This window comes from Stackebrandtia soli, from assembly GCF_965137155.1.
GTDB classification, from domain to species: Bacteria; Actinomycetota; Actinomycetes; order Mycobacteriales; family Micromonosporaceae; genus Stackebrandtia; species Stackebrandtia soli.
Genome location: NZ_CBCRZX010000010.1, coordinates 57,672 through 113,244, shown reverse-complemented (window position 1 = coordinate 113,244; position 55,573 = coordinate 57,672). Strand labels below are relative to the sequence as shown.

The window sequence follows — 55,573 nt, the reverse complement described above, 5'->3', positions numbered from 1 at the left end:
GCGGCCTACCTGGCCCACGTGGCGGCGGACGGGCGACATCCCCGTATCTCGGCGTTGATGTCCACAATGCCTAAACTTGCGGGCGATGTGGACGTTCGTCGACGCGCGGCCTTGACGGCGATGCTGACCGGTCTGCTCGAACGCCGCTGACGCCGACGATCGACCACGGAACCTAGTGACGAAGCGGCCCTTCACAACGGCGGCGGCTCACTTCTTCGGGTCCCTCAAGGACGCGAAGAAGATGATCAACGAAACGAGCATGACGGTGCCGAAGACGTTGGCGATCGGGTTCTCGAAGGCCTCGGACGTACCGGCGGTTCCGGCGATGAACGGAGAGGCCAAGACACCCGAACATCCCGATGCCATGAACAGAAGGGAGATCACGAACAACCTCCGCTTCGAGGTCTGTTCCGGTCGTTTGCCGACACGCTCTGCGGTTTCGCTTCGTCCTGGTGTCGCGTTGGGCGGTTTCCTCGTTCCGCCCGGAGAACGGACGACCGGATCGATGTGGTCGATCTCCTCGGACCGCGGGCGATCACGTCGCGATGGTGTCTCGTCGATCTCGGGGCCCGAGCCACCGGCCGGTTCACCGGTTGGCCGGGCCGTCACACCGTGGTGGTCGGCGGGGGCGACCAACAGGCTGCCCTCCGCGACCACCAGCTCCGGTTGGTCCAAGACGGTCGGCGCGATGCCGGTGGCGCGATGCAGGACGGTGGCGACGAGTGGCACTCGACTGGCTCCACCGACGAGGAACACGCCCGCGATCTGTTCCCGGGGCACGGCCGAGCGCGCGACGACTTGGTTGGTCAACTGAGTGGTTCGTTCGAGAAGGGGTCCGGCGGCCACCTCGAACTCCTCGCGGCCGATGGGCAGCGCCCGCTCAAGGATCGGCACGTGCACCATCACGCTCGAGCGCCGAGACAGGGACTCCTTCGCCTCTCTCGCCGCAGTCCACAATGCCGCCCGATGGCGTAGATCGCCGGCCTCGCCGGTCGACAATCGTCGCCAGGTCTCGGGATCATTGTCGGCTATCGCGGCCCGGATCACGCCGACGACGACCGCGTCCAGGTCGAGGCCGCCGACATCGTCCAGCCCGCCCACCGCCAAGGTCTCCAGGCCGGTGGTGCCGCGTCGTACGACCGCCGCGTCGCAGGTGCCCGCGCCCAGGTCGTACACCACCACACTGCTACCCGGGGGAACTCGCTGAACATCGAGCGATGCGAAGTAGGCGGCCGCCGCCTCCGGTTCGGGAACCAGGGTGAGTTCGGATATCCCCGCGCGAGTGGCGGCCTCCGACAGGACACCGGAACGGAGGCTTCCCCACTCCGCCGGATGCGTCAGCGTCGCGGAACTCAGCCGTTCCCCGGCCACGCGCTCGGCTTCGCGGAGCACGGTTCTCAGCGTGGCTTGGATCAGTGTGGACACCGGTAGTACGAAACCGCCGAGCGCGATCTCGCCGTCTCCGATGCGAAGCTTCGGGTTCGGCTCGGCGGATCCGGGATCGACACGAGCCGCTCGTACCGCGTCGGTTCCGGTGAGGAGTTGATCGGCGCGTTCGGTGTAGACCATGGACGGCAGCAGCGGCGAACCGTCGAACAGCAACGGTCTGCGGCGCCCGTCCGGCGATACCAGCATCGCCACGGTATTCGACGTTCCATAGTCGATTCCGAGTCGGAATCCAGTCATGGTGGAACATTACGGCACCGGAGGACGCGGGGCCAGAGCGCGAATCCGAAGTGGACATGTCGAGGTCGTGTCCATCCTGCCTTTCCGATGTGGTCCCTACGCCGTGGTCGCGCGAGGCGGCGGTCTTGGCGTTCGGCTCGTAGGCGGCGTCAGGGGAGCAAGAGCTCCCGGGCGGTGGCCTCGGCCCACCAACGCTCGATCCGGTCGGGTTTCCATGCTCGTTCGGTGGTCAGCGTGTTGTAGACGTCGATATTGCACAGGGCCGCGTACACGTCGACGGATGCGGCGACGCCCGACCGGAGGACGGCGGTCGGCCAAGCGGAGAACACCTGAGCGCGGACCTCGTCGGCCCGTCGTCGGCCGTCCTGATAGACCTCGGCCAGATCCGGTTCGGTGCGGCCCGCATCGCGCAGCAGGGTGATGAGGTCTCCGGCGCGCTCGAACAGCCTCCGGTCGTAGGCCGTCATGGCGGCGAGTTGGAGCCGGGGATCGTCATGGGCCGCTTCGAGTTCGGCGAGTTGCTCGGGTAGGTCGGCCGACAGGTCCGCCGCGTCGGCGAGCGCCAGCGCGAGGCCCGTCTTGTTTCCATACGCCGCGTAGACGGTGGGCACGGAAACCTCGGCCTCCCGTGCCACATCGCGCACCGTCGTCGCCGCCCAACCGCGCTCGACGAACAGTCGACGCGCGGCGTGCGCGATCTCCGACCGGGTTTCCTGCGCCTTGGCCTTGCGACGCAGCGAGTCGTACTGGCGTCGATCCGCCGAGTCCATGACTTCCCTTTCATTTGCTGTGGAATATATTGAATATATGCATAGTAAACTCAAACTGCGCGGTAGCCCGACGACCTTCTCTCAAGTCGGCGGTCTCTCCGGCATCGGCTTCGCCCTCGTCATTCTCCTGGCCAACCACCTCATCTTCGTCCCCGCCGGACTGCCCAACACCGGTGCGGGCCTCGGCGAAGTGACCGCGTTCTTCGACGCCGAAGCCGATGCGGTCGCGCTGGGTTCGGCGTTCATTCCCGCAGCCTGGGTGTTGGCCACGGTCTTCGGGGCGAGCGCGGTCGCCGCGGCGCGTCGGTCCGAACACGACCGAGGCGAGGCCTGGGCACTGATCGGTTTCGGTGGGATCCTCCTGCAGAACGTCAACGTCGCCGCCGTCAGCGCGATCCGGCTAGCCCTTTCGCGAACCGGCGTCGACGAGGGCACCGCCGGGCTATGGGCCCTTCATGACGCGCTGTTCGGTCTCAATGGGACCTTCCTGGCGCTCGCGCTCGTCGGTTTGTCGGTCGCAGGGACACGCGCGAGGCTCCTCCGGCCCTGGCAGGCCGTCCTGGGCTACGTAGCCGCGGCGCTCCAGTTCGCCTCGGCCACCCTCACGCCGTGGGTCGTCGAGTACGGGGGAGTCTTCGGCCTGATAGGACTCAGCGGTTGGCTGATCTGGGTTGCCTGGCTCATCCTCTACGGGGTGGCGCTCCTCAGGGCGGCTCCCGAACAGCCGCTGGGTCGGCCCGTTGTCGAGCGCTCGTCGCGGGACCGGGCTCACGGAAAAGTCCGTTGAACGACGGCGGTCAGACGGGGCAGAATCCGCTGGTATGGCGGAAGTTCAGAAGTTGCACGACGAAGAGGTCGACATCGACGTGTCGTTGGCGACGCGCCTCGTCGCCACTCAGTTTCCACGATGGTCCGACCGATCGATCAGCGTCGTCGCGGAGTCCGGCACGGACAATGTGACGTTTCGGCTCGGAACTGACCTGGCGGTGCGTCTGCCGCGCACCGCTTGGGCTGAGGGGCAGGTGGAGAAGGATCGTGCCTGGCTGCCCCGTCTCGCCCCGCAGCTGCCGCTGGCGGTTCCGGAACCCGTGGAGATCGGGACACCGGGCGAGGGCTATCCGTTCAGTTGGGGTGTGTATCGATGGCTCCCCGGGGAGACGTTGCGGTTGGATCGCCTGGACGACCCCAATCGGGCCGCCGCGGACCTCGCCGGGTTCGTTCGCCGCCTGCGTGCCATCGACGCGACCGGTGGCCCCGTGCCGCCCGATGACCCGTTCAAGCGCGGTACCCCATTGGCCCCGCGCGACGCCATGTTCCGGGAGGCGCTTGACGAGCTCCGGGACGAGTTCGACGTCGAACTCGTGCTCGCGGCGTGGGAGGCGTCCTTGGCGGCCGCGCCGTGGCAGGGGCCTCCGGCATGGATTCACGGCGATCTGATGACAGGGAACATCTTGACGGTGGACGGCCGGTTGTCGGCGGTCATCGACTTCGCGACCTTGGCCGCCGCCGACCCCGCCGGTGACCTGTTGGCGGCGTGGTACGTCTTCGACGGCGAGTCGCGGCGGGTGTTCCGTGCCGAAGCGGATGTCGACGACGATATGTGGGCTCGCGCGCGCGGTTGGGCTCTGTCGTTGCCGTTGATAGCGATTCCGTACTACCGGAGACGGAACCCGGGTGCGATCAGCAGTGCGCCGCAGGTGATCGCCGAGACGCTCGCCGACTTCGTCGCGGAGAGCTAGCTGCCGGCGGCTACTTTTGCCTGGTGTCACGCGGGTTTCGAGGCTTCGGAACGGTCGCTTCTCCGTCTCTCTCGCCCGATTCTGCGTGCCGCGTGCCACCTAGAGGGCACGGCATGACCGAGATGGGAAGGGCGTATTCGCACCTGCTGATGTCTATTGCCTCGGCTCTGGAAACGGCCAAGCCGGATGAACGGCTGCGCGGACTGTTCGCGCAGATCTCCCCGCTATTGGAATCCAAAGCGGACAGAACCGAAGCGCTCCTCGACGAACAGGAGATGACCACGGCCGAGGCGGTCGAAGGCTTCCATCGGATCGCGCGTGGGGAGTCATGGACGTCGACGCCGTGCACTACAGCTGACCTGCTTCGCGCTCTTCGAGTCCGAGGACTAGGACGTCGCCACGCACGTGCGATCGGAAGGCGCGTGGTTGGCGGTGACCTGGCTGCACCTGCACTCGGGACGAAGTCTGTGCACTGTGGATGACTCCAACGACCCCGGTCTGGAGATGCCCCCGACATCACCGCCTGCGCTCGACATCTGACCTGGGGCCGGCCATGACCTTCCTTTCCGGACGAAACCCAGAAAGCGCGGAGACCTCGGTTCCGCATCGAAACCACATTGGTCCCATATGGAATGTGTCAGGGTCGATCCGGTCGTTCAGCGGGTGCCCGGTTTCGAGCCGTGCCCTGGCGATGGAGACTGCTGCTGTACGGCGGTCACGACATCGGACGACGTCAATCCGCCGACTGATCCGCCCAGCACGCCGACGAGGACGGTCGACTCCGACCGACCCGGGAACGGGTTACTACGCTGCTGGCGAAAGTGCTTTCCGGCTCGCGCGCCCACCGGTATAGATGTCAGGAAGCACGCGAGGTCCGGTCAGCGGATCAGCGGTAACCAGGAAGGGACGTGGGATGTCGGAGCTGTCCCCGGCCGGGCCCCCCAATCGTCGGCGGCAGGCCAAACCGCTGCTGCGGACCGTGCTCGGCAACGTTCTGCGCCGCGCCAGGCTGGCCCAGCGCCGGACGCTGGCCGACGTGGCACGGGAGGCCCGAGTGTCGATGGCCTACCTTTCCGAGCTGGAGCGCGGCCGTAAGGAGGCGTCCTCGGAGGTGTTGACGGCCATTTGCGACGCGCTGCGCATCGAACTGTCCGATCTGCTGGCCGCCATCGGGCGCGACCTGGCAGACGATCGCGCCCGGCGGGCGACTGTGGTGCAGGTGACGGCGTTCCGCGGCGATCGGGTGCAGCGCAGCGGTTCCGGCGACGTGTACTGCATGGCCGCCTAGTTCGTTCGTCAACGATTGGTGACGATCCGGTCGGCGAGGCCGTACTCGACGGCTTCGCCGGCCCTGAAAGTCTTGTCGCGGTCGGTGTCGGCCTTGATCTTGGCGATCGGATGGCCGGTGTGCCGGCTGAGGATCTCGTCCATCTCGGCCCGAACCCTGGCCACCTCCTTGGCCTGGACGGCCAGGTCGGGCAGGGTGCCGCGAGCCTGACTGGACGGCTGGTGCAGTGTGACTCTCGCGTGTCGCAACACGGAGCGTTTGCCCGGGGCACCGGCGGCCAGAAGTACCGCCGCCACGCCCGCCGCCTGCCCCATGCAGATGGTGGCGACTTTGGGCCGGATGAACTGCATGGTGTCGTAGATGGCGGTCAGGGCGCTGAACGAGCCGCCCGGCGAATTGATGTAGAGGCCGATCTCCTGGTCGGCGCTCGCCGATTCCAAGTGGATCAGCTGGGCCATCACGACATTGGCGACCCCGTCGTCGATCTCCGTGCCCAGGAAGATGATCCGGTCGGCCAGCAACCGGGAGTAGATGTCGAAGGCGCGTTCGCCGGTCGACGTCCGCTCGATCACGGTGGGGATCGTGTACTGGCTCATGGTCAGATCCCCACTCGCTGGTTGACGGCCGCGGGACGGACGTCGTCCAGCCGTTCGAGGATGTGGTCGACGAAGCCGTACTCACGGGCTTCGGTGGCACTGAACCAACGGTCCCGCAGACTGTCGGCCTCGACCTTCTCCACCGACTGTCCAGTGTGCTCGGCGATCAGCGTGGTCATCAGAGTTCCGGTGCGTTGCAGTTGTTCGGCGTAGATCTCCACGTCGGCGGCGGTCCCGCCGAACCCGGCCGAGCCCTGATGCAGCAGGACCTGCGCGTGCGGCAGCATGAACCGCTTGCCGGGGGTACCGGCGCTCAGCAAGAACTGGCCCATGCTCGCCGCCAAACCCATGGCCAGCGTGCTGACGTCGTTGGGTATCAACCGCATCGTGTCGTAGATGGCCAGTCCGGCGCTCACCGAACCGCCGGGCGAGTTGATGTACAGGCTGATGTCGCTGCGTGGGTCCTCCGCCGACAGCAGCAGGAACTGGGCGCACAATCGGTTGGCCACCGCGTCTTCGACTTCGGTGCCCAGAACGATGATGCGCTGCTGGAGCAGTCGGGCGGCCAACTGGTCGTCGAGCGACCCGCCACCGGGGGCGACTGAGGCGACGGCTGTCTGCATGATCTCTTCCTTCAGCTCGGATCCGATGCCGCGATCCGGCACCACGACCAACAATGACGGCGTCCCGGCTGAGCAGCCAAGACAATCTGCTGACAGCAGAGCCATCACCTGCGGGCGCGGCTTCAGATCGACGTCGGCGGTCGGCCGGCGCCCTCGGGACGTCGCATGGTCCGAACAGGAATGCCGTCGACCGCCCGGCGGATCAGGTGATCACTTCGGACTCCCGGTCTCGAAGCCGATACCGCACACGGCTTACCCGGCGGTCGTTCCCCCACAGCCGTTCGCGCCGGTGGGAGTCGGCGATCAGATGGACGGGTGACGTGAACGCGGGCTGCGGAGCCCGAACTTAATCCACATCAGACGGAATGATTGTCGGCTGTCCATATGGCTCAGGAGGACTGAACCGTGTTGTGGAGTGTCCGGGCGTCCGTTCGGAACCGGGGAGGGGCGACACGTCAAGCGTCGGGTGTGTTCCCGATCTGCTGTCGCAGAACCGCGACGACGTCCGCCGGTCGGAAGAGGTCGCTCTTGACGACCTTGCCGTCATCGCGCCGAACCGCTTTGCCTTCGGCGTCCAGTTTGCTCATATTGGCGCGATGTACTTCGGCCAGGACCGCGTCCAGGTCGATGCCATGCGCCAGAGCCATTCCATAGGCCGCGTAGACCACGTCGGCCAACTCGTGGGCGACGTCGGCGAGCGAGCCGGAGCCGACCGCCTCCGAGACCTCCGCGATCTCCTCGTCGAGCACGCGCAGACACAGTGCGGCGATGCCGTCCGGTGGATGGGTCGGAGTGGACTCTCGGTGGATGCCGAAGGCTTCATGGAACTCGGCGAGGTACCCGGCTGGTGAATCGGCTGTCATCGCGCCAGGCTATTGCCAGACCCGTGAACCGGCTCGGCCGGAGACGCGCCGATCCGACAGTTCAGCGTCGGTTCCGAGACGCTACCCCAAGCCGTCGCGGAGCAACGGCCTGTTCGCCGCGTGCCGTTCTGGGCCCCGATCTCGCGACCGATGTCGGCTGTTGTGACGTCGATCGAGTGCCGGAAATCGCGATGACTGGTCGCTTATGGAAATAGGCTCGGCACATCACCGGTGCCTGTCGGCCCGCTGATCGACCACGGAGGCAGGACATGGCAAAGTCGTTCACTCGTCGGGCGCTGCTTGGCGCCACGGCGCTCGGGCTGGCCGCGACCGCAGGTGTCGCCGCCGGCGCCACCGCGGAGGACCGTTCCAGGACCGAAGGCGTCTCCGGCGATCGTTCCGGGCAACCTGAGGCGATGGCGCCACAACGGGATCAAAGGATGCTGGAACTGGAGGAGGGTTACGACGCCCGGCTGGGGGTGTACGCGTTCAACACCGGCACCGGAGCCGTCCTGGCGCACCGTCCCGACGAACGCTTCGCGTTCTGCTCGGTGTTCAAGGCCCTGGTCACGGCAGCCGTCCTACACCACAACCCGATGTCGCGTCTGGACGAGTTGATTCGCTACACAGAGGACGACCTGATGGCCAGCTCCTTCGTGACGCGCGAGCACGTCGACACGGGGATGACGATCGGCCAACTGTCCGACGCCGCCGTGCGATTCAGCGACGGCACCGCGGGCAATCTCCTCCTGAAGGACCTCGGCGGGCCGGACAGGCTCACCGATTACACACGCCTGCTGGGTGATCGGGTGACCCGAATGGACCGCTACGAACCCGACATAGTCACCGCGATCCCCGGCGATCCTCGGGACACCAGTTCGCCACTGTCACTGGCCAAGGACCTGGACACGCTCGTGCTCGGCCGGGCGCTGTCGAGGGGGAAACGCGCCTTCCTGCGCGACCTCCTTGAGCGCAACACCACCGGTTCGGCTCGCGTCAAGGCCGCCCTTCCTCCGAGGTGGAGGATCGGCAACAAGACCGGCACCGGCGACTACGGCACGCTCAACGACATCGCCGTGGTGTGGCCGCCCGACGCCGCTCCGCTGGTCCTGGCGATCATGTCCAGCAAGGAGACCCACGACGCCGAGGGCGTCGAGACGGTCATCGCCGAGGCCGCCGAGCACGTCTTCGCCACGATCGCGTGACCCCGCAGGGTCCGGCGGTCATCGCCGAACTTTCGCCGGGACGGTGGCTGGTTCCCGCTGCGCCGGTGACCTGCATCGAATCGAGATCGGCCCTGCCGGAAACCCGGCAGGTCCGATCTGGCCGTCAGGTCGTCACGGGTCGACCAAACGCCAGATGCCGTATCCGAAGCCGTCCAGCCGGGCTTGACCTTCCTGCCATAGCGCGCCCTTGGTGATGACCGGCTCGACAGGTTCGTACCCGGGCACCGCCGCGGTGGCCGGGGTTCGGCGAGGGTTGACCGCGACGATGAAACGCTGATCGCCCTTACCTCGAAGGAACACCAGCGGATAGGCCCGGGTACGACCCGCCAGGACCGTCACGTCGCCCGCCGGACCCAACGCGGGATTGTCCCGGCGAAGCGCGATCAGTTGCCTCACCAGGTGAAGCAGCGAATCGGAATCGTCGCGTTGCGCCGAAACCGTCGGCGCCCCGGCGGCCGGGTCGATCGGCAGGTACAGCCGATCGGCCGGCGCGGAGGAGAACCCGGCGCCCGGCCCGGTATTCCACTGCATCGGTGTCCGCGAACCGGCACGATTGTAGGTGTCCCCGAGGGAACTGCCCTCCTTTGCCGGAAGCCCGGGCACGTAACGCATTCCGATCTCGTCGCCGTAGTAGATCGCCGGAACCGTTGGCCAGGTGAGTATGACGACCATGGCCGGCCGGAGTTGCTCACCGTTTCGGTCGCCACACGAGAGCCGTGGGAAGTCGTGATTGGAGGTGGGCAGGCAGATCAGACCGCCCGGCTTCATCGCCGCCGTCGCCGACTCCCACGCGTCGAGGAACTCAACGGCCGAGCCCATCCCCTCGGCGTCGAAGAAGCACGGGCCCGGCGGCCAGTCGGGTACCTGGACGCCCGCTCCATTGTCCATCAGGGAACGAAATGCCCGGCCCACGAAATGCAGAAAGAAGTCGAGGTGGAATCCGGCATTGACGGCGGCCGCCGGATCACCCCACTCTGACAACAGCACGGCGTCGGGATGATCGCGATCCAACCACGCGCGAAGTTCGGTCCACAACCTGGCGGTTTCCGTGCCGTCGGCGTCGTCCTTGACCAGCGAAGCCGCCATGTCGACCCGAAAGCCGTCGGCGCCACGGTCGAGCCAGAACGCCATGATCTCGCGTAGAGCCGCACGGTTGGCGGTAGGCCCGGGGTCGTCAGGGGACTGGCGCCACGGTTCGTCGGGATCCGTTCGGGCGTAACCGAAGTTGAGGGCCGGCTGGCTGGTGAAGAAGTTCGGCAGGTAGCAGCCGTCGCGGCCACCCGGTGACGGGTGAAATCCCGGCGGCCGGTTCGCACGGCCGGAGGTCCAGATGTACCGGTCGGCGTGGACACCGTCGTCGCGCGCCGCGGAGTCGGCGAACCAGGCGTGACGGTCGGAGGTGTGCCCGGCGACCAGGTCCAGCAACACCCGCATCCCGCGCTGGTGCGCCGCGTCGATCAGTGCGACGAGGTCGTCGTTGTCGCCGTAGCGTTCCGCCACCCGAAGGAAGTCGGCGACGTCGTAGCCGGCGTCGGTGAACGGCGAGGCGAAGCACGGGTTCAACCAGATCGTGGTGATACCAAGCCATTCCAGGTGATCCAGTCGTTGGAGGATGCCGGCGAGATCGCCGACTCCGTCGCCGTTTCCGTCGGCGAAGCTTTGTGGGTAGACCTGATAGATCACCGAGTCGATGAGCCACTGTGGTGGTGAGCCTGCCATGGGCACCTCGCGGGGGTGGTGGGAGAACGGGAGGATCGGTTGGCGCTGAACCTTCGATCTCTATCTACTCAGGCCGATGAGTCGGGTTGACAGCCGCAGCTCTCCCGTATGACGACTTCGGTGGCGATGAGTTCGTCGGTCACCTCACGCGAGGCGATACGTTCGAACAACAGCCGGGCCGCCGCCGCGCCCAGCTCTCGAACCGGCTGTCGCACCGTCGTGAGCCGTGGCGCGAGGTGACCGGCGATGTCGATGTCGTCCCAGCCGGTGACGGCGAGGTCGGTGGGAACGTTGATCCCCAGTTCGGCGGCCGCGAGATACACACCCGAGGCGAGCTCGTCGTTGGCGCACACGAGGGCGTCCACATCCTCGTTCTCGAGCAACTCCAGCGCGGCCCGGTAGCCGTTCTCGAGTTCGAACCCGCCACAGGGCACCGGTTCGGTCGGCGCCGGAAGGTCCTCGGCCACATGGGCCGCGACGAAACCCGCCCAGCGCTGCCGCACATCGGGAGTGAGATCGAGATCGCCCAGGAACCGTAGTTTCCGCAGACCGTGACCGAAAAGGTGCCGGGTGAGCGCGATCGCGGTGTTGGTGTTCTCGGAATGCACGGCGGCGACGCCTGGCAGGGCCGGCCGTGCCAACATGATCACCGACACGTCGGCGGCGACGTCCTCGACCGTCGAATCGGGGATGGTCTGATCCATGATGACGACGCCGTCGATCCGGGTGGACAGGTCCCGGACCAGTTGTTCGGATGCGCTGCGGCCGTGAGTGGCCAGCACCATCACCGCGCTGCCGCGGTGCACCACCTCGGACTCGAAACCGGCGATGACCCCGGCGTAATACGGGCCGGTCAGGTCGGGGAACACGATGGCCACCGCACCATGCGCCTCGCCGGCGAGCGCCTGGGCCGCGCGACTCGGCCACCAGTTCAGTTCTTCGGCGGCCGTCAGGACGCGCTGTCTGGTCGAGGCGGTCACCCTCGGGTCGTCGCGCAGCGCGCGTGAGACCGTGGCGATGGAGACGCCGGCGCGTTCGGCCACCTGATACACGGTGGGCCGTCGCCGCGGTGACACGCCGGGACGTCGCCGTGCGGCCTCCTCGTCGTGTCCGGACAGCTCTTCGGCGGCCGTCAGGACGCGCTGTCTGGTCGAGGGCGCCACCTTCGGATCGTCGCGCAGCGCGCGTGAGACCGTGGCGATGGAGACGCCGGCGCGTTCGGCCACCTGGTACACGGTGGGCCGTTGCCGCGGTCGTTCTCGCGCGGCCTGCTCATCATGTCCGGTCACGCCGCACCCCGTCGAAATCGGTTTACCCACAGGCTACTGGTTGCCCGCGGCTGGTCGAGCCGCGAAACGTGGTGGCGGGTGCCGACGNACCCGCCACCTGCGTTCATTCGACCGGTGTCAACTCCAGAAGCGAGATTCCCGGCATGGGAAGTGAGAAGTCGTCGGTGACGACTCCGGAGGTGGCGTCGATGACCCGTTCGGGTTCGTAGGCGTCGAAATTGTTCGCCTCGTGCAGTCGAGACCACTGCGTCTCACTCGGCCAGTCGCCGCCGCCGTGACTGTCCCAGATCGCGCGAATGTTGGAGTGCTCGTGGTCGATTCGTCGGTGTGACACGCGGTATGCCCGGCCCGAAAGCCCGGCGATCTCCACGCGCACGTGCCGAGCCAGCTCGTCGGATCCGTCGCCTTTGGACTGATCGAGGGTCCCGTTCCACACCAGCACGGCGACCCGGCCGTCGTCGTGACGCGCGCTCCAGGCCTCGACCAGCGAACCGGCGCCGTCACCGGCAAGCAGCGTGGGCAGTTCGTGGTCACCGAGGCGGCTCAGGGCGCGCAGCGCCCAGTACCGTGGCTTGCGGAGATTTCCGACGGTGAGCAGGCCGAAGCCCCCGTGGAACAACCGGGGCGGGCGTCCGAGTTCCTCAAAGTGGTCGGAAGCGACCCAGTACGCGAGTGCCTCGATGCGTCCGGCCGCTGAACGCATGCCGCGCAACAGGAATGCCGCGGAGAACGGGCTGTCGCTGATGTGGTTGAAGTGGGTCGGGGTGACGCCCCACTCAGTCCATAGTAGCTCTAGGTCGGGGCGGTCGTACCGTTCGCAAAGCGGGCGAAAGTCCAGTGGCGGACTGCCATAGGTGTGTGTGGACAGGAAGTCGATGGGTGCGCCGGTCCGGGCGGTGTGCGCGAGGAGTTCACCGTTCCAGGCGGCGGCGGCCGACCCTGGTCCACCGACCTTCAAACCCGCGTCGACGGCCTTGACCGCGCGGGCGGTCACCTCGTACAGGCGCAGGTACTCGTCGAGACTGCCCGACCAGAAGACGTCGAGATTGGCTTCGTTCCATACCTCGAAGGCCCACTGACGCACCTCCTCCACGCCGTAACGATCGACGAGGTTCGTGACGAGATTGCTGATCAGTTGGGACCAACGATCCCAATCCTTTGGGGGAGAGATGATCGCGCGGTAGGCGAACACGGTCTTGGATGGATCGCGGGCCAGATCGGCCGGCATGAAGGACAGTTCGACGATGGGACGCAGTCCCAGCTCAAGCACTCGGTCGTAGATCTCGTAGACGCGGGTGAAGTCGTGTACCGGCCGCCCGTCGACCTCTCGGTAGACGCCGACGTCGTCGTTGAGGATCGCGTGAGCGCGCACGGTTCTCACGCCCAGGTCCCGACGAGTGACCGTCAGGGCCTCGGACAGTTCGGCGCCGATCGGCCGTCCACCGGTGGTCTCGGTGGACAGCAGGTGGCTGAGATGTTCGGCGCCGATCATCGCCGACCACGGGCGAGCCAGGCTGCCGGTGTCGGCGGCGGCGTCGACGCTCACCTGGACTCGCGCCTCACCGTCGCGCTGCGACGCGGCCGAGACGACTTCGCCGAGTGGCCCGACGGCGTCGATGTCGGACAGCGCGGCCACCGCGTAGAAATAGGTACGGCCCACGGTGCCGGTCGTATCGGCGTATGGCGGGTGAGGGACCGCCAGGACGTCCCCGCTCTTGTGATCGACCGGCACGAAGGGGCCGTCGGGGCCGTCGGCGCGGTGCACGAGGTAGCCGATCGCGCCGGGCACAGGGTTCCAGTCAAGCGTGACCTGGCCTCGACCCGCGTCGCAGCGCAGGTTTGCCGGTGCCGGGAGAACCACCTTTTCCGCTGTGGACTCATTGCGCCGTACCCCGATGCGGGCGTCCCAGTCGGTCCTGGCGTCATGGCCGGTTTCGGCGAGATGATCATTGGTCATCCGAGTATTCCCTTTCGGTCGTGCCGGAGGTTTGAGGGTCACCGCCGTGGCGGTGACCGGTCTGGGGCGGCGCGGGCGTCGGCATCACGGCTTCCCCGCGCTGTGGCCCCGTCGAGGATCAGAGGTCCCGTCATCTCAGGCGGTGCGAGGCGCGCGCCGCAGCCGAACTGCTGGGTAACGGGACAACCTCTACTGGTCGGCCGGAATGTTGAACTCCTCGATCCCGATGGCGTGTCGCAGTCGGTGTTCGGTGCGGTCATCGCAGAAGTTGGAGCGGATCACGTCGTCTCCCAGCAGATTGCCGAGTGCGCCCAGGATCATTCCCTGGTCGAGTGCCAGATAGCGCCGGGCGACGGTCGCCGAACGGACGGCGACCGCGTCATAGAACCCGCCGGTGCCGTAGATGTCGAAGTCGGCGCGCAGCCTCGTCAACTGCTCCATCGCTTCCATTGGTGCGTAAGGCAAGGCGAGGAACACCGCATGGGGCGTGACCACGCCGTCGCCGTAGTGGTCGGGCTCGGGCTGCGGCTCACGGTCCGGACACCCGGCGAAGCCGTAGTCGACGGTCGTGCGTTCCTTGTCGCTGGTGTATCCGGCGGAGTCGAGGCCCATCGGGTCCACTCCGTACTCACGGTATGTGCCGTGCGGATCCGAAGCCGGCGAGAAACCCCAGTGGCCGTAGCCGGCTTCGGCGAGCCCGTGCTCGATCTGGCCTCGCACGAACGCCGGGTGGTTGCGGCCCCAGCTGTTGGGCCCCCAGGTCGCCTCCGGGACGAACAGGTCGGGCATGAGCGCCTCGAACATCGACCCGCCCCAGCTCGGAACGAACCGCAGGCCGCGGTACTGGTAGGCGCCTTCAAACACCTCGATGCCCAGGTAGTTCTGGAAATCGCCGACCGGCTTCATTTCCTGCCAGGACCAGTCACAGTTGTCGGCGAAGGTGCGTGCGGGGGCGAAGTAGTGTTCGACCGGTACCTGGCCGAGCGCGATCGCGACGTAGCCGATGATGCGAGTCTCGCTGTTGTGGGTTCCATAGTGGTGGCCGGTGAACCACACGTCGGGGCCGCTGCCGACGTAGTTGTCCAGGACTCCGCCGCCGGGTGGCTCTTCGGGCCAGAAACCGCCCCGGAACTGGCCCGCGCCGAAGTCTTCTCCCAGCGCGTCGGGGTTGTAGTAGAACGCGAAGTTCATGTCCTTGCGGACCGCGTTGGCGCGTCGGCGCAGCGACGGGTCGTCGTTGCCGACCACCATCAGCGCCGCCGCGAGCCAGCCGTTATCCACACTGGACAAGAATGGGTAGATCGGGGATCCGTCCTCTGGCCAGGTGGTGAGCATGTCGCCGGTGGCCGGGTCGTACCAGTTGTAGAACATTCCGGAGTAGGGGTGCCGCTGTAGGGACGCCAGCGTGTCGAGCACCTTGCCGATTCTCTCGCGTGCGGCCTGGCGGGAGATGAACCCGAGCTTTCGCGCCACGATCGCCGACCACAGGTAGCAGCCGATATTGGTGGGAGAGGTATAGGCGGAGCGGCTGTCCTCGCCGAGGTCGCCGTCGATGTTGTCGGCGGGTAGGCCGGTGGTCGGGTCGGCGAGGGCCTCCATCGAACGCCAGGTGTCGGCGGCGTACCGGACGAGTTCGCGGCGTTGCGAGTCGGTGAACGCCGTCACGTCATAGGGGACGGTGCCGGCGGCCCGAGCGGGTGAACCGGGTAGCACGAGCGCCGCCGACGTCCCGGCCGCCAGCGCGAGGATGGATCGTCGTTTCATTGTCGAACCTCCATTGGGTCGGTGTTACTTCAATCCGGTGGTGGCGATGCCACGCACGAAATGGCGTTGCAGGATCGCGAAGACGATGAGGACGGGCAGCACCACGACGACCGAGCCGGCCAGAAGCAGGCCGTAGTCGGTGTCGTTTTGGCCGACGCTGTACAGCGCCAGCGCGACCGGAAGGGTGTATTTGTCCTCAGTGGTCGCTACGACGAGCGGCCACAGGAAGTTGTTCCAGGAGCCGAGGAAGGTCAAGATGCCGAGCGTGGCCAGCGCCGGCCGACACAAGGGCAAAACGATGCGCGTGAAGATGCGCAGCTCGCCGGCGCCGTCGATGCGCGCCGATTCGATGAGTTCGTCGGGAATGGAGAAGATGAACTGGCGCATGAAGAACACGCCGAACGCTCCCGCCAGGAATGGCACGACCAGACCCGCGTAGGTGTTGGTCATCTCCAGCCTGCTCACCAGCACGAACAACGGCACGAAGGTGACCATCCCGGGGACCATGACCGTGCCGACGACCAGACCGAACAGGGTTCCTCTGCCGGGGAACCGCAACTTGGACAGCGCGTACCCGGCCGCCGAGCACAACACCAGGTTGCCCACGGTGACCAGAAGCGCCACCAGGGCGGAGTTGGTGAAATAGGTGGGAAAGTCCATTTTGTCGAACAGTCGGACGAAGTTGTCCCAGGTGACGTTCCGGGGCCACCAGGTGGCCGGCACCTCGAGGATTTCGGCTTCGCTCTTCACCGACGACAGCAGCATCCACAGGAACGGCCCGGCCATGACCACCAGTCCGGCGCCCAGCACGAGGTGCAGCACCGTCTTGGCAATCCGGTCCCGGCGGCGCGGTCCGCCGGGCTTGCGTTCGCTCGGCTGCCGCGCCGTGCTGGGGGTGCTCATCGGCGTCTCCTCACTTGTCATCGCTGCGCAGCAGTCGGAACCAGACGAGCGACAAGGCCACAATCGACACGAAGAGCACGTAACTCATCGCCGAGGCGTAGCCGTAGTTGCCGAATCCGAACTGGTTGTAGATGTGGTACGAGATGGACAGTGTCGAGTCCAGCGGTTCGCCCTGGGTCATCACGAACGGCTCCTCGAAGAACTGCAGGTAGCCGATGGTGGTGATCACCGCGGCGAACAGCATCGTCGGTCGTAGCATCGGCAGCGTGACGTAGCGGAACTGGTTCCACCTGCTGGCGCCGTCCAGTCTGGCCGCTTCATACAGGCTTTGCGGAATCGCCTGCAGACCGGCCAAGAAGATCACCATCAAGAACCCGAGGTTGCGCCAGGTCGACATGACGATGAGGGAGGGCAGCGCGAACGTGGTGTCGTCCAGCCAGTGCGGTCCACTCACGCCGATCAGCGCGAGCAGGTTGTTGACCAGGCCGGTCTCGGGTTGCAGCAGAAACCGCCACACCACCGAGATCGCCACGATGCTGGTCACCACCGGCAGGTAATAACCGACCCGAAACAGTCCGCGGAACTTCGTCAGACCGGAGCTGAGTCCAATTGCGACGGCCAGTCCGGCCATCATGGTCAGTGGTACTCCCGCCAACACGAAGATCGCGGTGTTGCCGGCGGCTTTGACGAACCGGTGATCGGTCAGCAGCTTGGCGTACTGGTCGAAGACCACGAAGTCCACGGCCAGCGGGTTTCTGATGTCGGCGCTGCTCAGATCGGTGAAGCTCATCGCCAGCGACGCCAGCACCGGCCCGGCCATGAACACGGCGAACAGCACGGTGAACGGAGTGGCGAAGCCCCAGCCGACGACGGCCTTGCGAAGTCGCATTCTCCGGCGTCCTCGCCGATCGGCCGCGCCATGCACCTCGGTCACGTCAGCCACCCGTGCCAATCGAGGTGGCTTCCTCCTGGATCGCGTCGGCGGCCTCCTTGGCGGTGATGTCGGTCTTGGTGAGCTTCTCCACCTGGCCGTCGAAAGCGGCGGCGACCTGTTCCCAGGTGGCGATCGTGGGCGGAGCCTTGGCGTCGTCGAGCTGTTCGCCGAACGCCGCCAGCTGCGGGTCGGATGCCAGGGCCTTGTCATCCCAGGCCGCGGTCACCGAAGGCAGCGCCGCCACGGTCTTGTACCACTCGACCTGCACGTCCGGTTGGGACGCGTATTGGATGAACTTCCAGGCGCCGTCACGGTTCTTGGCGTCCTTGAAGACCGCGAGGTCGCTGCCGCCGATGAAGGACGTCCTCGATTCCTTGCTGGGCATGGGCCACAGCGCGTACTCGCCGGTGGCGCCTTGATCATCGAGGATGCCCATGTGCCAGGGCCCCGAGACGAACGCGCCGATCTCGCCCTTGATGAAGTCCGGTTCCAGGGAGCCGTCCGGCAGGTCGGTGGGGGACAGGCCGTCGGTGAAGTACGAGTTGTAGTAGTCGAGCGCCTCGATGGTTTGCGGACTGTTGAAGGCGAAGTTGTCGCCGTCCATGACCTCTCCACCGTTCTGCCATACGAACGGCAGGGCCGTCTGCCATGAACCGGTGCCTCCAGGCTGGAGCGAAATGCCCCACTCGGCATCGCCCTTGTCCTGCATGGCGGTGATGCCGGACTTGAGGTCGTCCCAGGTCTTGGGGGAGGAGGACACTCCGGCTTTGGCGGCTACGTCTTTGTTGACGTAGATCATCCGGGTCTCGACGTACCAGGGGACCCCGTACGAGGTGCCGTCGACGACCGTGGTGTCCCAGGCGCCGTCGAAGAAGTGGTCGGGCGCTACCAGGCCCTCGGGTGTGGGGTCCAGTCCGCCGGTGCGGGCGAACTCGCCCATCCAGGTGGTGCCGACCACGGTCAGGTCCGGTGTTTCGCCGGCGGCGATGGCGTTGGCGATCTTGTCGTGCGCGCCGTCCCACGGGATGGGCGTCACCGTGACCTTGGCATCGGGGTTCTCGGACATGAAGTCGTCGGCGAGTTCGGACAGCTTCTCGCCCTCGGCGCCCATTGCCCAGATGGTGATGTCGCCGGTGGCTTTGCCTTCGCTGATCGGCTTTCCGGGGCCATCGGCCGAGTCGTCCTCGCCGCGACCACAGCCGGCCAGCAGCAGTGACGCGGCCAGACCACATGCGATGGTCGGCCGTATCCATTCCCTCATCGGGTTACCTCCACAAAGATCAGCGCCACACCGGGGAGTCATCGACCCAAGATCGTGATCAATGGATGTATGTAAGCGCTTTGATTCATGGAAGATAGTGGTCCGCGACACACCTTGTCAATAGGTGTCGCCGATAAACCTGGCGGCTTAGTGGTGGTTACGGCACGCGAACTCGTTGGCCTGGGGCGGATCGCGCCGACGGTCCGCCATTCGCCATTGTGGATCTTGCGCGCCCCTCTGGATCATGGCGTCGTGGCGGGAACGGGTCTCCGCGGGAGTCGCCGCGCACTCGGTCGCGCCCGATGATTCGTTCAATGAACCCGATGAGATGTGGTCCTATATGGAAAATCGCTCGGGCGGAAGAGATGCCTCCCGGAAGCGGTGAGGCGCAAGTCGGTGAGTCTGCCGACGCGGGGGCAGCTGAACCACGTCGGAAAGGCGGACGCGCGGCAACTTCGGCGGTCAGGTCAAGGGCTTCATGTGGTGGCCGGGATGTCGGATTCCCTGCCATGTCACGGTGTTCAGTGGGGTAGCCGCCAGGGGATCAGGTCAAGGGGTCGGCAGATGGTCACCTTTATGGACGACCCCGAGTGCGGGGCGCTCACTGAGCGGTGTGATCTGCTTCGGCGCGATCGTCGGCCCTGCCTTATTCCACATAAGACAGGGCCGATCCGCCGTTCAGCGGGTGTCTAGCTCTGAGCGGTGTTGTAGAGGTTCTGGGCGTCCGTTCCGAAGTGCGGGCCGAACATCGTGCCGGGGAGGAAGACGTAGCCGAAGCTGTTGACGGATCCCTGGAGGCCGGTGCCGGTGGACTCGTTGAACTCGTAGAACCACGGGCCGCCGCTGGAGCCGCCCGTCATGTCGCACGAGAGGCCGTGGTCCTGCGTCAATAGGAAGTCCTTGAACGCGGTGCCGCTGCAGTAGATGAACTTCGAGCCGTCGTAGGGGTCGGCGGCGGGGAACCCGAAGGAGTACATCACCTGGTTGTAGGCGCCGTTGAACTTCAAGCCCTGGCCGCCGACGAGGTCGGTGAGGAGCTTTCCGTTGAGCGGAGCGACGACGGCGGCGCCGACGTCGAAGTTCATGTCCTCACTGGCCTCCCACTGCGGGGTGGTCAGCGTCTCGGTGGCGGTCCACTGTCCCCACGGCGACTGTCCATCATGGTAGCCGGGGACGAAGGTCCAGTTGGTGTGCCACGTTCCCTGGTACTTGACGCAGTGGCCGGCCGTGATGACGGTGCTCTTGTTCGTGCTCGTCACGGCGTTGCCGGAGCAGGAGGCGTTGCGTCCGTCCATGGTGAAGAAGACGCGGCCCGCGGTGGTGACGACGTCGCCGCCGCCCGTCCACGGTCCGCCGCCTTCGGGCACGGCCGAGACGTGGCCGTCCGTCGGCGAGACGGTGAGTTCGTCACCGGTGGGAACTTCGCCGGAGAGATCGGCGGGGGTGGCTTCGAGCAGGTCGAGCGGGGTCGCCTCGCGCATGCGCTCGGCCGTCCAGTAACCGGGTTCGGGGGCGTCGGCCGTGTGCACGACCGCGCCGTTGACGGCGGTGGTGCCGGGGTCCGCCGACGACATGCCGGGTCCCGTCACGGCCAAAGCCGTACCGAGCCCCGCCAGGAGTATGAGTCGGGCTTTTCTCATGGTTGCCGGGTCCTCGCTTTCGGAATCCACGCGTTGGGGACACGTGGCCTGATATTGAGACATCGAAGTCTATAAGTCACTTAGTGACCGGCGCCACCCCGTGCGTCACCCTCAGTTGGCGAATGACGCCATGAATACCCCGTTTTATGGCAGTTTTGTGGTCGGTCGACTACGGCTTCGGCTCGTGGAGGTGCATTGATAAACGTCGATTGAATGTGGGCCGATAGGTGCGGATGGACGCCGCGTACGGCGCCGAGCGGCGGGCGTCGTGGGCGCCTGACGCGCTCTGGGTGCGTGCTCGTGCGCGTGAATCCGGAATCGCGCGCGCGCCCGCGCGAAACGTGGTGGGGTATCTGACAGAAGGCTTCACATTCGACTGAATGGTCGTTAACCTCACCGGCACCACGCGAATCGGCCGCGTAACACAGTCTGGAGGCCCTGGGGTGACTACCTACGCGTATGACTTCTCCTTCGGAGACAAAGACCAGAAGGACCTGCTGGGTGGCAAAGGCGCCAACCTCGCGGAAATGACGAAGCTTGGGCTGCCCGTGCCGCCCGGCTTCACGATCACGACCGAGGCATGCCGTCACTACCTCTCGACCGGAGAACCCCCGGCCGAGCTCTCCGAGCAAGTACGCGAGCGCCTGTCCGCCCTCGAGACCGCCATGGGACGCCGCCTCGGCGCCGCCGAAGACCCGCTGCTCGTGTCGGTCCGATCCGGCGCCAAGTTCTCGATGCCCGGCATGATGGACACCGTCCTCAACGTCGGCCTGTGCGACGCGACCGTCGAGGGTCTCGCTCAGCAGTCCGGTGATTCCCGTTTCGCGTGGGACTCTTACCGCCGACTCGTCCAGATGTTCGCGAAGACGGTGCTCGGGCTTCCCGGTGACGTCTTCGAAGAGGCGATCGACGACGCGAAGGAACGCGCGGGTGTCAGTGCCGACGTCGACCTGGACACCGACGCGCTCCGCGATCTCGTCAAGAGATTCAAGGAGCTCATCACCACGCACACGGGCCACGACTTCCCACAGGACCCGCACGAGCAGCTGTGGCAGACGATCGAGGCCGTCTTCCGCTCCTGGAACTCGGAGCGGGCCGTCCTGTACCGACGCACGGAGCGCATTCCGGACGAGCTAGGCACCGCCGTCAACATCGTCGGCATGGTGTTCGGCAATCTCGGGTCGGACTCGGGCACCGGCGTCGCGTTCACCCGCGACCCCGCGACCGGCCGTCGTGGTGCGTACGGCGACTACCTCGCCAACGCGCAGGGAGAGGACGTCGTCGCGGGCATCCGCAACACCATTCCGCTGCATCGGCTCGGCGAGACCGACCCCAACGCGTACAACGCCTTGCTGCGGGCGATGGACACCCTGGAAAGTCACTACCGGGACCTGTGCGACATTGAGTTCACGATCGAGCGTGGCAAGCTCTGGATGCTGCAGACCCGGGTCGGGAAGCGCACTGCGGCGGCCGCGTTCACGATCGCGGCGGCGTTGTGCGAGGAGGGCGTCATCTCCGCGGACGAGGCGTTGACCCGCGTGTCCGGGGAACAGCTGTCCCGGTTGATGTTCCCGACCTTCGACGCACCCGAGGACGCGACGCCGGTCGCGACGGGCGTGCCTGCGGCGCCGGGCGCGGCCGTCGGTGTCGCCGTCTTCGACTCGCGGCGCGCGGTCGAGCGCGCGGCCGCGGGGGACGCCGTGGTGCTGGTACGGCGCGAGACCAATCCGGACGATCTGCCGGGCATGATCGCGGCGCAGGGGATTCTGACCTCCCGGGGAGGCAAGACCTCGCACGCGGCGGTCGTCGCGCGCGGAATGGGAACGACCTGCGTGTGCGGTGCCGACGAACTGACGGTCGGCGCCGACTCGATGCGGACCTCGGACGGGACGGTGATCAACGAGGGCGACGTCATCTCCGTCGACGGGGACACCGGCGCGGTGTACGTCGGGGAGGTGCCGGTGAAGCCGTCGCCGGTGGTCTCCTACTTCGAGACGGGTGAGGTCGGCGAGGACGACGCGCTCGTCCACGCGGTCGACGTGATCATGCGTCGCGCCGATGGCGCGAGGCGACTCGCGGTGCGCGCCAACGCGGACACGGGTGAGGACGCCGCCCGTGCCCGACGTTTCGGCGCGACCGGGATCGGCTTGTGCCGCACGGAGCACATGTTCCTCGGCGATCGACGTCAGCTGGTGGAACGCCTGGTGCTCGCGACGTCCGATGAGGACCGGGACGCGGTGTTGGGCGAACTGCTCGTGTTGCAGCGCGACGACTTCGTCGAGATCCTGTCTGCGATGGACGGTTACCCCGTGACGATCCGTCTGCTGGATCCGCCACTGCACGAGTTCCTTCCGTCGCTTGTGGATATATCGGTGAAGGCGGTGACGGAACCGAGCGAACAGACGGAGGAGTTGCTGGCCGCCGTCCGTCGGATGCACGAGCAGAACCCGATGCTCGGTCTTCGCGGGGTTCGGTTGGGGCTGATGATTCCCGGCCTGTATCGGATGCAGGTACGGGCGATCGCGCAGGCCGCGGCCCGGCTGCGGGCGGACGGCGGTGACCCGCGCCCGGAGATCATGGTGCCGCTCGTCGCGGCGGCGAGGGAGTTGGCGATCGTTCGCGAGTGGACGAAGTCGATACTCGACGAGGAGGGGATCGACGCTCCGGTCGGCACGATGATCGAGGTCCCGCGCGCGGCGATGACGGCCGCCGAGATAGCCGAACACGCCGACTTCTTCTCCTTCGGCACCAACGATCTCACTCAGATGAGCTGGGCCTTTTCGCGAGACGACGTGGAGGGATCGTTCTTCAGCGAGTACCTCGAACTCGGAGTCTTCCCGGTGTCACCGTTCGCGGAGTTGGACACCAGCGGCGTCGGTCGGCTCGTGGCGATCGCGTCCGACGAAGGCCGCGAACGTCGCCCCGAACTCCACCTCGGTGTCTGCGGTGAGCACGGCGGTGACCCGCATTCGATCCGGTTCTTCCACGAGACCGGTCTCGACTACGTGTCCTGTTCCCCGTTCCGAGTACCGGTCGCGCGCTTGTCCGCTGGTCAGGCCGTCGTCGAACGTTCCGATTCGGACACCCGTTGACGCGTTGCGGCCCAATCATTCGTGACGATCGGGCCGCAATGATCCGTCCCTTTCGCGCCGTCCTGGTTGACCCGTGAGCGAATATCGGGTAGTAGTCATGATGCAACCAATCGCAACTGGGAGATAGTTCAATACGTCGCGGTGTCCCCACCGTGCGGTGGACTCCTCGGTCGCTACCCCCTTTCGATCGTGAGGAGTCCAGGGTGGCCAGTCGGTGGTATTCGACGGTGGTCGACGCGCGAGACCCGAGACGCCTCGCGCACTGGTGGGCGGAGGTGCTCGGATTTCGCGTCGTTTACGAGACGATCGGGGAGACGGCGATTCGCGGCGACGGTCATCCCGGCCTGGTGTTCGTTCCCGTCGCGGCGGACAAGATCGTGAAGAACCGCCTGCACCTGGACCTGGAACCCGATGATCAGGACGCCGAGGTCGAGCGCCTCGTCGACATGGGCGCCCGGCATGTCGATGTTGGACAGAAGCGCGTTCCGTGGGTCGTCCTGGCCGACCCCGAGGGCAACGAGTTCTGCGTCCTGGCCGCACGGGAACGGTGACCTTCGGCTTCTCCCGTTCTCGGCGACGGCCGACGATCCCGGACGCCGAACGTCCGAATGCGTCAACGAAACCGCCCGCCGACTTGAGCGCGGCCATAGCCTGGCCGACATGACGACGAAACGTCCCGGATTCGGGATTCGCGATGAAGCCGCGTCCATATTGCTCGCCGCGCACACACCGATCGCGACGATGACGACGGTCTGGGCCAACGGGGCGATGCCGTTGCGGTGCAGCGCGTTCGACGGACCGGCCTCGCTTCCCGACCACCTGAGCGGTTCGGTCCGCTGCCTCGTTCGCGTCGGCGGTGAGCTCGTCTGCTGCGAGAACGAGGGCGGCACCCACCCCTGGCCGGGAGGGCGGGCCGAACCTGGAGAGTCGATCGTGGAGACGGCTGTCCGCGAGGTGCACGAGGAGACCGGGTGGTTCCTTCTGCCGGACAGTGTGCGCGTCGTCGGGTGGCTCCACTATGAACACCAGGCGCCGATGTGGGAGGACTATCGGCTCCCGTACCCGGATTTTTTCCAGACGGTCGTGGTCGGTCGGGCGGACCGTCGCGACGCAGGCCACGTCGCCGATCTCGACGGGGGCTACGAGCAGCGTCACTGGCTCGAGAGTCCGGAGACCGTGCCGAGCCTGCCGAGGATGACACCGCTCGCGGCGCCGTTCCTGCGTTACGCGTTCACCGAGGATTGAACCCGACGTTCCACCGTCGAACCGGGACGCGAAGCGGGGCGCCGACCATGTCGACGCCCCGCGAATGGATGACTCAGGACTGGTCGAGAGCCGTCGACACCGCGAACGGTTTGCCGGGCGCCTTCAGCCCGCCGCCGTACTCGAAGGCACCGGCGGCGAGATCGACCTTGGTTCCGTCGGCGAGTTTGCCGGGACCGTATCGATAGGTGTGCAGCGTCTCGCCGGTGTAGTCGGCGACGGTCACGGTCCGCACGCTGGTGCCGCCACCGTCGGAGTCGACCGTGTCGGGACTGTCCTGTGCGCACACCGGGTCGACGAGGCGGGAATCGCGCAAGGTCTGAGTGACCTTGCCGTCATCGGGCTTGACCCAGGTGACGGAGCGATCCTCCCTGGACGTGGCGATCAGTCCGCTGTTGTCGGTCGTGGCGGACAAGCAGGTCGCCGCACCCGGCAGGTCGGTCGTACCGTCCTGCTTCGGGGCGGCCGGGTCGGCGACGTCGAATCGCAGGAGCGCGCCCGAGGTGGTCGCGACGTGCGCCGTCTCCCCGATCGCCGCGACGGCGGTCGGTTCAGCGTCCACGTCGGCGACACCGGTGACGACCGGGGCGAAGTCGGCGTTGACACCGAACGTCGGCGGCCATGCCTCGTCCTTCTTCCCCGGTGACGCGTACGCGGCAGGTTCTCCGGAGAAGTACGTCTTACCGATGACGTCCAGCATCTTCGACAGGTCGATCCACTGGAGCTTCTTCTCCGCCTGCGAGGCGACGACGACGAAACCGGAGGTCGCGAGGTCGTCCGCGAAAGGCGCGCGTCCCTGCTCGGTGGACAGATCGGCGGTCCTACGGTCGACGAAGCCGTTGCTGTAGTTCGTGCTCGTCGCGACGGCGGTCGGCGCGGCGAGATCGGGCAGGTCGACGAAACCCAGGAGTTTCGCGAAACCGAAATGCCCGGGGTTCGGCAGGCCCGGCTGCGGAGACGGCCACGAGGACGCGTACGTCCCGGCCTTGTCTCCGAGCGCGATCACCGCGAGTCGTCCACGCAGTTCGGCCGTGTCCCACACCGTGACGAAGGCGAACTCGTTCGCGGGGGTGATGGTCACGGCCGTCGGGACCTGTCCCTTGGGCAACTGCACGCACGTGCCGCCCTGGGCTCCGGAGATTCCCGTCGTCGCGATGGCCCCGGTCGAGAACGCGACGACGGCGTGCGCGGCGCGCGCCGAGTCGTCGGCGCGGTCGAGCGCGACGACGCGTCCGAGGTCCGCTCCCTTCAGGCATTTCGCGGTCGACCCGTCGGTGAGCTCGGGTTCGGCGGCGTCGGCGGAGAACCGTCCACCCGGCCGGGGAGTGAAGCCGATCGAGGAGTCGGTCGTCTCGACGGTCGTGACGTGTCCGACGCCCGGACCGGAGCTCTCGACGAACGCGAACTGACCCTGCACGTTCTTCGGGGTCGTCAGGGCCGAGTCGTCGCCGTACTGCGCGAGATGGTCGAGTTTGTCGTCGAAGTCGATTTCGGTGGCCTTCGGCTGGTCGATGGCGTCACCTCCGTCCGACCCGCTCGGGGCGCCGTAACGCCAGTTGATCCAGGCGTCGGAGCCGACGTCGGCGGCCAGTTGCGCGTAGACGTCGGGGTCGATGGCGCCGTCGGAGTCGATCAGGCTCGGTCTGGGTGCCTCGGGGTCCTCCTCCGATTCACCCGGAGGGATGATCGTGCCGCCGGCCATCGCGATGATGACGACGATCAGGCCGATGGCGATCGCGCCGCCTATTCCGTAGATCGTCATGCGGACGCCGCGACCGTGGGTCGGCGGCGGCTGCGCGAGGACCCGCTTCGGCGCGGGTTCAGCCGGTGGGGCGGGATCCGGTTGACGGTCTGCCGCCGTCGCCTGCGCGGGGACGACCGGCAGCCGGTCGTCGTGGCCGCTCGGCATCGGGGACTCCGGCGGACGGAAACCGTCGAATCCGGTGGGCGCGGGTGGGGCGCCGAAACCGTGCGAAGGAGAGGTCGGCTCGGGCCGGTACGGCTCACCATCCACTCGGGAGGGGACTGGCCATTCCGGCGGCGGTGTCTCAGCCGCCGGAACGGGAGGATGGGTGATGTCACCACCTGTGACGTTCGGCCGCGAAGTGGGCTCATCCTGCAACGGAAGTGGCGGCCACTGCGGGGGGTGCTCGTGGTGCTCGGGCGTTCGGTCCGGCATGGTTGGCGAGCCTATCGGATCTCGATACGTGAGTGCCAGGGGCGAATTGTCCGACCCCGGAGGCTTTTGTGATATGCCGCTTCGCACACCCCGAAGTGGCCACGGGGGACGCCTGACCGGCGCGGGGAGAATGAAGCGGGTCTCGTACGCTTCAGGCACCGCCCGATGAGTGTTGACGCTCGTCACCGCCCTCGTCGGTGGGGTCCCCAGCAGCAGCTCACATGGAGGTGACACGTGGTCGGTCGCATTCGCACGGCTGACGTCGCGCTGGTGCGGGAACGCACCTCGATCGACGATGTCATCGCCGAGCACGTGACGTTGACGAACGCGGGCGGAGGGAACCTGAAAGGGTTGTGCCCGTTCCACGACGAACGGTCACCCAGCTTCAACGTCACGCCGTCCCGGGGTTTCTGGCACTGCTTCGGCTGTGGTGCCGGCGGGGACGTCATCACCTTCCTCACGCAGCTCGAGCATTTGAGCTTCGCCGAGGCGGTGGAACGGCTCGCGGCCCGAGCCGGGATCACGCTGCACTACGAGACGACCGACGGTCGCTCGTCCCGTCCGTCGATGCCGACGGGACAGCGGCAGCGCCTCGTCGCGGCGAACGCCGAGGCCGCGGCCTTCTACAGTGAGCAGTTGTCGACACCGCAGGCGCAGCCCGCCCGCGAGTTCCTCGCTCAGCGCGGCTTCGATCGGGACGCGGCCGTCACCTACGGCTGTGGTTTCGCGCCGGACAACTGGGACAGCCTCTCCAAACACATGCGGCAGAAGGGTTTCACCGTCGACGAACTGACGACGGCGGGCCTGGTGAAGACCGCGCGGTCCGGGAGCGTCATCGACCGATTCCGGGGTCGACTCATCTGGCCGATCCGCGACATCGGCGGCGACGTGATCGGCTTCGGGGCGCGGCGCCTGTTGGAGGACGACAACGGCCCGAAGTACCTGAACACGCCCGAGACGCCGCTGTACAAGAAGTCCCACGTCCTCTACGGGATCGACTCGGCCAAACGCGAGATAGCCAAGACGCGGGAAGTCGTCATCGTCGAGGGCTACACCGATGTGATGGCCTGTCACCTCGCCGGAGTGCCGACCGCCGTCGCGACGTGCGGCACGTCCTTTGGCACCGACCACATCACCGTGCTTCGTCGGCTGCTCATGGACACGGACGAGTTCGCCGGAAAGATCGTGTTCACATTCGACGGTGACGAGGCCGGCCAGCGCGCCGCGTTGAAGGCGTTCTCCGACGAACAGCGGTTCGCGTCGCAGACGTACATCGCCGTGTCCCCCGGCGGGATGGACCCGTGCGAACTGCGGATGGCCTCCGGCGACGGCGCCGTTCGGGAGCTCATCGCGGGCCGCGAACGGCTCGTCGAGTTCGCGTTGCGGTCGACCCTCGCCACCCACGATCTGGACAGTGTGGAGGGACGGGTGGCGGCGTTGCGCGCGACGGCACCGCTGGTCGCCAAGATCAAGGACCGCGCGACGAGGCCCCGCTACGCGAACTGGCTCGCGGGCCGACTCGGGGAGGACGTCGAGACGGTTCGCCAGTGGGTGCACACGGCGGCCAAGGGCGAGGCACCGCCCCAGCCGCCCCCGAGTCGAGCCGTTCCCGTCGACAGCCCGCAGCGCAAACGCGAACGCGAAGCGCTCAAACTCGCCCTTCAATATCCCGAACTCGCCGGGCCGTACTTCGACGAGGTCGACGAGACCTACTTCCTCGACCCCATCCACGTCTCGGTCCGTCTGGCCATCCGCGAGGCGGGCGGAGCGGCGACGGCCCCCGACGGTCCCAACTGGATCGCCGCCGTCACCGCCGCCTGCACGGACCTGGTCGCAGCGGCGGTCGTCGCGGAGCTCGCCGTGGAACCGCTGCGACGCGCCACCCCGCCCGACGGCCACTACGTGAGCGTCGTCCTCGCCGGAGTCCGCCGCCCCGCCACGGAAAGCCGGATGTTGGAACTCAAGTCCAAGGTGCAGCGCATCAACCCGCAAACCGACTTCGCGGAGTACATGCGTCTGTACCAGGAGGTCATCGCCCTTGAGGGGCAGGTGCGAGGTCTGCGCGAGCAGGAGGCGCGCGGCATGTGACGCGACCCATATTGGGATGCGAACTGTCGGACCGGGCAACTACGTTCCATCTGTGTCAGACGATCAACTTCTCATTTCGGCCAGGAACCTGGTCAAACGTTACGGCGAGTTCACCGCCGTCAAAGGCGTCGACCTGTCGATCAATCGCGGTCAGGCCTTCGGGTTCCTCGGCCCGAACGGCGCCGGGAAATCCACGACGATGCGCATGATCGGATGCGTTTCGGAACCCAGCGACGGCGAGCTCACCGTGCTCGGTCACGACGCCCGGACACAGGGCGCCGCGATTCGCGCCCGGCTCGGGGTCGTCCCCCAGGAGGACACCCTCGACACCGAGATCACCGTCTACGAGAACCTCGTCATCTACGCCCGCTACTTCGGCATCCCGTACAAGACGGCCCGCGCCCGCGCCACCGAGCTGCTCGAATTCGTGCGCCTGTCGGACCGCGCCGACGTCAAGGTAGAGGATCTCTCCGGCGGCATGAAGCGCCGCCTGACGATCGCCCGCGCGCTCGTGAACGAGCCGGACGTCATCATGCTCGACGAGCCGACGACCGGCCTCGACCCGCAGGCCAGACACCTCGTGTGGGAGCGGCTGTTCCGGCTGAAGCAGCAGGGCATCACGATCATCCTGACAACCCACTACATGGACGAGGCGGAGCAGCTGTGCGACCGACTGGTCATCATGGACGGAGGCGTCATCGCGTCGGAGGGTTCGCCCCGCGAACTCATCGACCGGCACGTCACCCGTGAGGTCGTCGAACTGCGCTTCAACGGCAAGCACACCGACGAACTCGACGACGTCGCCGACAAGCTGGTCGGCATCTCCGCAGATGTCGAGACCCTCCCGGATCGCATCCTGCTGTACACCGACACCGCCGACGTCGCCGTCGCCGAGGTCCACGACCGCCGCATCGAACCGTCCAGTGTGCTGGAACGGCGGGCGACCCTCGAAGACGTCTTCCTGCGGCTGACCGGCCGCAGCCTCATCGAATAGCCGGAGGGAATCGACATGTCTGGCACTGTCCATGCCCTCGAGCACTGGCTCTTCAACTATCGCCGCACCTGGTACGGCAGCGTCTTCTCCAGTTTCATCCTCCCGGTGCTGTTCCTCGTGTCCATCGGATACAGCGTCGGCGCCTACGTCGACGACACGAGTTCCCTCGGCGGGGTCGACTACGCCGCGTTCGTCGCTCCCGGGCTGCTCGCGTCGACCGGCCTGCAACTCATCGCCGGCGAGATGACGTGGCCGGTCTTCGCGGCCTTGCGCTGGGGAAACCAGTACAAGGCGATGCAGGCGTCGCCGTTGACACCGGCGCAGATGGTCAACGGCCACCTCCTCTACGGCCTGATCCGCGCCGTCATCGCGCTCGTCGTGTTCACGATCGTCATGGCGTTGTTCGGCATCTTCAGTACGGCCTGGGCACCGCTGGTCCTGCTACCCGCCGCGCTGACCTCGGCCTCCGTCATCGGTCTGCTGTACTCGTTCTCCATCTCGATCGAGACGGAGTCGGCACTGTCGGTCGCCCATCGCTTCGGCGTCGTGCCGATCACCCTGTTCTCCGGCGTGTTCTTTCCCTTGTCGCAGCTTCCGCAGTACCTGCAACCGATCGCGTGGCTGTCGCCGCTGTGGCACGGCGCGGAACTGTGTCGCCTCATCGTGTCCGGCACGCCCACCAGCTGGTGGTGGGGCTGGCACGCGGCCTACCTGGTCGCGCTCACCGTCCTCGGCTGGTGGCTCGCGCACCGCTGTCTCACCCGCCGTCTGACGGTCTAGAAGGGAATCCACAGTGACAGTCTTGACCATTCAATGGCTTCGTCGTCGTGCTCCCCGCGTCGGGCCGATGATCGAACGCAACTACTTCGTGCACCGCCGGTCCTGGGGCATCATCGCCACGGGAGTCCTGGAGCCGCTGTTCTACCTCCTGGGTCTCGGTGTCGGCGTCGGCGCGCTCGTCGGCGCGATTCCGTTGCCGGACGGCAGCACCGTCGACTACGCGACCTTCGTGGCCCCCGCGATGCTCGCCAACGCCGCGATGCTCGCGGCCATCTCCGAGACGACCTTCAACGTCTTCGGGAAGCTCAAGTGGGCCAAGCTTTACGACGGCATCATGAACACCCCGATGCGGCCGATGGACATCGCCTTCGGTGAGTCGATGTGGGCGCTGATTCGCGCCGCCCTGTACGTGCTGGTGTTCCTGCTCGTCATGGCCGCCTTCGGCATGGTCGCCTCGTGGTGGGCGATTCTGGCGCTGCCGGCCGCCCTCCTGATCAGCTGCGCGTTCATCGGCATCGGGTTGACGCTCTCGACGGTGTTCAAGAGCTGGACCGACTTCGACTGGATGATGTCGCTGATCTTCGTGATGTTCCTGTTCTCGGGGACGTTCACTCCGATCGAGACCTACCCGACGGTGTTCCAGTGGCTCGTGTACATCTCGCCGCTGTTCCACGGCATCGAACTGGTTCGCGGAGTCACGCTCGGCGTTCCCGAATGGTCCATGTTGATCAACGTCGCCTATTTGCTGGTGGTCGGCGCGGTCGGAGTCGCGATCGCGTCACGCCGCATGGGCAAGGTGCTCTACAAATAGCGGCTTCGGCCGCCCCAGGGTGCCGCGATAGGTTGGTGTTCATGGTGAACGGGTTGCGGCGCGCTCTCGCCGTGGTCGCGATGGTCATGCTGGTGTTCCCACTGGCCGCGGCCCCGGCGGGCGCGTCGTCGCCTGCGGTCGACGTCCTCGTGTACACGGGGACGGAACCCGGCCAGTGGGAACACGCTTCCACGTCCGCGTCCGTCGAGCTGCTGGAGATGCACGGGCGACGGTTCGGCTTCTCGGTGACGGCGACCGCCGACCCGGCCGTCTTCACCGCCGACGGGCTTGCCGACTACGACGTCGTGCTGTGGGTGAACAACACCGGGTCGACCCTGGACAGCGCGCAGCGCGTGGCCTTCGAGGAGTGGATCGGCGCCGGCGGTGGCTTCGTCGGGGTCCACGCGGCCGCCCGGGCGGAACCCGACTGGCCGTACTTCGGACGTCTCGTCGGCGCGGTCCCGGTGACGGACGAGACCGAGCCGGTGACCGGGCAGCCGATCACCGTCAACACGGGGCATCCGTCGACGAACGACATGCCGGTGGAGTGGAACGACTTCTCAGATCAGTGGTACCGCTTCGATCGGGATCCCGCGGTGGGCGAACAGGTGTCGGTCCTCGCGACGATCGATGTCGGTGATGGGGAACGGCCACTCGCGTGGTGCCAACCGTTCGAGGGCGGCCGCAGCTGGTACACCGCGCTCGGGCATTCGGCGGACGCGTACCAGAACGGCGAGTTCATGAAGATGCTGCGCGGCGGGATCTGGTGGGCCGCCGGCATGACGACACCACTGCTCGTCCAGACCCACGACGCGGCGCCGGGCTGGCCGTACATCGTGTCGTTCCTCGCGTGGATCGCGTCGATCGCGATCGGCGGGACGCTCGCGGTGGTTCGCTTGAACAGTCGCGAGGCGCTCATCTGAACCGGAGCGCTACGGCGCGGCCGAGCATCGGACTGGTCGCTTCCGACACCGGCCGCACCGTGACGTCGTCAGAGTCTGTCCCCGAACCCGCGCCGGGCTCACGGACAGGCTCTCAGAACCCTTGGGTTCCGTTGTGGCCATGCCCGTTACGGCTGGGGCCGATGCCCGCTGTCTCCCAGTGTTCGGGCCGCGGGTTCGCGGGCGGGAACTGATCGGCCCGACTGTCACCGAGGAAGCGTTCCCCCATGTGTGTCTGCTTGAGCTTCTCCCGGCAGGACTCGGCGAGTCGTTTCGCCTGCTCCTGCGCGATCTCGGTGATGTTGCGGACGATCGAGCTGTCTCGGACGGTTCGCCCGGCCTTGGCGATCTGCTCGTACCGTTCGCGGCCCGCCCTCGCCCCGAGGACGTAACCGACCGCTACCCCTGCGGCAAAGATGACCTTGCCCATGTTCGCCTCCTTGAGCGTCGATACCCGTCCCCATCTTGCCCCGCTTTGTCCGTTCCGGCACCTGAGTCTGATTTCCGGCCCCGGATCACCCCGTCCGAATCCCGCGAATCGGCGCGGGTCGACCCCTGCGGCCACCCCACGGCGCGTCTCGATCGCGCTCAGGGGACCCGGTTTTCACGGAGCGCCGCGCGACGGGGGGTTTGAGGATCCTGCCCGATTGGAGGGGTGTTCGAGGGGCTGGACCGATCGACGTCCACTGTGTTCATGCATGGCGTGTGCTTCGGCGAAGCGGCACGGTGAGAACTCGTCGCGCGCTGTCACGAGAGCCAGGTACCCCCGTGGAGCGACCACGACCCATCGGCGAAAGTTCGACAGAATCGAGTAGGTTTGCGTTCGACTTGGAGGGCATGATGGCACAGGATGACGAATTCCTCGAGGTGATCGAGGCGGAAGTGGCTCGCGATCCTCAGAATCTGGCGCTGCGAGAGGACTTCATTACTCTGCTGCTGCAGTACGATGTGGACCGTGCGGCGCACGAGGTGACCGCCTTCGAAGCGCACGGCGGCGATCCGGCGCGGGTGCGCGTGCTGCGAGCGCGTCTGATGGCGAGTCGGCTGCGCGGCGGGACGTCGAGTCCAACCCCGGCCCAGGGCGCTTCGACGCCCGTGGTCCCCGCGACGGCGGCGACCCCCGCACACCCGGAGTCCTCCACTCGTCCCGCGCCCGATCCGAGCCCGATTCCCGCCCCGGCCTCGGGCGACCCCGTTGACGACGAGGTCGAGCAGCCCGGCCTGTGGGACGCCGAACGCCCCGCCGTGACCCTCGCCGACGTCGCGGGTCTCGCCGACGTCAAGCAGCATCTCGACTCGACGTTCCTCGCGCCGCTGCGCAACCCGGAGCTCGCGGCCGCGTTCGGTCAGAAGCCCGGCGGGTCGCTGCTGATGTACGGCCCTCCGGGATGCGGCAAGACCTTCATCGCGAAGGCGATCGCGGGCGACCTCGGCGCGTCGTTTATCCACGTCACGCTCGCGGACCTGCTGAGCAAGTGGATCGGAGACAGCGAGAAGGCCATCCAGAGCGTGTTCCGGGATGCTCGTGCCGCCGTGCCCTGTGTGATCTTCTTCGACGAGTTCGACGCCCTTGGCGGACGTCGTACGTCGGGCGGTGGCGGCTCGCAGTCGATGCGCATGATCGTGACGCAGCTGCTCGAGGAGCTCGACGGGGTCACGAGCCAGAACGACGGCGTGTACTTCCTCGCCGCGACCAACCGCCCGTGGGACATCGACCCCGCGCTGCGCCGTCCGGGCCGCATCGACAAGACGGTCCTCGTGCTGCCGCCGGACACGGTCGCGCGCGCGGCGATCCTGCAGGGGGAACTCGAGGGCAAGCCCGTCGACGGCGTGGACGTCGACGCGGTCGCCGCGGCGACGGAGGGTTTCTCGGGCGCCGATATCGCACAGGTGGCGAAGATCGCGCTGCAGCAGTCCCTGACGGCGTCGATGAACGCGGGCGCGATCGTGCCGGTGACGACCGAGGGGCTGCTCGAGGCGGCAGTCGGCATCACCCCGTCGACGACGCCCTGGTTCGATCAGGTCGCGCCCGTGCTCGAGTACGGCGTCGACGACGGCACATTCGCTCAGCTGCGGGCCTACCGCGTCAAGCGCGGCATGCGATGAAACCCGGACGACCGATCGAGCGTGTCGTCGCGTTGAGCGGTCGAGACCCGCGTCCAGCGCCCGCGCGGCGCCCCGTCCGGAAGGAAGAAAGCACATGAGCGAGCCCGTGGGCATCGAGCGCGAGGCGATCGAACGAGACCGCGACCTCGCGTGGGAGCTGTACGAGGCCCAGCCCCAGCATCCGCGGATCGCGCAGCTCACGCAGAGCGTGCTCGCCCGTGCACCGCAGTTCACCGGCATGATCATCCTGCTCGCCATGCACCGCGAGGCGTGTGGCGAGATCGAGGAGGCCAGACGCCTGCTGCAGGAGCTGATGGGACGGCGCGACCGCCAGTTCCTCGGAGCGGTCAGGGAGTTGCGCGACCTCGAGTACAGCGACAGGCACTACGCCGAGTCGCTGCGGCTCGCGGAACTCGTGCTGAAGGAGGACCCCGAGGCCGGTTGGCTCGACCGGATGGATCTCGGCAGTGCGATGGTCTTCGTCGTCGGCCCCGAGGCCGGCTGGCGGCAGATCGACGATGCCGTCGAGCTGTGCGCACGGACCGATCCGGATCGTTACGCGGGGGCGCTCGCGCAGCGCGCGCTGCGGCAGCTGGCTACGGGCGCGCCGCCGGAGCGTTACCTCCCTGCGGCGCAGGAGGCGATTGACGCTAATCCGAGCGAACCGAGCATCGCCACGGCCTTGGCCTTCGCGTATCTGTACGACTACCGTCCAGAGCAGGCGGAGGAGTTGCTGCGTCGCGTGCTGCGGGAGGATCCGACCGACACCGTCGCGCAGAGCGGGGTCATGGTGGCTCGGGGGTTCCTGGACCCCATCGAGCGCGGCGTCGGGACGATGGACGACCTCCGCAACGCCGGCATGGGGGAGATCGCGTGGCGCCTCTTGCGCGATCAGCAGTTCGGGACGGGCCTCCGCGAGGCGCTCGACGCGTTGGACGCCGTGATGCCGGACGATCTCGCTCGCTCGCTGCGCCCGCCCCTCGATGAGGATGCGGCGTGGGCGAGTGGCGGCGACGCGAAGACTCTCTCCTGGCACGACGGGCAGGGGCCGGGCACCGGCGCGTTGTGGCGCAACGGTGAGCCGTTCCGGCTCATGACCTCGGGCGAGATCGGCGAGATGGATGACGCGATAGAACGGGACCCGGGGGGCTGGCCGCAGTGGAATGCCGAAAGCGAGTACTACACGCAGATCTTCACGGACGACGCGGGCGCGTACCTCATCGAGGGCGTCGGCGGACGACTGTACTGCCGGAGTGCCGAGGGGGCGGACCGGGAGGTCGCCCCGAGCCTGGCCGACTGGATGTGGGATCGCGTGGTCGCCTTCGGGGGGAATGATCCTCGACCGGGGCGCGGGTGAGGCGTTTCCTCGCACCCCAGTGAGAATGACCCCGGGAAGTTCTTTTGATCCGGGCTCTTGCTCCGTTTCGTGAACTCGGCGTCTCACATTTCGTGAAACACCCCGCGTGCGCGAGGGGGACTTGACCTCCTCGCGCACGCGATGCTTCCGCAGAGCCGCCGGCCATCGGGCGCGCCCACAATCTAATGTGGTCGGTCATGGGCGTCATGGGATCGGACGTCTGATGGGGCGGGGCAAGACCGCGGCGATGGTGTCTTGCCTCCCAACCGCGGGATCAGATGGTTGTCACCAGCCAAGATCAACCCGCCATTGACAAGGCTTCGAGAGCCACGCTCTAGGACGACCGTGGTCCGCGACCGTCACAGCGATGGGGTATGCGACCTCCCCAACCGCCCGAGGACTTCGCCTAGTACCGGCCCGACTCAAGCCTGGAGGTGTGCTGGAATGACGTCATGGCTTTCGATCTGGAGACCTGGGCACGCGAGTGGTCTACAGGCCTCGGCCCGGCACTGGAGCAGGCGATCGCGGCAGTGGCGGGACAGTTGCCGACCGAGGACATTGTCGGCGTCGGCATAGCAACGGACGCCGACGCCACGTCGATCGTCGCCTTCGCGAACTCGCGATCGCACCTCGCGCAGATGATCACCGAGGATCCCGACTACGCGATCGACTGCAAGTGGCACATCGGCGAGTGGGATCTGGACATCACCGGCCGCGAAGGCTTCGACGACCCATTGAAATCGATTCGAGCGAGCGCGGCTCACGGGATGAAACTGCTCATGCTGCCGGATGCTCCCGCCGCGGTTGTGCCGGGGCTTCGCGAGTTTCGCATGACGGTGTGGGACTCGCTCTCGTGCGCCATGACCGATTCTGTCGCTCGCGGGTTCTTCGAGCAGTGGCCGGACGCGGTCCGCGTCTTCCTCCCCCTCGACGCCGACATCTCGGAGCGCCAGATCGCAGAATGGAACTCCGCCCTGAATGACCCGGCCGAGTACGACCAGTTCCGTCGGTTCCTTCAACTCGATGGCGACTGAGCGAGGCACGCGACTGGCCGCCGGGAACACCCGACGACGGCTCCCGGCGTCGTGCCACGTCGGTTCGAGGCGACAGTGGATCACCGTCGACAACGAGCGATGGACGAATGGCGTATGACCACCGTCCTGCCGTGCGATGGCCTCGGTTTCGTTGCACCTCAGTCCGTCAGAGTCGGGCATACTGCATCGGTGACAACCCAAGATGAAGGCGCCGACTTCCCAGCGCCGACCGCCCCCTCCCTGGCAAGCCTTGGAGAACAACCACACCGAAGACTGTCCTCACCGCTGCCGTCCCTCCTGGCCGGCATCGGGTTCTTCATGATGATCGTGACCATGTTCCAACCGCTGGCCTCCTATGGTGACCAGGCCACAGCGCTGCGAGTCACGGACCTTTCCTTGATCACCCCGATATTGGGCCTGATTTCGCTGGTGGTGGCAACTGCGGTCCTGTGCGATATTCCACGGTTCCTCCGCTTCGGTCGTGCGACGGCTCCGCTGTTCGGGCTGATCCTGTCGATCGCAATCTTCTCCGAGATCATGCAGTGGGGCGCACGCCACCCCGAGATGTCCGTGGCCGACATGACAGGTTCGACGCCTTACTTCCTGATCGGCGGGATTCTGCTGTTCTCGATGTCGGTCCTGGCCATGCGGCCCGCCGCCAAATAGGACGGTTCCCCCACCGGCACACCAGTTCCCGCGGCGGCGGTGATGGCCCCATTGTGCGTGTCGGTCACGGCTTGGAAGAGCTGTTCTCACGCATGCGGCGTAAGCGCGACGAATCGCCCCCGCCTCGGGGTTACCGAGCCGGGGGCCTTGTCGTATATGGACACGAAACCCGGGGCCGATGCAAAGCCGCGGGAACGACGAACGCCGCCCCGCCGTTCGGGAGCACTTCGGGTCGGGCGACGGGGCGGTGTGGGGTGTCGGGTGACGCGGAAGACGGCGGCGACACTCATGCTGAAGATGGGCGTGGAACCCCGGATCGTCATGGCGTACTTCGGGTGGGCGTCGGAGACGATGTTTCGGACCTACCAGGACGTGCCAGATGGGCTGTTGATGGAGGCGGCACAGTCGGTAGGGGCGAAGTTGATGCGGGACGTGGTCTCGTAGTTTCCGGGCAATTCTGCTACCAGGATTGCTACCAGGACCAGATTTCAGCGTCTTGGGTGAGTGCCGGGAGGGCCGAATCCAGGGCAAAAAAAGTAGCCTCTGACGTCGCGTTTCCGCTGGTCAGAGGCTGGCCACTGTCTCAAAATGGCAAGCTCCCCGAATTGGACTCGAACCAATAACCTGCCGGTTAACAGCCGGCTGCTCTGCCAATTGAGCTATCGGGGATAGTTCATCCGCTCGACGCGGACCGGGTAAGCGTACAGCATTCCGTGGAAACCCGGTTTGAGGGGGCCCCTTGCGTGTCCCCTGTGGGGGAGCGTCAATCGCGGAGCCGGTAGGTGAGATGGACGGCCCCGATTCCGTTGACGACGCGGACCGGCGTCAGCTCGCGGAAACGACCACCGTCGTCGAAGAGTCGCACCCCGCCACCGAGCAGTACCGGCACGACGTGAATCTGGAGTTGGTCGAGCACCTCCGCCTCGATCGCCTGGCGCACGGTGTCGGCGCCACCCGCGATGTCCACATTCCGGTCGCCTGCGACGGCGCGGGCCGAGGCGACGGCCTCGACGATGCCATCGCCGACGAAGGTGAAACTCGTGCCGCCGTCCTTGTGGACGACGGGGCGCGGTCGGTGGGTCAGAACGAAGACCGGTGTCTTGAACGGTGGGTCGTCGCCCCACGGCGTCTCGCCCAGGTCGTACATCGTGCGCCCCATGACGACCGCGCCGGTGGCGTCGAACCATTCGCCGATGATCTGGGAGTCGACGTTGTCCTCGCCACCCTCGAGGCCCTGCCGGGCCCGCCATGACGCGAGCCCGGCGAACCATCCGTGGAGCTGCTCGCCGTGATCGCCGATCGGGTCGTCGCGGGTGACGTGGCGCCCGGCGATGTACCCGTCGAGGGACATCGCCAGGTCGGCGGTGACGATCGTCATGGGTCGCTCCTCACGAGTCGGGGTCCCATATGTACCACGCCCCGCCGACGTCACGTGGCGACGCGACGGTCGTCAGCGGGAGTAGTACTCGACGACGAGCTGTTCGTCGCAGATGACGGGGACCTGCGCGCGCTCGGGAACCGACACGAGGGTGGCACGCAGGTCCGACAGTGTGGCCTCTAGATAGGACGGAGCCGGTCCGGTGCCCGCCCACGCCCCGGCCGCGGCCAGTTGGAACGGCGCCTTGTCTCGGGAACGCGGAGCGACCGTCACTACGTCACCGGGGCGGAGCCGGTACGACGGGCGGTCGACGCGGCGACCGTTGACGAGGAAGTGGCGGTGCACGACCTGCTGCCGAGACTGGTAGATCGTTCGCGCGAAGCCGGCGCGCATGACGAACGCGTCGAGGCGCCTCTCCAGAAGCGATACGAGGTTCTCGCCGGTCTTGCCCGTTTTGCGTGCCGCTTCGGCGAAGGCGCGTCGCATCTGCGCCTCGCGGATGTCGTACTGGGCGCGCAACCGCTGCTTCTCCCGAAGCCGTTGGCTGTAGTCGGATTCGCTGCGACGTCGGCGGCCGTGTTGACCCGGCGGGAACGGACGCTTTTCGAAGTAGCGCACGCACTTGGGGGTCAACGCGATTCCCAGGGCGCGGGACCGCTTCGTCTTGGGGCGGGACCGGTTCATCCGGCTACTCCTTCGTATGGTTAGGCTTGCCTTAGTAAGATGAGGCTAACCTAAGGAGTCGACCAATGCGCCCCGACCCCGCCGAGATCGTCCGCACCCTTGCGGCCGGCCATCGTCCGGCCGTCGTTCATACCGTCAACATGGGCGACGCCGTCGCGGTGCCGTCCGCGGTCGATGTCGACGGGACGCCGCTGCTGCTGACCGCCGACCTCGGCCCCCTCGGGCGGGCGCTCGCGGAACCGACGGGACTCGACGCCGCCGTCGCCGTCCGTTTCGACGACGAGCCGCCGCTGCCCTGCGCACCGTCACTGGGGAGCGCGTGGCTGTCCGGGTGGGCGGAGGTCGTCCCCGTCGAGCGGCGACGTGACGCGGCCATCGCGTTCAGCCGGTCGAATCCGCTGCCCGAACTTCTCGACGTCGGCGCGGGTTTCACCCTCTGGCGTCTCGAAGTCGCCGAGGCTCGGTGGGAGAACGGCGAATCGGTCGTCACGGTCGACGATCACGCGTACGCCACCGCGACTGCCGACCCGTGGTACCCGATCGAGGTGGAGCTGCTGCTCGACCTGTACGACCATCACCCCGAGGTCCTGGACGCGCTGACCGAGCGGATGCGGGAACGTCTTCCCCAAGCCGAGCGGGTGACACCGTTGCGCATCAACCGACACGGCATCACGCTCGATGTTCACTGTGGTGAGTCCGCGCGCCGCTATCTCGTCCGCCATCACGGGGACGTCGCCGATCTTCCTCGACTGCTGCACGGGTTGACCTGTTGCCGTTGTCTGCGTCGCGCCGCGATCGAGGGCTGAGTCGGCGAATCGACGGGTAGGGAGGACTCCCGTCGAGGATCGCGGCACCGGTGTCGGCCGGTGCCGCGACCACTATGCCCTATCCACAGGGGATGGAGTGGAACGACAGGTAGGGCGAGCGGGTTCCCCACATGTCCGAGCCGCCGTCGCAGAACATCGTCCAACCGCCGACGACGTGGAGGCGTTCGGCGGTCGCGTAGTAGACGTAGTCGCACTGGCTGTCGACGGGGCACGCCGGGATCGCCATGGCGGGGCTCGAGGGAGCGAGGGCCATCGCCGTCACGGCGACGGTGGAGGCTGCGAGCGTGAGTGCTCGTCGGATGATCGTGGGCACGGGGATTCCTTTCACGGGCAAGGATGGGAGGACATGGAGACGTGGGGGGAGAACGAACCGTGGTGGTCACTCGCGCCGTCGCAGTCGACGAAGGTGTGACCGATGACGGTCTCGTGCTCGGACGTCTCGAAGTATTCGTAGTGGCACATGTTGTTCAGTGGGCACATCGGGATCGCGGCCGCCGCCGTGCCGGGGATGGCCAGCGTCAGCGCGGTCGCCGCGACTGCGGCCGGAATGAGCGATGCCGTTCGGCGTCGCGACATGGGCGTCGTCCTTTCTTCCAGGGGAAGCGCTTCGGGTCGAAGGCCATATTGTCTCGCATCGGGACACATACCAGTTATGTTGTGGCGCAACGGTTTCAGCGCTATTCGGATGCGGTATGACGTATCTTCGGCAGAGGCATTGCGGAGCGTGATCCTCGTTGGCGCAGTCGGGTAGCCTCGCGGCCATGGATTGGTCGAGTGTGGTGTGGATCGGCGGCGGATGCGGGGCGGGGAAGTCCACTGTCGCGAGAGCGCTGGCGTATCGGCTCGATCTGCGCCTCTACCCGGTCGACGCCTACACCTACGCGCACTTGGCGCGCGCCAACCCCGTCGATCAGCCGTGGATGTCACGCGTCGCGGAGATGGACTACACGGAACTGCATGTCAAGCCCGATGTGGACACACGCGTCGAGCATTTTCGCCGCTACGCGGTGGAACAGTTCGGTTTGGTGCTGGCGGATCTCGCGGCGTCCGGGAACGGTCCGACGATCGTCGTCGAAGGGCCGTCGCTGTTCCCGGAGCTGGTCGCGCCTTTGATGCCGACGCCGGGCCACGGCCTGTGGCTGCTGCCGACACCCGAGTTCACGCGGTCCTCACTGAGGAGACGTGCCGAGCCCGCCCCGGTGGAGGAATCGGAGGAGTTGCGGCGCGCTCGCGAGCGACGCTACGAGCGGGACGAGCGGCTGACATCTCAGATCGCCGATGCGGCCGACGACGCGGGACTGTCGACGATCGTCGTCGACGGCCGACTCACCGTCGAGGCGTCCGTGGACGAGGTCATCCGGCATTTCGGAACGCTCCTCGATCGCGGCTGTGTCGACGGCGCCGAACGGTCCCGTGTCCGTCGCGCCGAGAACGCGGTCGTCAACCGTCAGCTGGAGGCTTTCACCGCGACCCTGCCCACCGAGGTCGCGGCGGGCCGGACGTTCGACTACGTCTGCGAATGCGATCGGCTCGGATGTGAGGAGCGGGTCTCGTTGAGCCTCGCCGCCTACGGCGACAACGCCGGCGCGATGGCGGACGGTCACTGAGATCGTCTCCGGGTTCGACCGGATGTGACCGCCTGAACGGCCGCTGGTGCGGGTGGCGTGGGGATCATAGGCTTGGACGATGACGATCACGCTTCCCGAAGAGCTGTTGTTGCTGGCCTATCACGATGAGACCGGCCGCAACAAATCGTCCTTCATCGACTACGGCCTCGCCGGCGCGGTATTGATGGAACTCGTCCTGGCGGAGCGCCTGGACCTCGTCGACAAGCGCGTGAACGTCGTCAACGCGACACCGTTGGGTGATCCGATCCTCGACGAGTGCCTGGCCCGGATCGGCGCCGACAAGCGCCGTAAGGCGCAGCACTGGGTCACGAAGCTGACGAAGCTGCGCCCGCGTCTCCTCGAAACACTGGAGGCCAAGGGCATCATCCGACACCGTCAGGATCGGGTGCTCGGTCTGCTCCCGTTCAACCGGTACCTGCCGGTCGACGGTCGCACCGAGGAGGCGACTCTCGTCGCGGCTCTCACCCGCATGGTCGACGCGGGCAGCGCGACGGACGCCCGGTTGGCCTCGCTCGGATCGCTCGTCTACGCCATCGGCATCGAGCATGTCGTCTTCCCGGATCGGAAGCGGTCCGCCGTTCGTAAGACCCTCAAGGGAATCAGCGCGGGCGACTGGGCGTCGTCGGCGACGATCGCCGCGATCCAGGCCGCGCAGGCCGCCATCGCCGCGGCCGTCACCGCCTCGACGGTCGCCGCGACGTCGAGCGGCGGCTGAGGCAAGCTTTTCGTTCCCCGAAACTGGAGTTGGTATGCCCGAGGGCCATGTCATTCATCGTTTGGCCGGTCGTTACGCCGACGCGTTCGGCGGTGACGTCGTCCGCGTCGACAGTCCGCAGGGGCGGTTCGCGGATGGCGCGAAACGCGTCGACGATCGCGTCCTCACCTCGACCGACGCGCACGGCAAACAGCTGTTCATCGGATTCGGCGAGAACGGTTGGATCCGCGTCCATCTCGGCCTTTACGGAAAGGTCGCGTTCGGGGACGGCCCGCCGCCCGCGCCGGTCGGAGCGATCCGGTTGCGGATCTCGACCGAGAGCGCACACGCTGAGCTGCGCGGACCGACCGTGTGCGAGCTGTTGACGTCCACGGAGAAGAGCGCCGTCCATGACCGGCTCGGCCCCGATCCCCTTCGGGAGGACGCCGACCCGGACGACGGCTGGAAGCGGGTGCGGACGTCCCGCGTCTCGATCGCGTCCCTGCTGATGAACCAGCGGATCGCGGCGGGCGTCGGCAACATCTACCGCGCGGAGGTTCTGTTTCGGCAGGGCATCGACCCCTATCGTCTCGGTCGGAACGTGACCCGGGACGAGTGGGATCGAGTGTGGGGGGACCTCGTGACGCTCATGCGCGACGGTGTCCGGACCGGTCGAATCGACACGGTCGCTCCGCAGCACACGCCGGAGGCGATGAACCGACCGCCCAGAGTGGATGATCATGGCGGTGAGGTCTACGTCTACCGGCGCTTCGGCGCGGACTGTCTGGTCTGTGGCGAGTCGATTCGCACCGATGTCGTGGAGGGCCGCAACCTGTTCTGGTGCCCGGGCTGCCAGAAGGGCTGACCCGTCGAACGGTGATCCGTCGAGGTGCGCACCAGGGGCGGACTCGCGTCGACGGCACCAATGTCGGTCCCGAATCCGCGGCGGTCCTCGCCGGCATGAAGGTGCGGTGCCGCCGATCCGCCTCGTATCGGCGCCACCTCTAGGATCGGGGCGATGAGCGAATCACTGTGGACGACGGTCGACGCTGCGCGGGCCTGGCTCGACGAGCACAACGGCCGAGGCGACGCCGAGCTCACCTGCCGCATCCTGAAGCTGGGAGAGGAGGTCGGCGAGGCGTCGAGTGCCTGGATCGGCGCCCTTGGCCAGAATCCGCGCAAGGGGGTCACCCACACTCGTGCGGATGTCGCAGCCGAACTCGCCGACGTCGCGATCACCGCGCTCGTCGCGATCGCCAGTCTCGGCTTCGACCCTCGCACCGTCGTCGACCGGGCCGCCGCGAAGGTCGATGCCCGAAGCGAGACTGTCGCACACGGTGTGCGAGTGGAGTCGGATGAGTGACGGTAATTCTATGAGGCATGGACGCGCTCGAGTACCGGCGCTTGAACGCCGAACGTCACCGACTGGAACTGAACATCATCAACGCGAAGGCGGCGCTGACGCTCTTCGACGAACACCACCCCGATCTGCTGCGAAGCCACGGCCTTGACCTGGCGGCGGTCTTCGCGATCGAGGATCGAGTGAACGAGACCGTGATCGACTGGGATGAGGCGGTCAACGCCCTGCACGGGGATCGCCGCTGACGCGTCGCGAGCGGAGGTCCGTTCGTTCCGTCGATTGGCGACCGTCGCGATCGGCTGGTGGAGGGGAATACGAGAGGGNGGCGACTTCATGGAAGTCGCCNCCCTCTTCGGTTGCGCTGGGGTACCAGGACTCGAACCTAGACTAACTGAACCAGAATCAGTTGGGCTGCCAATTACCCCATACCCCAATTTGGCAAGCGCTGCGCGCCGAGCAAGACTCTACCGGACGGCCCCATCGAAGCGCAAACCGGTATGGCTCACCGGCGATGCGAGCGCATCGCCCCCGGTCAGCGTCCCGACAGTCGTTGCCCGGCACGGATCACGGCCATCGCGAGTCGTTCGCCCGGTCGGCGCCCGAGCCGTTCGATCGGACCGGACACCGAGATCGCCGCGACGACGCGGCCGGTGCGATCGCGCACCGGTGCGGACACCGAGGCGACGCCCGCCTCCCGTTCGGCGATGCTCTGGGCGTAGCCCCGGCGACGGACCTCGGTCAGGGCCTGCGCGGTGAATCGGCAGCGGGGCAACAGGGGCAGGACCGCCTCGGGGGGTTCCCACGCGAGGAGGACCTGCGCGCCTGACCCGGCCGACATGGGCAGGACCGAGCCGACCGGCACGGTGTCCCGCAAACCGCTGGAGCGTTCGGCGGCGGCTACGCAGATGCGTTCGTCGGCGCGGCGCCGGTAGAGCTGCGCGCTCTCGCCGGTCTGGTCGCGCAACAGTTTCAGGACGGGTTCGGCTGCGGTCAACAGGACGTCGGGGGTCGCGTCGGCGAGTTCGGAGAGACGCGGACCGGGGCGCCACCGGTTCTCGTGGTCGCGCACGAGCATCCGATGCGCTTCGAGGGCTTGCGCGAGTCGGTGTGCCGTGGCGCGCGGCAATCCGGTCTTCTCGACGAGTTCGGCGAGGCTGGAGCCCTCCATGCAGGCCGTGAGGATCAACACGGCCTTGTCGAGAACGCCGACACCACTGATACTGTTTCCCATGAATTGAAATGTACCTCCCAAAATGCGGGACGTCCACGAAGGGGAAGCGGTTCATGTCACACACGCGAACGATGGCCGAGAAGGTCTGGGACGCCCATACCGTGCGCCGTGTCGACGGCCAACCCGATCTGCTGTACATCGATCTTCACCTGCTGCACGAGGTGACGAGCCCGCAAGCCTTCGACGGCCTTCGGGAGACGGGGCGCCCGGTTCGCCGCCCGGACCTGACGATCGCCACCGAGGACCACAACACGCCGACCGACAATCTCTTCACGATCGTCGATCCGGTGTCGCGGACCCAGATCGAGGCGTTGCGCAAGAACTGCGCCGACTTCGGTGTTCGGCTGCATCCCTTGGGAGATGCCGAACAGGGCGTCGTCCATGTCGTCGGTCCGCAACTCGGTCTCACCCAGCCCGGGATGACGGTCGTCTGCGGTGATTCGCACACCAGCACCCACGGCGCGTTCGGGGCCTTGGCCTTCGGCATCGGGACGAGCGAGGTCGAGCACGTGCTGGCCACGCAGACCTTGCCGCAGGCGCGACCGAAGACGATGGCCGTCACCGTCACGGGGCGGCTCGCCGACGACGTCACCGCCAAGGACTTGATCCTCGCGATCATCGCGAGGGCCGGAACCGGTGGCGGGCGCGGACACGTCGTCGAGTACCGGGGGGAGGCGATCGAGGCGTTGTCGATGGAAGCCCGCATGACCGTGTGCAACATGTCCATCGAATGGGGAGCCAAGGCGGGCATGATCGCCCCCGACGACGTGACCTTCTCCTACCTGAAGGGACGGTCGCACGCTCCCGTCGGCGCCGATTGGGACGCCGCCGTCGAGGCGTGGCGCGCGCTGCCGACGGACGAGGGCGCCGTCTTCGACCAGGAGATCGTGATCGACGGCGCGTCCATCCGGCCGTTCGTCACCTGGGGAACCAACCCGGGGCAGGGTGTTCCGCTGGACGCCGCCGTGCCCGACCCCGGCGACTACGCCGACCCGACGGAGCGCGCGGCCGCCCAACGGGCGCTGGAGTACATGGACCTGACCCCGGGGACCCCCATGCGCGACATCGGGATCGACGTCGTGTTCCTCGGTTCGTGCACGAACGGCCGCATCGAGGATCTGCGCTCCGCCGCTTCCGTCCTCAAGGGTCGTTCGGTGGCCGAGGGCGTTCGCATGCTGGTGGTGCCCGGCTCGGCACGGGTCCGTGCCGAGGCCGAACGCGAAGGGCTGCACGAGATCTTCACCGAGGCGGGAGCGGAGTGGCGTTTCGCGGGCTGCTCGATGTGTCTCGGCATGAACCCGGACCAGCTCGCCGCCGGAGCTCGTTCGGCGTCAACGTCCAATCGCAACTTCGAGGGGCGGCAGGGCGCGGGCGGCCGTACGCACCTCGTGTCCCCGCTCGTCGCCGCGGCGAGCGCCGTCACCGGCCGACTCGCGGCACCGGGCGACATTCACTGATCCCACCGAATCCGAGGAGAAACGGACATGGAGAGCTTCACCGTCCACACCGGGCGCGCGGTACCGCTGCGTCGATCCAACGTGGATACCGACCAGATCATTCCGGCGGTTTACCTCAAAAGGGTCACGAAGACCGGCTTCGCGGACGGTCTGTTCGCCGCCTGGCGGAACGATCCCGCGTTCGTGCTGAACCAATCGCGGTACGACGGGGCCACCGTCCTCATTGCGGGAACCGAGTTCGGCACGGGCTCCTCACGGGAGCATGCGGTGTGGGCGCTGCGCGACTACGGGTTCCGCGTCGTCGTCTCGCCGCGATTCGGGGATATCTTCCGAGGCAACGCGTTCAAGGCGGGTCTGTTGCCGGTCGAGCTGCCTGACCAGGCCATCGACCAGCTGTGGGACACGGTGGAGGCCGACCCGTCGACAGAGGTCGTAGTGGATCTCGTCGAGCGCCGCATTCGTGTCGCGGAGCGGGATTGGGCGTTTCCGATCGATGACCACAACCGTTACCGGCTCATTGAGGGACTGGATGACATCGACCTGACACTGCGGGATGAGTTTCACATCACGGCATTCGAATCGGAGCGTCCGCAATGGCTCCCGAGCACACTCCCGGTCGTCTGAACATCCCATATCGTTGCCGTGCCAGCGATTCTTCACGCCTGGGCGATCAAAAAAGGTGCGACACAACGATTTTTTCTCTCTGATATGGTTGCGCCCGCGTTCAAATCGGCATAACGTGCGGTTTACGGTTCAGCTGAACCATTAGATATGTTGTCGGGAGGGAAAATCTCGTGAATAAGGCCGAGTTCATCGATGCGCTAGTCGAGCACCTGGGTGACAGGAAGACCGCTCTGAAAGCGCTCGACGCGATGTTGGAGGAAATCCAGCGCGCGGTCTCCAAAGGAGAGAAAGTCTCCTTCGCAGGATTCGGTGTCTTCGAAAAGCGTCAGCGCGCGGCCCGGATGGCGCGGAACCCGCGTACGGGTGAAGCCGTGCGTGTGAAGAAGACCGTCGTCCCGGCGTTCCGTCCCGGCCAGGGGTTCAAGGAGCTGGTGACCGGCGAGAAGAAGATGCCGAAGCGCTCCACAGCGGCGACGAAGAAGACGACGGCTAAGAAGACGGCGGCCAAGAAGTCCGCTCCGGCGAAGAAGACGACGACCCGCAAGGCCACGGTCAAGAAGACGGTTCGCTCGGCGGCGAAGCCGTCCACGAAGACCGTGACGAAGCGGGTGGGCGCGACGAAGAAGGCCACCGCCAAGAAGACCGCCAAGAAAACGACACGGGGTCGTTAGACCATAACGGTTGTCCACCACTTCGACAGCCACGCGATATCGGCCAGGCAAGACCGCAAAGCGCAGTTGGTTCGCCAGAACCACTGCGCTTCGCTATTTGCACGTGAATTCTGTTTGCCCAATGCGATGTGCGCCACTCTTAACCGATCGTCTCGTGGCGACTTGGTATCTATCTAGAATAGAAATGTGAATGGCCCACGCTTGGGCCATTCACGTTTTGGTTTGGTCGAATGAGAGCCATTGGTTGCTTATCGACCGACTGCGTAATTTAGGGCGACCGGTGACCGATCGCCCTTATTGATTATGCCAGATATCTTGATATTTGCGTTGTCGGACGCCTACCAGCCGGACCGTTGGAGGAAGTCGGCGAAGAACAATCCGATCGCGAGCGCGGCCGACACACAGGCGAGCATCCAGAATCGAACCACAATGGTGACCTCGCTCCACCCCGCCAGTTCGAAATGGTGGTGCAGCGGCGACATCCTGAACACGCGCTTGCCGGTCAGCTTGAACGAGATCACCTGAATGATCAGGGACAACGAGACCAGGACGAACAGGCCGCAGATGATCGGCAGCAGGATCATCGTGTGCGTCGCCATCGCGACGCCCGCCAGAAGGCTTCCCAGCGCGAGCGAACCGACGTCGCCCATGATGATCCGGGCCGGAGACGTGTTCCACCACAGGAAACCGATGAGCGCTCCCGCGGCGGCTCCCGCCACCAGCGCGACCTCCAACGGGTCTCGGACGGAGTAACAGGCGTCCAGTTTGGGATGTTCGGCGCACCAGTGTCGATACTGCCAGAACGCGATGACGACGTACGCGATGAGGACGAGCGCCGACGAACCGGTCGCGAGGCCGTCGAGCCCATCGGTCAGGTTCACGCTGTTGGACGTCGCGACGACCATGAGCACGAAGATCGCGATCGCTCCGATCTTGCCGACCTCGAGCCACGGGATGTCGCGCACGAACGAGATGTACTCGCTGCCGACGGTGAAGCCTTCGGGGCTCGGCAGGTACAGCGCCATCGCTCCCATTCCGGCGCCGACGATGATCTGTCCGAGGATCTTGTACCGGCCCGCCAGACCGCCGGCGTGGCGCTTGACGACCTTGAGGACGTCGTCGAGCAGCCCAATGATGCCGCCGCCGACGAACAATCCCAAGAGGACGATGCCGGTGACGGTCGGGAGGTGTGGTCGTCCCTCCAGTGGCAGTAGCGCGACGTGGCCGATCCCGTAGGCGAGGACGGTCGCGCTGATGAAGACGATCCCGCCCATCGTCGGGGTGCGTTGTTTCCCGACGTTGCTGGCGAGACCGAGCTCGTTGCGGACCGGCTGATGCGCGCGGGTCAGCAGCTTGATCGCCAGCGGTGTCGCGACAATGGAGATGATGAACGCGGCGATCGCGCCGATCAGTACCGATCTCATGTATGGCCTTCCACGGGGGTGCGTGCAGCAGCCGACCCTATCGGTATCGCGGGTCTCGGACGGAAGCAACCTTCGGCCCGGAACCGGTGCACGGGCGCGGGTAGGCCGTCGATGGAATGGACGGCCCCGTCTCGGTCGAGTACGGGACCGCCGCGGTTGTCATCGGAGTCGTTCGACGGCGACGAGTCGACGGCCGTTGAAGGACAACACCCACGCGTCACCGGGTTCGGTGTGAACGTCGGCGACGGACAGGTCGTCGGTGTCCGTCAGGAGCGCGAGCGTGTCGGCGATGACCGGAAGTTGGCTGCACACGATCGCGCCGCCGTCGTCGGCGAAGTCCCGCAACCGCGTCATCGCGGCCTCCGGGTCATCAATGTGGACATCCAGGTCGAAGGCGGCGTCGGTGTCCACCTTCTCTCCGAGCGCCGCCGCCAACGGCGTCACGGTCGCGACGCACCGGGGGATGGTCGCGGCGACGACGGTTCGCAGGTCGTACAACGCCAGCAGCGGTACGAGCTCGGCGGCACGTGCCTTGCCGGTGGCGTCGAGCTGCCGGTTGCGGTCGTCTGCGCCCGGTTCGGCGTTCGCGTGTCGCAGCAGGACGACGGTCGCCGTCACCTCGGCGAGATTGCGGAACACCGACAGCGCCTGTTGATCACGTGGTCGGGTCAGGGTCTCGAAGGCCTCGTCGAGACCGAACCAGCGCAGTTCGGTCACCTCGGCACTCGCGACGAACCGCGCGCGCGGATCACGGGCGCGCATCGACCAGTAATCGACCACTTTGGTCACGGCGCCGTCGGGATGGTCGAGTTCGTACGTGGCTGTGGTGAGGAAGGTCTGGGGGATCGGGTCGAGACCGGTCTCTTCTTCGACTTCGCGGCACGATCCCGACAGGGGATGCTCGTTCGCGCTGAGCTTTCCCTTGGGGAGCGACCAGTTGTCGCAGGCTGGGCGGTAGATTCCGGCGACTTCGATGGTGTCGTCATCGCCGTGGCGCCACAGGACGCCACCGGCGGCCACCACCCGTTTCGGCTTGTCGTTCACTCCGACACAGTATCCACGTTCGCGGCGAAACACTGTCCTATTGGCGACTGATCATGCGTGTCCGAACGGCCGTATGGGATCGTCCGACGAGCGGCCCTGGTCATGACGGTGGTGACGTGGCGGGCATCGTCGGAATCCGAAGAGCCGTCACGATGTCGCCGTCGATCTCCACGCTGACGCGTTGTCCCAACCGCAGCAGCCGGAGGCCGCTCGTGGCGAAAGCGGCGCCGTCGAAACTCAGTCGGGTGCCGTCATCGAGGAACAGGCTGCCCGCGCCGGTAGCGGACTCGAACGTGGCCACGGTTCCTTGCATGGCAGGAAGTCTAGAGGTTGTCCGTCGCGCGAGGGGCGCTCGAGTACCGGGCGAGCGATCAGGTCCCGTCCAGTTCGCGTAGGACGACGGCCGTGTGCGCTCCCACGCCGAGTCGGGCCGCCTGGGTGAGCTGGTCGGCCGTGTCGACGTCACGGCGCAGTCGTGGCCAGTTCCCGCCGACCCGCGTGTGTCCATTGTCGAGATGGGTTCGCGCCGAGTCCGGACCGAAACGGGGGCTGAGTTCGGCGGCCCGTCGGGCCGTGAGCATGACGGTGCCGACCCCGTCCAGGTCGGGAACGTACGCGCGCTCGTGTCGAGCCGTCGCACGCAGGGCCGTCGCGAGTTCGTCCGAGGTGACGGCCGGGAGATCGGCGGTGACGACCGCGATGCGCGAATCATCCATTGTGGCTATCGCGGTGGTGATGGCGGTGTTGAGCCCCGCGATGGGCCCCTCGTCGATGACCACGACGTCGGGAGGGAGGGCCGTCGCCACACGACGGTCCCCGGTGACGACGCTGACGGATCGGACCTCGGAGCAGTTCCGGCCCGCGTCGATGACGTCACGCGCGAACGCCAGGGCCAGTCGGGCACGGGCCGGCGCGGCGAACGGCGTGAGTCGGGTCTTGGCGTGATCGAGGCGCTTGACCGGAATGATCAGCCGCCACGTGGGCGTTGACGTCGGCACTCCGGGGCGCTCCTTGTGGCTGAACGGTGCCCGTGTCGGGCGGGGCTACGGCAGCATACGGCGCTGCGATCCGCTCGACAGCTTGCCGCGGACCTTGCTGTATCCCCACAGGCCGAGCCCGACCACCGCGACGCCGAGCGCCAGGTAGAACACCCAGCCCAGCAGCCAGCTGATGACGTTGGCGACGATGATCCCCGCGACGATGAGCCCCAGGATCGGCAGGGCGATCCAGGCCAGCAGTTTCGCGTTCATGACAACTCCCGAGGGCGATATGACGTTAGTGGTGACTCCATCATGACATCATTCGCAACCGCCCGCCATCGGGGAGAACCCGGATCCGATGCCAGTAGGGTGCATGCGAACGCTATGGAGGTAGATGTGACGCGCGGTGGCGGCAAGGACGACGCTTGGTATTGGGGGCGCAAGCCCGGTGGAGACAGGCGGCCGTTCTGGCTGCGCGTCGCCGCCGTCATTGTCAAGCCCACGAATATGTACATGTTTCGACGTGACTGGCGTGGGATGGAGAACATCCCGCTGCGCGGAGGTCTGATCTTCGCCGTCAACCACATCTCGCACGCGGATCCGATGCCCGTCGCGCACTACGTGTACAACTCGGGCCGCAACCCCAGATTCATGGCCAAGGACGGCGTGTTCCGGATTCCCGTGGCGGGCAAGATCATCGCCGCGACGGGCCAGATCCCCGTGTTCCGCGGTGGAGCCGACGCGGTGAAGTCGCTGCACGCGGCGATCGACATCGTCAAGGACGGCCAAGCCGTCATCATCTATCCCGAGGGAACCAACACCCGACAGCCCCAACACTGGCCGATGCGCGGCCGCACCGGTGTCGCCCGCCTGGCGCTGGAGACGGGTGCCCCCGTCATCCCGATCACCGTGTGGGGTCCGCAGAACGTCGTCAACCCGATCACGAAGAAGAAGAACTTCGCGCCGCGCAGACCCGTGACGATCGTGGCGGGGCCGCCGATCGATCTGTCACGGTGGGAAGGCGCCTCCGCGGCGGCGGACGTCCTGCAGTCGATGACGGACGTCGTCATGCTGCGGCTGCGGGACCAACTTGCCGAGATCCGTGGCGAGGAACCGCCACCGTTGTTCGACCCGAAAGCCGCCCAAACCCCTGGAAAGGACGAATAAGTTGGCACACGTGGCAGTAATGGGAGCGGGCTCGTGGGGGACCACCTTCGCCAAGGTCGTCGCCGATGCGGGCAACACCGTCACCATGTGGGCACGGCGGGCCGACGTGGCCGCGTCCATCAATGACGCGCACACCAACCCCGAATACCTCGGCGACATTCGTCTACCCGATGCCATTCGCGCGACCGCTGACGATGTCGCCGCGCTCGCCGAGGCGGACATGGTGGTGTTGGCGGTTCCCAGCCAGACGCTGCGCGACAACCTCACGGCATGGGCGCCGCACCTCCCCGATAACTCCACACTGGTCAGTTTGATGAAGGGCATCGAACTCGGCACGACCAAGCGCATGAGCGAGGTCATCTGTGAAGTCGGCAAGGTCGAACTTGACAGGGTCGTGATCGTGACCGGTCCCAACCTGGCACCTGAGATCGCTCAGGAACAACCCACCGCCTCCGTCGTGGCCTGTGTGGACGAACAGCGTGCCCGGGTCGTTCAGAACGCCACGACCACCGGTTACTTCCGCCCCTACACGAACACCGACGTCATCGGCTGCGAGCTGGGTGGAGCCGTCAAGAACGTCATCGCCCTCGCCTACGGAATGGCGACCGGTCTCGGCCTCGGCGACAACACCAAGGCGACTCTCATCACGCGCGGTCTGGCCGAGACCGCCCGTCTGGGTGTCCGTCTCGGCGCCGACCCGATGACCTTCTCGGGTCTCGCGGGGCTGGGCGACCTCGTCGCCACCTGCACCTCCCCGCTGTCGCGCAACCACACCTTTGGCGTGCAAGTCGGACGGGGCAAGACCCTCGCCGAGGCGCAGGCCATCACCAAGCAGACCGCCGAAGGCGTCAAGAGCTGTTTGTCCATTCGCGACTTGGCTGGGCGCAACGGCGTTGAGATGCCGATCGCGGAACAGGTCGAGCGCGTGTGCCACGAAGGACTGTCGGTGTCCGAAGCGATCGTGTCGCTCATGGCGCGGCAGACGAAGCCCGAATAGGAGAGGTGCGCCGATGAAGAAGATCAAGGTCGCGGTCGTGTTGGGCGGCCGCAGCGTCGAACACGCCGTGTCATGCGCGAGCGGTTCGGCCGTCATAGCCGCGCTCGATCCGGACCGGTTCGACGTCGTTCCGCTCGGCATCACCGACAAGGGACGGTGGATCGCCGTCGACACGGACCTGGCGCGCCTCGGGATCGAAGGCGGCGACGCGTTGCCGCAGATAGCCGCCGACGGGGGAGCCCAGGTCGCGCTGTCGGCGGACCCGACGGCCGCGCGTGTCTCGCTCGTCGACGCGGGCACCGCCACCAGCCAGATGATCGATGTCGACGTCGTGTTCCCGGTGCTGCACGGCACCTACGGCGAGGACGGCACGATCCAGGGCCTCCTGGAGATGGCGGACGTTCCCTACGTCGGTTCGGGTGTGCTGGCTTCGGCGGTGTGCATGGACAAGGAGTTCACCAAGCGGCTCCTCATCGCGTCCGGTCTGCCCGTCGCGCCTTACACGATCGTGCGCGGGCAGGGCGACCTGTCGGAGGCCGATCGTGACCGGCTCGGGCTGCCCGTCTTCGTCAAGCCCTCCCGGGCGGGGTCGAGCCTCGGCATCACCAAGGTCACCGACTGGGATCAACTTCCGGACGCGCTCGCCACCGCACGCGCGGTCGACCCGAAGGTGCTCGTGGAGGCCGCGGTCGTCGGCGTCCGCGAGCTCGAATGCGGTGTGCTGGAACGAGAGGACGGCGGCGCTCCGGACACGACGGGCGTCTTCGAGGTGCTCGGCTCCGGCGCGGAGGGTTGGTTCGACTTCGAGACGAAGTACCTCAGCAGCGAGGAGGTCTACGACTTCGACCCCGCGCTGCCCGGTGACGTCGCCGACCGCATCCGGTCGATGGCGGCCGAGGTGTTCACGTTGCTGGACTGCTCCGATCTGGCCCGCGTCGACTTCTTCCTCACCGACGACGGCGAGATCTTCGTCAACGAGATCAACACGATGCCGGGCCTGACTCCAAAGTCGGGCGTGCCGCTGGCGTGGGCGGAGTCGGGCATCAGGTACGCGGAGCTCGTCGAACGGCTCGTGCGGCTCGCCCTCAAGCGAGGCACCGGGCTTCGCTGACCCGGACATGACGACGGGCGCCGGTCAATTGGAGTGACCGGCGCCCGTCTTTGTCCGACTCGGACTATCCGTTCGTCGTGTCCTCGATGTCGCCATCGGCGAGGATCCGGTACAGACCCCGTCGGCTGTCCTCCAGGATGCGCTTCGCGCGAGCCAGTTGAGCCTCGCTTCCCGACGCGACGAGCTGGCCGATCGCCGCGTACGACTGGGATGCCAGGTCGTACAGGTCCCGGACCTCCTCGTCGATCTGCGGGATCATCGCCTCCCACGGATTGTCCACCTCGGACGGATTCTCGGCGACGTAGGCGGTTCCGGCGTCGGTCAACTCGAACACCGTTCGGCGGCCCTCGCCGACCTGCTTGATCAGCCCGTCCTCCGTCAGTTGCTGCAACGCGGGGTAGACCGCGCCCGGGCTCGGCCGCCACGCGCCTTGGCTGCGCTCGGCGATCTCCTGGATCAACTGGTAGCCGTTGCGGGGTCCTTCCGCCAGGAGGGCCAGGATCGCGGCGCGGACGTCGCCCCGTCGAGCCTTACGGGGGCGGCCGAAGCCCATGCCCGGTCCGCCCGGCGGTGGTGGCATCGGCGGCGGACCCCACGGCGGCGGCGGGCCCCAGGGTGTGGGCGGCACTATCGGCGGGAACGGTCCACCGTGTGGGCCGTGCTGACGTCTGTCGCCTCGACCGCGGCGATTCCGTCGGTCGTGCCTGTCGTCCTCGTGATGCATTCG

Annotated in this window: 55 protein-coding genes, 2 tRNA genes and 1 pseudogene (1 of these 58 running past the window's edge); 30 read left to right on the top strand and 28 right to left on the bottom strand. The window is 66.8% G+C overall.

The genetic code is table 11. The features are described from left to right. Positions 1 to 150 carry the final stretch of a TetR/AcrR family transcriptional regulator gene (locus tag ACM9NP_RS08995; protein WP_415646158.1) on the top strand. The gene continues 528 nt to the left of window position 1, outside the view, so only the last 150 of its 678 coding nucleotides appear in the window; its start codon lies off the left edge, out of view; it ends in the stop codon at positions 148 to 150. A 57-nt stretch (positions 151 to 207) separates the two neighbouring features. On the opposite strand, the gene ACM9NP_RS08990 is transcribed toward ACM9NP_RS08995, so the two are convergent. Then, positions 208 to 1,686 carry an Hsp70 family protein gene (locus tag ACM9NP_RS08990; protein ID WP_415646157.1) on the bottom strand — a complete coding sequence of 493 codons (1,479 nt, stop codon included), beginning with the start codon at positions 1,684 to 1,686 and terminating at the stop codon, positions 208 to 210. A 149-nt stretch (positions 1,687 to 1,835) separates the two neighbouring features. Next, positions 1,836 to 2,456, bottom strand: coding sequence for a TetR/AcrR family transcriptional regulator (locus ACM9NP_RS08985; RefSeq protein ID WP_415646156.1), 621 nt, complete (start codon positions 2,454 to 2,456; stop codon positions 1,836 to 1,838). Positions 2,457 to 2,493: 37 nt separating this feature from the next. Between ACM9NP_RS08985 and ACM9NP_RS08980 the strand changes: the two genes are divergently transcribed. The 3 genes from ACM9NP_RS08980 to ACM9NP_RS08970 all read left to right on the top strand — a co-directional run bounded on the left by ACM9NP_RS08980 (position 2,494) and on the right by ACM9NP_RS08970 (position 5,483). Next, the gene (locus ACM9NP_RS08980; RefSeq protein WP_415646155.1) at positions 2,494 to 3,243 is read left to right on the top strand and encodes a hypothetical protein; all 750 of its coding nucleotides are present in this window, start codon (positions 2,494 to 2,496) and stop codon (positions 3,241 to 3,243) included. Between the two features lie 34 nt (positions 3,244 to 3,277). Continuing rightward, positions 3,278 to 4,195 carry an aminoglycoside phosphotransferase family protein gene (locus ACM9NP_RS08975; protein WP_415646154.1) on the top strand — a complete coding sequence of 306 codons (918 nt, stop codon included), beginning with the start codon at positions 3,278 to 3,280 and terminating at the stop codon, positions 4,193 to 4,195. A gap of 913 nt (positions 4,196 to 5,108) precedes the next feature. Continuing rightward, entirely contained in the window at positions 5,109 to 5,483 is a 375-nt protein-coding gene (locus tag ACM9NP_RS08970) for a helix-turn-helix domain-containing protein (protein WP_415646153.1), read from the top strand. A gap of 8 nt (positions 5,484 to 5,491) precedes the next feature. Here the strand turns inward: ACM9NP_RS08970 and ACM9NP_RS08965 are convergent, their stop codons facing one another. The 3 genes from ACM9NP_RS08965 to ACM9NP_RS08955 form a co-directional block, all read right to left on the bottom strand. Continuing rightward, complete coding sequence (locus tag ACM9NP_RS08965) at positions 5,492 to 6,079, bottom strand: ClpP family protease (RefSeq protein WP_415646152.1); 588 nt, start codon at positions 6,077 to 6,079, stop codon at positions 5,492 to 5,494. A 2-nt stretch (positions 6,080 to 6,081) separates the two neighbouring features. After that, the gene (locus ACM9NP_RS08960) at positions 6,082 to 6,702 is read right to left on the bottom strand and encodes a ClpP family protease (RefSeq protein WP_415646151.1); all 621 of its coding nucleotides are present in this window, start codon (positions 6,700 to 6,702) and stop codon (positions 6,082 to 6,084) included. Positions 6,703 to 7,157: 455 nt separating this feature from the next. Then, a complete protein-coding gene (locus tag ACM9NP_RS08955) occupies positions 7,158 to 7,565 on the bottom strand; it encodes a pyrophosphohydrolase domain-containing protein (RefSeq protein WP_415646150.1) in 408 nt (135 codons plus the stop codon). A 269-nt stretch (positions 7,566 to 7,834) separates the two neighbouring features. Between ACM9NP_RS08955 and bla the strand changes: the two genes are divergently transcribed. Then, positions 7,835 to 8,770 carry a class A beta-lactamase gene (gene bla / locus ACM9NP_RS08950; RefSeq protein WP_415646149.1) on the top strand — a complete coding sequence of 312 codons (936 nt, stop codon included), beginning with the start codon at positions 7,835 to 7,837 and terminating at the stop codon, positions 8,768 to 8,770. Between the two features lie 132 nt (positions 8,771 to 8,902). On the opposite strand, the gene ACM9NP_RS08945 is transcribed toward bla, so the two are convergent. The 8 genes from ACM9NP_RS08945 to ACM9NP_RS08910 all read right to left on the bottom strand — a co-directional run bounded on the left by ACM9NP_RS08945 (position 8,903) and on the right by ACM9NP_RS08910 (position 20,258). Further along, positions 8,903 to 10,510, bottom strand: a complete 1,608-nt coding sequence (locus ACM9NP_RS08945) for an alpha-amylase family glycosyl hydrolase (RefSeq protein ID WP_415646148.1) — start codon at positions 10,508 to 10,510, stop codon at positions 8,903 to 8,905. Between the two features lie 68 nt (positions 10,511 to 10,578). Further along, positions 10,579 to 11,799, bottom strand: a complete 1,221-nt coding sequence (locus tag ACM9NP_RS08940) for a LacI family DNA-binding transcriptional regulator (protein WP_415646147.1) — start codon at positions 11,797 to 11,799, stop codon at positions 10,579 to 10,581. 103 nt (positions 11,800 to 11,902) lie between these two features. Next, complete coding sequence (locus tag ACM9NP_RS08935; protein WP_415646146.1) at positions 11,903 to 13,756, bottom strand: GH39 family glycosyl hydrolase; 1,854 nt, start codon at positions 13,754 to 13,756, stop codon at positions 11,903 to 11,905. Positions 13,757 to 13,945: 189 nt separating this feature from the next. Then, entirely contained in the window at positions 13,946 to 15,520 is a 1,575-nt protein-coding gene (locus ACM9NP_RS08930; protein WP_415646145.1) for a glucoamylase family protein, read from the bottom strand. A 24-nt stretch (positions 15,521 to 15,544) separates the two neighbouring features. Continuing rightward, positions 15,545 to 16,423: a carbohydrate ABC transporter permease gene (locus ACM9NP_RS08925; RefSeq protein WP_415646144.1), complete on the bottom strand. Its 879-nt coding sequence runs from the start codon at positions 16,421 to 16,423 to the stop codon at positions 15,545 to 15,547. Between the two features lie 10 nt (positions 16,424 to 16,433). Next, positions 16,434 to 17,312 (bottom strand): carbohydrate ABC transporter permease, encoded by an 879-nt coding sequence (locus tag ACM9NP_RS08920; protein WP_415646143.1) that lies wholly within the window; start codon positions 17,310 to 17,312, stop codon positions 16,434 to 16,436. A gap of 46 nt (positions 17,313 to 17,358) precedes the next feature. Next, the gene (locus ACM9NP_RS08915; RefSeq protein ID WP_415646142.1) at positions 17,359 to 18,618 is read right to left on the bottom strand and encodes a sugar ABC transporter substrate-binding protein; all 1,260 of its coding nucleotides are present in this window, start codon (positions 18,616 to 18,618) and stop codon (positions 17,359 to 17,361) included. Positions 18,619 to 19,307: 689 nt separating this feature from the next. Further along, positions 19,308 to 20,258: a trypsin-like serine peptidase gene (locus ACM9NP_RS08910; protein WP_415646141.1), complete on the bottom strand. Its 951-nt coding sequence runs from the start codon at positions 20,256 to 20,258 to the stop codon at positions 19,308 to 19,310. A gap of 443 nt (positions 20,259 to 20,701) precedes the next feature. Between ACM9NP_RS08910 and ppdK the strand changes: the two genes are divergently transcribed. The 3 genes from ppdK to ACM9NP_RS08895 all read left to right on the top strand — a co-directional run bounded on the left by ppdK (position 20,702) and on the right by ACM9NP_RS08895 (position 24,595). Then, a complete protein-coding gene (gene ppdK, locus ACM9NP_RS08905; protein WP_415646140.1) occupies positions 20,702 to 23,350 on the top strand; it encodes a pyruvate, phosphate dikinase in 2,649 nt (882 codons plus the stop codon). 203 nt (positions 23,351 to 23,553) lie between these two features. Further along, entirely contained in the window at positions 23,554 to 23,901 is a 348-nt protein-coding gene (locus ACM9NP_RS08900) for a VOC family protein (protein WP_415646139.1), read from the top strand. Positions 23,902 to 24,010: 109 nt separating this feature from the next. Continuing rightward, positions 24,011 to 24,595: an NUDIX domain-containing protein gene (locus tag ACM9NP_RS08895; RefSeq protein ID WP_415646138.1), complete on the top strand. Its 585-nt coding sequence runs from the start codon at positions 24,011 to 24,013 to the stop codon at positions 24,593 to 24,595. 73 nt (positions 24,596 to 24,668) lie between these two features. Here ACM9NP_RS08895 and ACM9NP_RS08890 read toward each other — a convergent pair whose 3' ends face one another. Beyond that, positions 24,669 to 26,522 carry a hypothetical protein gene (locus ACM9NP_RS08890; protein WP_415646137.1) on the bottom strand — a complete coding sequence of 618 codons (1,854 nt, stop codon included), beginning with the start codon at positions 26,520 to 26,522 and terminating at the stop codon, positions 24,669 to 24,671. A 504-nt stretch (positions 26,523 to 27,026) separates the two neighbouring features. Here ACM9NP_RS08890 and dnaG point away from each other — a divergent pair. The 5 genes from dnaG to ACM9NP_RS08865 are packed head-to-tail and all read left to right on the top strand — an operon-like array spanning position 27,027 to position 32,388. Beyond that, positions 27,027 to 28,880: a DNA primase gene (gene dnaG, locus ACM9NP_RS08885; protein WP_415646136.1), complete on the top strand. Its 1,854-nt coding sequence runs from the start codon at positions 27,027 to 27,029 to the stop codon at positions 28,878 to 28,880. Positions 28,881 to 28,932: 52 nt separating this feature from the next. Beyond that, positions 28,933 to 29,874 (top strand): ABC transporter ATP-binding protein, encoded by a 942-nt coding sequence (locus tag ACM9NP_RS08880; protein ID WP_415646135.1) that lies wholly within the window; start codon positions 28,933 to 28,935, stop codon positions 29,872 to 29,874. Between the two features lie 15 nt (positions 29,875 to 29,889). Further along, entirely contained in the window at positions 29,890 to 30,654 is a 765-nt protein-coding gene (locus tag ACM9NP_RS08875; RefSeq protein WP_415646134.1) for an ABC transporter permease, read from the top strand. 13 nt (positions 30,655 to 30,667) lie between these two features. Continuing rightward, the gene (locus tag ACM9NP_RS08870) at positions 30,668 to 31,465 is read left to right on the top strand and encodes an ABC transporter permease (RefSeq protein WP_415646133.1); all 798 of its coding nucleotides are present in this window, start codon (positions 30,668 to 30,670) and stop codon (positions 31,463 to 31,465) included. Between the two features lie 41 nt (positions 31,466 to 31,506). Beyond that, positions 31,507 to 32,388, top strand: a complete 882-nt coding sequence (locus ACM9NP_RS08865; protein ID WP_415646132.1) for a ThuA domain-containing protein — start codon at positions 31,507 to 31,509, stop codon at positions 32,386 to 32,388. 112 nt (positions 32,389 to 32,500) lie between these two features. On the opposite strand, the gene ACM9NP_RS08860 is transcribed toward ACM9NP_RS08865, so the two are convergent. Further along, positions 32,501 to 32,836 carry a YtxH domain-containing protein gene (locus tag ACM9NP_RS08860; RefSeq protein ID WP_415646131.1) on the bottom strand — a complete coding sequence of 112 codons (336 nt, stop codon included), beginning with the start codon at positions 32,834 to 32,836 and terminating at the stop codon, positions 32,501 to 32,503. 410 nt (positions 32,837 to 33,246) lie between these two features. Between ACM9NP_RS08860 and ACM9NP_RS08855 the strand changes: the two genes are divergently transcribed. The 5 genes from ACM9NP_RS08855 (at position 33,247) to ACM9NP_RS08835 (ending at position 38,013) form a co-directional block, all read left to right on the top strand. Next, on the top strand, positions 33,247 to 34,512 hold the full coding sequence (locus tag ACM9NP_RS08855; RefSeq protein ID WP_415646130.1) for an AAA family ATPase: 1,266 nt from the start codon (positions 33,247 to 33,249) through the stop codon (positions 34,510 to 34,512). Between the two features lie 94 nt (positions 34,513 to 34,606). Next, positions 34,607 to 35,869 carry a tetratricopeptide repeat protein gene (locus ACM9NP_RS08850; protein ID WP_415646129.1) on the top strand — a complete coding sequence of 421 codons (1,263 nt, stop codon included), beginning with the start codon at positions 34,607 to 34,609 and terminating at the stop codon, positions 35,867 to 35,869. Between the two features lie 452 nt (positions 35,870 to 36,321). Beyond that, entirely contained in the window at positions 36,322 to 36,903 is a 582-nt protein-coding gene (locus tag ACM9NP_RS08845) for a DUF4303 domain-containing protein (RefSeq protein WP_415646128.1), read from the top strand. A gap of 189 nt (positions 36,904 to 37,092) precedes the next feature. Next, positions 37,093 to 37,569 carry a hypothetical protein gene (locus ACM9NP_RS08840; RefSeq protein ID WP_415646127.1) on the top strand — a complete coding sequence of 159 codons (477 nt, stop codon included), beginning with the start codon at positions 37,093 to 37,095 and terminating at the stop codon, positions 37,567 to 37,569. Between the two features lie 261 nt (positions 37,570 to 37,830). Then, positions 37,831 to 38,013, top strand: coding sequence for a hypothetical protein (locus ACM9NP_RS08835; protein WP_415646126.1), 183 nt, complete (start codon positions 37,831 to 37,833; stop codon positions 38,011 to 38,013). Positions 38,014 to 38,165: 152 nt separating this feature from the next. On the opposite strand, the gene ACM9NP_RS08830 is transcribed toward ACM9NP_RS08835, so the two are convergent. The 3 genes from ACM9NP_RS08830 to rpsD form a co-directional block, all read right to left on the bottom strand. Beyond that, positions 38,166 to 38,238, bottom strand: a tRNA-Asn gene (locus ACM9NP_RS08830). A gap of 94 nt (positions 38,239 to 38,332) precedes the next feature. Next, positions 38,333 to 38,947: a dihydrofolate reductase family protein gene (locus ACM9NP_RS08825; protein ID WP_415646125.1), complete on the bottom strand. Its 615-nt coding sequence runs from the start codon at positions 38,945 to 38,947 to the stop codon at positions 38,333 to 38,335. A 72-nt stretch (positions 38,948 to 39,019) separates the two neighbouring features. Next, positions 39,020 to 39,631, bottom strand: coding sequence for a 30S ribosomal protein S4 (gene rpsD, locus ACM9NP_RS08820; RefSeq protein WP_415646124.1), 612 nt, complete (start codon positions 39,629 to 39,631; stop codon positions 39,020 to 39,022). Between the two features lie 65 nt (positions 39,632 to 39,696). On the opposite strand from rpsD, the gene ACM9NP_RS08815 reads away from it, so the two are divergent. Beyond that, positions 39,697 to 40,437, top strand: coding sequence for a DUF2470 domain-containing protein (locus tag ACM9NP_RS08815; protein ID WP_415646123.1), 741 nt, complete (start codon positions 39,697 to 39,699; stop codon positions 40,435 to 40,437). 79 nt (positions 40,438 to 40,516) lie between these two features. On the opposite strand, the gene ACM9NP_RS08810 is transcribed toward ACM9NP_RS08815, so the two are convergent. Both ACM9NP_RS08810 and ACM9NP_RS08805 read right to left on the bottom strand, forming a co-directional pair. Next, positions 40,517 to 40,771 carry a DUF6289 family protein gene (locus ACM9NP_RS08810; RefSeq protein WP_415646122.1) on the bottom strand — a complete coding sequence of 85 codons (255 nt, stop codon included), beginning with the start codon at positions 40,769 to 40,771 and terminating at the stop codon, positions 40,517 to 40,519. 11 nt (positions 40,772 to 40,782) lie between these two features. Further along, complete coding sequence (locus tag ACM9NP_RS08805) at positions 40,783 to 41,034, bottom strand: hypothetical protein (RefSeq protein ID WP_415646121.1); 252 nt, start codon at positions 41,032 to 41,034, stop codon at positions 40,783 to 40,785. A 185-nt stretch (positions 41,035 to 41,219) separates the two neighbouring features. Between ACM9NP_RS08805 and ACM9NP_RS08800 the strand changes: the two genes are divergently transcribed. From ACM9NP_RS08800 to ACM9NP_RS08780, 5 genes are all read left to right on the top strand, one after another. Then, positions 41,220 to 42,065: a hypothetical protein gene (locus tag ACM9NP_RS08800; RefSeq protein ID WP_415646120.1), complete on the top strand. Its 846-nt coding sequence runs from the start codon at positions 41,220 to 41,222 to the stop codon at positions 42,063 to 42,065. A gap of 79 nt (positions 42,066 to 42,144) precedes the next feature. After that, complete coding sequence (locus tag ACM9NP_RS08795; protein ID WP_415646119.1) at positions 42,145 to 42,801, top strand: GOLPH3/VPS74 family protein; 657 nt, start codon at positions 42,145 to 42,147, stop codon at positions 42,799 to 42,801. Between the two features lie 34 nt (positions 42,802 to 42,835). Beyond that, entirely contained in the window at positions 42,836 to 43,645 is an 810-nt protein-coding gene (locus ACM9NP_RS08790; RefSeq protein ID WP_415646118.1) for an Fpg/Nei family DNA glycosylase, read from the top strand. A 153-nt stretch (positions 43,646 to 43,798) separates the two neighbouring features. After that, a complete protein-coding gene (locus ACM9NP_RS08785; protein WP_415646117.1) occupies positions 43,799 to 44,143 on the top strand; it encodes a MazG-like family protein in 345 nt (114 codons plus the stop codon). Between the two features lie 17 nt (positions 44,144 to 44,160). Further along, positions 44,161 to 44,385 carry a hypothetical protein gene (locus ACM9NP_RS08780; RefSeq protein WP_415646116.1) on the top strand — a complete coding sequence of 75 codons (225 nt, stop codon included), beginning with the start codon at positions 44,161 to 44,163 and terminating at the stop codon, positions 44,383 to 44,385. Positions 44,386 to 44,501: 116 nt separating this feature from the next. Here ACM9NP_RS08780 and ACM9NP_RS08775 read toward each other — a convergent pair. Together ACM9NP_RS08775 and ACM9NP_RS08770 are read right to left on the bottom strand one after the other, a co-directional pair. Then, positions 44,502 to 44,573 (bottom strand) — tRNA-Gln (locus tag ACM9NP_RS08775). A gap of 99 nt (positions 44,574 to 44,672) precedes the next feature. Continuing rightward, positions 44,673 to 45,359, bottom strand: a complete 687-nt coding sequence (locus ACM9NP_RS08770) for an IclR family transcriptional regulator (RefSeq protein WP_415646181.1) — start codon at positions 45,357 to 45,359, stop codon at positions 44,673 to 44,675. Between the two features lie 65 nt (positions 45,360 to 45,424). Between ACM9NP_RS08770 and leuC the strand changes: the two genes are divergently transcribed. The 3 genes and pseudogenes from leuC to ACM9NP_RS08755 all read left to right on the top strand — a co-directional run. Continuing rightward, the gene (gene leuC, locus ACM9NP_RS08765; RefSeq protein WP_415646115.1) at positions 45,425 to 46,828 is read left to right on the top strand and encodes a 3-isopropylmalate dehydratase large subunit; all 1,404 of its coding nucleotides are present in this window, start codon (positions 45,425 to 45,427) and stop codon (positions 46,826 to 46,828) included. Positions 46,829 to 46,855: 27 nt separating this feature from the next. Then, positions 46,856 to 47,452, top strand: a complete 597-nt coding sequence (leuD, locus tag ACM9NP_RS08760; protein ID WP_415646114.1) for a 3-isopropylmalate dehydratase small subunit — start codon at positions 46,856 to 46,858, stop codon at positions 47,450 to 47,452. A gap of 170 nt (positions 47,453 to 47,622) precedes the next feature. Further along, a pseudogene (locus ACM9NP_RS08755) lies at positions 47,623 to 48,120 on the top strand (HU family DNA-binding protein); the annotation flags it as partial. Positions 48,121 to 48,461: 341 nt separating this feature from the next. Here ACM9NP_RS08755 and mraY read toward each other — a convergent pair. From mraY to ACM9NP_RS08730, 5 genes are all read right to left on the bottom strand, one after another. Further along, positions 48,462 to 49,547, bottom strand: a complete 1,086-nt coding sequence (mraY, locus tag ACM9NP_RS08750; RefSeq protein WP_415646113.1) for a phospho-N-acetylmuramoyl-pentapeptide-transferase — start codon at positions 49,545 to 49,547, stop codon at positions 48,462 to 48,464. A gap of 159 nt (positions 49,548 to 49,706) precedes the next feature. Continuing rightward, positions 49,707 to 50,591, bottom strand: a complete 885-nt coding sequence (locus tag ACM9NP_RS08745; RefSeq protein ID WP_415646112.1) for an NUDIX hydrolase — start codon at positions 50,589 to 50,591, stop codon at positions 49,707 to 49,709. Between the two features lie 100 nt (positions 50,592 to 50,691). Next, positions 50,692 to 50,904 (bottom strand): S1 domain-containing protein, encoded by a 213-nt coding sequence (locus ACM9NP_RS08740; RefSeq protein ID WP_415646111.1) that lies wholly within the window; start codon positions 50,902 to 50,904, stop codon positions 50,692 to 50,694. 58 nt (positions 50,905 to 50,962) lie between these two features. Beyond that, positions 50,963 to 51,589 (bottom strand): 2-phospho-L-lactate guanylyltransferase, encoded by a 627-nt coding sequence (gene cofC / locus ACM9NP_RS08735; RefSeq protein ID WP_415646110.1) that lies wholly within the window; start codon positions 51,587 to 51,589, stop codon positions 50,963 to 50,965. A gap of 45 nt (positions 51,590 to 51,634) precedes the next feature. Beyond that, on the bottom strand, positions 51,635 to 51,841 hold the full coding sequence (locus tag ACM9NP_RS08730) for a hypothetical protein (RefSeq protein ID WP_415646109.1): 207 nt from the start codon (positions 51,839 to 51,841) through the stop codon (positions 51,635 to 51,637). Between the two features lie 237 nt (positions 51,842 to 52,078). Here ACM9NP_RS08730 and ACM9NP_RS08725 point away from each other — a divergent pair, with 237 nt between their 5' ends. From ACM9NP_RS08725 to ACM9NP_RS08715, 3 genes are read left to right on the top strand one after another with little or no spacing between them, the layout of a single operon-like run. Continuing rightward, positions 52,079 to 52,738 carry a lysophospholipid acyltransferase family protein gene (locus ACM9NP_RS08725; protein ID WP_415646180.1) on the top strand — a complete coding sequence of 220 codons (660 nt, stop codon included), beginning with the start codon at positions 52,079 to 52,081 and terminating at the stop codon, positions 52,736 to 52,738. 19 nt (positions 52,739 to 52,757) lie between these two features. Continuing rightward, positions 52,758 to 53,735: an NAD(P)H-dependent glycerol-3-phosphate dehydrogenase gene (locus ACM9NP_RS08720; RefSeq protein ID WP_415646179.1), complete on the top strand. Its 978-nt coding sequence runs from the start codon at positions 52,758 to 52,760 to the stop codon at positions 53,733 to 53,735. 13 nt (positions 53,736 to 53,748) lie between these two features. Further along, positions 53,749 to 54,846: a D-alanine--D-alanine ligase family protein gene (locus ACM9NP_RS08715; RefSeq protein WP_415646108.1), complete on the top strand. Its 1,098-nt coding sequence runs from the start codon at positions 53,749 to 53,751 to the stop codon at positions 54,844 to 54,846. A gap of 64 nt (positions 54,847 to 54,910) precedes the next feature. Here ACM9NP_RS08715 and ACM9NP_RS08710 read toward each other — a convergent pair whose 3' ends face one another. Beyond that, entirely contained in the window at positions 54,911 to 55,426 is a 516-nt protein-coding gene (locus tag ACM9NP_RS08710; RefSeq protein WP_415646107.1) for a PadR family transcriptional regulator, read from the bottom strand. Positions 55,427 to 55,573: the final 147 nt, after the last annotated feature.

Bases quoted from the DNA above. Each gene is read 5' to 3' on its own strand.
- ACM9NP_RS08990 (WP_415646157.1), bottom strand. From the start codon at position 1,686: ATGACTGGATTCCGACTCGGAATCGACTATGGAACGTCGAATACCGTG.
- ACM9NP_RS08985 (WP_415646156.1), bottom strand. From the start codon at position 2,456: ATGGACTCGGCGGATCGACGCCAGTACGACTCGCTGCGTCGCAAGGCC.
- ACM9NP_RS08980 (WP_415646155.1), top strand. From the start codon at position 2,494: ATGCATAGTAAACTCAAACTGCGCGGTAGCCCGACGACCTTCTCTCAA.
- ACM9NP_RS08975 (WP_415646154.1), top strand. From the start codon at position 3,278: ATGGCGGAAGTTCAGAAGTTGCACGACGAAGAGGTCGACATCGACGTG.
- ACM9NP_RS08970 (WP_415646153.1), top strand. From the start codon at position 5,109: ATGTCGGAGCTGTCCCCGGCCGGGCCCCCCAATCGTCGGCGGCAGGCC.
- ACM9NP_RS08965 (WP_415646152.1), bottom strand. From the start codon at position 6,079: ATGAGCCAGTACACGATCCCCACCGTGATCGAGCGGACGTCGACCGGC.
- ACM9NP_RS08960 (WP_415646151.1), bottom strand. From the start codon at position 6,702: ATGCAGACAGCCGTCGCCTCAGTCGCCCCCGGTGGCGGGTCGCTCGAC.
- ACM9NP_RS08955 (WP_415646150.1), bottom strand. From the start codon at position 7,565: ATGACAGCCGATTCACCAGCCGGGTACCTCGCCGAGTTCCATGAAGCC.
- bla (WP_415646149.1), top strand. From the start codon at position 7,835: ATGGCAAAGTCGTTCACTCGTCGGGCGCTGCTTGGCGCCACGGCGCTC.
- ACM9NP_RS08945 (WP_415646148.1), bottom strand. From the start codon at position 10,510: ATGGCAGGCTCACCACCACAGTGGCTCATCGACTCGGTGATCTATCAG.
- ACM9NP_RS08935 (WP_415646146.1), bottom strand. From the start codon at position 13,756: ATGACCAATGATCATCTCGCCGAAACCGGCCATGACGCCAGGACCGAC.
- ACM9NP_RS08930 (WP_415646145.1), bottom strand. From the start codon at position 15,520: ATGAAACGACGATCCATCCTCGCGCTGGCGGCCGGGACGTCGGCGGCG.
- ACM9NP_RS08925 (WP_415646144.1), bottom strand. From the start codon at position 16,423: ATGAGCACCCCCAGCACGGCGCGGCAGCCGAGCGAACGCAAGCCCGGC.
- ACM9NP_RS08920 (WP_415646143.1), bottom strand. From the start codon at position 17,312: ATGCGACTTCGCAAGGCCGTCGTCGGCTGGGGCTTCGCCACTCCGTTC.
- ACM9NP_RS08915 (WP_415646142.1), bottom strand. From the start codon at position 18,618: ATGAGGGAATGGATACGGCCGACCATCGCATGTGGTCTGGCCGCGTCA.
- ACM9NP_RS08910 (WP_415646141.1), bottom strand. From the start codon at position 20,258: ATGAGAAAAGCCCGACTCATACTCCTGGCGGGGCTCGGTACGGCTTTG.
- ACM9NP_RS08895 (WP_415646138.1), top strand. From the start codon at position 24,011: ATGACGACGAAACGTCCCGGATTCGGGATTCGCGATGAAGCCGCGTCC.
- ACM9NP_RS08890 (WP_415646137.1), bottom strand. From the start codon at position 26,522: ATGCCGAGCGGCCACGACGACCGGCTGCCGGTCGTCCCCGCGCAGGCG.
- ACM9NP_RS08875 (WP_415646134.1), top strand. From the start codon at position 29,890: ATGTCTGGCACTGTCCATGCCCTCGAGCACTGGCTCTTCAACTATCGC.
- ACM9NP_RS08865 (WP_415646132.1), top strand. From the start codon at position 31,507: ATGGTGAACGGGTTGCGGCGCGCTCTCGCCGTGGTCGCGATGGTCATG.
- ACM9NP_RS08860 (WP_415646131.1), bottom strand. From the start codon at position 32,836: ATGGGCAAGGTCATCTTTGCCGCAGGGGTAGCGGTCGGTTACGTCCTC.
- ACM9NP_RS08855 (WP_415646130.1), top strand. From the start codon at position 33,247: ATGGCACAGGATGACGAATTCCTCGAGGTGATCGAGGCGGAAGTGGCT.
- ACM9NP_RS08850 (WP_415646129.1), top strand. From the start codon at position 34,607: ATGAGCGAGCCCGTGGGCATCGAGCGCGAGGCGATCGAACGAGACCGC.
- ACM9NP_RS08845 (WP_415646128.1), top strand. From the start codon at position 36,322: ATGGCTTTCGATCTGGAGACCTGGGCACGCGAGTGGTCTACAGGCCTC.
- ACM9NP_RS08825 (WP_415646125.1), bottom strand. From the start codon at position 38,947: ATGACGATCGTCACCGCCGACCTGGCGATGTCCCTCGACGGGTACATC.
- rpsD (WP_415646124.1), bottom strand. From the start codon at position 39,631: ATGAACCGGTCCCGCCCCAAGACGAAGCGGTCCCGCGCCCTGGGAATC.
- ACM9NP_RS08815 (WP_415646123.1), top strand. From the start codon at position 39,697: ATGCGCCCCGACCCCGCCGAGATCGTCCGCACCCTTGCGGCCGGCCAT.
- ACM9NP_RS08805 (WP_415646121.1), bottom strand. From the start codon at position 41,034: ATGTCGCGACGCCGAACGGCATCGCTCATTCCGGCCGCAGTCGCGGCG.
- ACM9NP_RS08800 (WP_415646120.1), top strand. From the start codon at position 41,220: ATGGATTGGTCGAGTGTGGTGTGGATCGGCGGCGGATGCGGGGCGGGG.
- ACM9NP_RS08795 (WP_415646119.1), top strand. From the start codon at position 42,145: ATGACGATCACGCTTCCCGAAGAGCTGTTGTTGCTGGCCTATCACGAT.
- ACM9NP_RS08790 (WP_415646118.1), top strand. From the start codon at position 42,836: ATGCCCGAGGGCCATGTCATTCATCGTTTGGCCGGTCGTTACGCCGAC.
- ACM9NP_RS08785 (WP_415646117.1), top strand. From the start codon at position 43,799: ATGAGCGAATCACTGTGGACGACGGTCGACGCTGCGCGGGCCTGGCTC.
- ACM9NP_RS08780 (WP_415646116.1), top strand. From the start codon at position 44,161: ATGGACGCGCTCGAGTACCGGCGCTTGAACGCCGAACGTCACCGACTG.
- leuC (WP_415646115.1), top strand. From the start codon at position 45,425: ATGTCACACACGCGAACGATGGCCGAGAAGGTCTGGGACGCCCATACC.
- leuD (WP_415646114.1), top strand. From the start codon at position 46,856: ATGGAGAGCTTCACCGTCCACACCGGGCGCGCGGTACCGCTGCGTCGA.
- mraY (WP_415646113.1), bottom strand. From the start codon at position 49,547: ATGAGATCGGTACTGATCGGCGCGATCGCCGCGTTCATCATCTCCATT.
- ACM9NP_RS08740 (WP_415646111.1), bottom strand. From the start codon at position 50,904: ATGCAAGGAACCGTGGCCACGTTCGAGTCCGCTACCGGCGCGGGCAGC.
- ACM9NP_RS08730 (WP_415646109.1), bottom strand. From the start codon at position 51,841: ATGAACGCGAAACTGCTGGCCTGGATCGCCCTGCCGATCCTGGGGCTC.
- ACM9NP_RS08725 (WP_415646180.1), top strand. From the start codon at position 52,079: ATGTACATGTTTCGACGTGACTGGCGTGGGATGGAGAACATCCCGCTG.
- ACM9NP_RS08720 (WP_415646179.1), top strand. From the start codon at position 52,758: ATGGGAGCGGGCTCGTGGGGGACCACCTTCGCCAAGGTCGTCGCCGAT.
- ACM9NP_RS08715 (WP_415646108.1), top strand. From the start codon at position 53,749: ATGAAGAAGATCAAGGTCGCGGTCGTGTTGGGCGGCCGCAGCGTCGAA.
- ACM9NP_RS08710 (WP_415646107.1), bottom strand. From the start codon at position 55,426: ATGCCACCACCGCCGGGCGGACCGGGCATGGGCTTCGGCCGCCCCCGT.